This window comes from Micromonospora sp. NPDC049114 (genome assembly GCF_040648635.1).
GTDB lineage: Bacteria > Actinomycetota > Actinomycetes > Mycobacteriales > Micromonosporaceae > Micromonospora.
Map to the genome: position 1 here is coordinate 57,672 of NZ_JBEZEA010000016.1, position 45,811 is coordinate 103,482.

A 45,811-nucleotide genomic window follows, 5' to 3' on the forward strand; every position below is an offset into this window, starting at 1 on the left:
CCATCGCCGAGCGCGGCTACCCCGCCCGGATCGAGTGGCGACCGCAGGGCGTCGACCAGGAGTCCGAACGCGCCACCGGCGTGCTCCGCCGCGACCTGGGCACACCCCGCGTGTTCGCGTTCGCCAACCCCAAGGGCGGCGTGCACAAGACCACCGCGACGGTCCTCGCCGCCGCCACCGTCGGCAGCGTCCGGGGGCGGGGCGTGCTGGCCTGGGACGACAACGAGCTGCGCGGCACCCTGGGGCTCCGCGCCGGGAGTGCCCGCCACGCGCGCACCATCCGCCACCTGATCGGTGACCTGGCCCAGATCGAGATCCTGGAGGGCGCGACCCTGCTGGAGCGGCTGGACGACTACCTGCGGCACGCCTCCGACGGCTCGTACGACGTGCTGGCCGGCGAGGAGAGCCCGCGCTTCGCCCAGCGACTCGACCAGTTCACCGTCAAGCGGGTGCTCGAACTGCTGCGTCGTACGCACGACGTGGTCTGCGTGGACACCGGCAACAACGTGGAGAGCGCCAACTGGCGCACCGTGATGCAGGCCGCCGACCAACTGGTGGTGACCACCGTGCCCCGGGAGGACGCGGCGTTCAGTGCCGACTGGATGCTCGACCTGCTGCACGAGGAGGGCATGGGCGAGCTGGCCGACAACGCGGTCACCCTCATCTCCTGCCCCACTCCCGGCCGCTCGCCGTTGCAGGACGACCTGGAACGGCACTTCGCGACGCGTACCCGCGCGGTGGCCGTCGTGCCGTACGACCCGGCGTTGGAGACCGGTTCGTCGATCGAGTACCACCAGCTCCAGCCGGAGACCCGGCAGGCGTGGCTGCGCGCCGCCGCGGCCATGGCAGAGCCGTTCGCCCGGTGAGTTGGTTCGCCGCCACCGGCGCCCCGGCCCGTCCCGGGGCCTGAGAGGATCATCGGGTGAGCCCGGACAACCCCGACCCGCAGCGGCACGTCGACGACGCCGACCGGCCCGCCCCACCCGCACCGTCGGGTGCGGCACCCGCCGACAGCGGGTCGGCCGTGCCGCCACCAGCCGTGCCGCCGCCCGGGTTCGACCCCGGCGAGGGTCCCACCCTGACGGCGTACCAGAGCGGACCGGAGCTGACCCCCGACGAGCCCCGCCGCCCGTTGCGGACCGTGGCGGCGGTGCTCGGGGTCGTGCTCGCCCTGGCCGTGCTGGGCGGGGCGCTCGGGCTGCTCTGGGCCGTGCTCGCGCCGGACACCCCGGTGCTCAAGACCGCCGAGGGCGCGATCTACGCCGAGCCCCAGCCGGAGCAGCCGATCGCCGCGGACGGCTGGTTCAGCCTGCTCGGGCTGGCCTTCGGGGTGCTCGCGGCGTTGGCCGTGTGGTTCCTGCTGCGCCGCCAACGCGGCCCCGTCGGGTTGCTCGGCGTGCTGCTGGGCACGTTGGCCGCCGCCCCGGTGGCCTGGCAGGTGGGGCGTCGGGTCGGGCTGGCGACCTTCGACCGGCTGTTGGACAGCGCCCCGGCCGGTCAGGCGTTCACCAAACCCGCAGACCTGCGCGCCGGCGGAATCGACTGGCTCTTCGGCGCGCTGCCCGTGCCGCACGGCAACCTGCTGCTGCCGGCGTTCGGCGCCGCTGTCACGTACACCCTGCTGGCCGGTTGGTCGCGCTGGCCGGGCCTGCGGCCGGAGCCGGACCCGGCGGCCCTCAGTTGGGCGTCGGTGGGGACGCCAGCTCCGACAGCGGCACCGGAACCGCCCGCACCTGGCGCAGCAGAGCCGCCTCGCGGTTGAGCAGTCGCAGCTCGGCGCGGAGCCGGGCGGCGGTGTCGTCGATCGCGAGCAGCCGCTGCCGGTCGTCGACGGTCAGCGCGGCGGTGGCCGCCACCAGGTGCGACAGCACCGTCGGGTCCTCCGGCAGCTGCTCGGAGATCTCCTCCGGGTCGGGGCGGATCAGCCCCAGGTACTGCCGGAACACCGCGATCACTCGGGCCGCCAGCAGGTCGGCCACCTCGTCCGGCCCGGAGGCCTCGGGCAGCCACTCGACGTCGGCGGTCAGGTAGGGCGCGGACGCGTCGTCGACGTCGGCGATCCGGAATCGGCGGCGCCCGACGGTGACGATGTCGAAACCGCCGTCGGCCAGCTCGGTGACCTGGCGCAACTCGGCGGTGCAGCCCACCTCGTGCAGGGTGACGTCGCCGACGCCGGTGCCCGCGCGGGCGCCGGGCCCGGCGGGCGCGACCTCCCAGCCGGCCTGGATGGCCACCACCCCGAACTCGCGGGACGCGCCCTTGGGCAGGTCGACCAGGTGCCGGACCAGGGCCCGGTAGCGCTCCTCGAAGATGTGCAGCGGCAGCACCAACCCGGGAAAGAGCACCGTTGCGAGCGGGAACACCGGCAGCCGTGCGGTCACGTGGTCGAGCCTAACCAATCGCGCCCGCGCCGGCGTGGCCCGGCTCACCGTCCCGCCGAGCGGGCGGCTGGGGTGAGCTCCGGTCGGGCCGCCTAGACTCGCAAGGGTGCTGAATCGGATCGACCTGCGCGACGGTCTCGTGGACCCGCGCCGCCTGCTGCCCCGTGCCCAGCTCGACGTGTCGGTGGCCGTCGAGCGGATCAAGCCGCTCGTCGAGGCGGTCCGGGAGCATGGGTACCCAGCGATCCGGGAGGCCAGTGAGCGGTTCGACGGCATCTCACCGGAGGTGCTGCGGGTGCCGGTGGAGGCGATCGCCGAGGCCGAGGGTGTGCTCGACCCGGCCGTGCGGGCCGCCCTGCTGGAGTCGATCGCCCGGGCCCGCAGGGTGCACGACGACCAGCGGCGCACCGACCACACGACCCGGGTGGTGCCCGGTGGCACGGTCACCGAGCGGTGGCTGCCCGTCGACCGGGTGGGCCTCTACGTGCCTGGCGGCCTGGCGATGTACCCGTCGACGGTGGTGATGAACGTGGTGCCGGCCCAGGCGGCCGGGGTGCGCTCGCTGGTGGTGGTCAGCCCGCCGCAGAAGGACAACGGCGGCCTGCCCGACCCCCGGGTGCTGGCCGCGTGCGCGCTGCTCGGCGTCGACGAGGTCTACGCCGTGGGCGGCGCCCAGGCGGTGGCGATGCTGGCGTACGGGTCCGCCGTCGACCCGACGGGCGCGCTGCGGTGCGAGCCCGTCGACCTGGTCACCGGCCCGGGCAACATCTGGGTGACCGCCGCCAAGCGGCTGCTGCGGGGTGTCGTCGGCATCGACGCCGAGGCCGGCCCGACCGAGATCGCGATCCTGGCCGACGACAGCGCCGACCCGGCGCACGTCGCCGCCGACCTGATCAGTCAGGCCGAGCACGACCCGCTCGCCGCGAGCGTGCTGGTCACCCCGTCGCTGGCGTTGGTCGAGGCGGTCGAGACGGAGCTGGCCCGGCAGGTGCCCGCCACCAAGCACGCCGAGCGGGTGACCACGGCGCTGACCGGTGAGCAGAGCGGCGTGGTCCTGGTCGACGACCTCGAGGCGGGGCTGCGGGTGGTCGACGCGTACGCCGCCGAGCACCTGGAGATCCAGACGGTCGACGCCCGGGAGTGGGCGCTGCGGGTGCGCAACGCCGGAGCGATCTTCGTGGGCGCGTGGTCGCCGGTGTCGCTCGGCGACTACTGCGCCGGCTCCAACCACGTGCTGCCCACCGGCGGCTGCGCCCGGCACTCGTCCGGGTTGTCGGTGCAGTCGTTCCTGCGCGGCGTGCACCTGATCGAGTACACCGAGGCCGCGCTGCGCGAGGTGGCCCCGCACGTGGTCGCCCTGGCCAACGTGGAGGACCTGCCGGCGCACGGCCAGGCCGTGCAGGCCCGCTTCCCGGGAGGGGTGGCGTGACCTCGCTCGATGATCTGCCGATCCGCGACGACCTGCGCGGGCTGTCGCCGTACGGGGCGCCGCAGCTCGACGTGGCGGTGCGGCTCAACACCAACGAGAACTCCTACCCGGTGCCGGAGCCGGTCGTCGACGCGATCGGCAAGGCGCTCGCCGCCGAGTTGCGCGACCTGAACCGCTATCCGGACCGGGACGCGGTGGCGCTGCGCGCCGACCTGGCCGGATATCTCGGGCACGGCCTGACCGTCGAGCACGTCTGGGCGGCCAACGGTTCGAACGAGATCCAGCAGCAGTTGTTGCAGGCGTTCGGTGGGCCGGGGCGCACCGCGCTGGGTTTCGTGCCGGCGTACTCGATGCACCCGCTGCTGGCCCTGGGCACCGGCACCCGGTGGGTGCCCGCCCAGCGCGGCGTCGACTTCGGGCTGACCGCCGACGAGGCGGTGGCGCAGGTCCGCGAGCACCGGCCCGACGTGGTCTTCCTCTGCTCGCCGAACAACCCCACCGGCACGGCGCTGGACCCGGCGGTGGTCGCCGCGGTGCTCGACGTCGCGCCCGGCATGGTGATCGTCGACGAGGCGTACGCCGAGTTCGCCCGGCCGGGCACGGTCAGCGCCCTCGCGGTGCTGCCCGGCCACCCGCGGCTCGTGGTCACCCGCACGATGAGCAAGGCGTTCGGCTTCGCCGGTGGCCGGCTGGGCTACCTGGCCGCCGATCCGGCGGTGGTGCGCGCGGTGCAGCTGGTCCGTCTGCCGTACCACCTGTCCGTGCTCACCCAGGCCGCCGCCCGCGCGGCGCTGGCCCACCGCGACGCCCTGCTGGGTACGGTGAGCGCGATCATGGCCCAGCGGGACCGGATCGTCGCGACGCTGCGCGAACGGGGCCTGCGGGTGGCCGACAGCGACGCCAACTTCGTGCTGTTCGAGGCCGGTGGCGACCAGGCTGCCGCCTGGCAGGCCCTGCTGGCGCAGGGGGTGCTGGTCCGCGACGTCGGCCTGCCCGGTTGGCTGCGGGTGACCGCCGGCACCCCCGACGAGACCGACGCCTTCCTAGCCGCAATGGAGACCGTGCGATGGGAGCGCGAGCAGTGAGCTTGCGAGCCCCGCAGTCGCGACCGAAAGGTATGCAATGAGCCGGACCGCCCGGGTGGAGCGGATCACCAAGGAAACCAAGGTTCTCGTCGAGATCGACCTCGACGGCACCGGCACGGCCGAGATCAGCACCGGCGTGGGCTTCTACGACCACATGCTGAACCAGATCGCCCGCCACGGCGGCTACGACCTGACCGTGCGCACCGTGGGTGACCTGGAGATCGACGCGCACCACACGATGGAGGACACCGCGCTCGCGCTGGGCGCCGCGTTCGACCAGGCGCTGGGCGACAAGGCCGGCATCCGGCGGTACGGCTCGGCGACCGTCCCGATGGACGAGGTGCTGGTCCGGGCCGCGGTGGACCTGTCCGGCCGGCCGTACGTGGTGCACGACGAGCCGGTCCTCGCGCCGTACATCGGGCCGGTGTACCCGACCAGCATGACCCGGCACATCTGGGAGTCGTTCGGCCAGGCGGCCCGGATCACCCTGCACGTCGACGTGCTGCGCGCGGCCCGTCCCGGTGGGCACCCGGACGCGCACCACGTGGTGGAGGCCCAGTTCAAGGCGGTGTCCCGGGCGCTGCGCGAGGCCACCGCGATCGACCCGCGGGCGGCGGGCGCGATCCCGAGCACGAAGGGGGCGCTCTAATGGGTGCCGCGTTGCCGACGTTGCTGCTGATCCTGGCCGGTGTGCTGGTGGGTGGCGCGTGGTCGCTGCACCGGCAGGGTGCGCCGAGGGCCGCGGTGGTGATCACCGCGGTGCTCGCGCTGCTGGCCACGGCCGCCGGGGTGCTCCGGCTGATCCCGGAGTCGGGGTCGTGACCGCCGACGTGGTGGTGCTCGACTACGGCTCGGGCAACCTGCGCTCGGCGGAGCGGGCGCTGGCCGCCGCGGGCGCGTCCGTCCGGGTGACCGACGACCTCGCCGCGGCGGCCGCCGCGGACGGTCTGGTGGTGCCGGGTGTGGGCGCCTACGCGGCGTGCATGGCGGGTATCGAGGCGCTCGGCGCCGGGCCGGTGATCGCGGAGCGGGTGGCCGCGGGCCGGCCGGTGCTCGGCATCTGCGTGGGCATGCAGGTGCTCTTCGAGCACGGCGAGGAGCACGGGGTGGTGACGAAGGGCCTGGGGTTGCTGCCCGGTGGGGTGACCCGGTTGGCCGCGCACCGTCTGCCGCACATGGGCTGGAACACGGTCCGCGCGCCGCGGGGGTCGGTGCTGTTCGCCGGGTTGCCGCCGGAGAGCCGGTTCTACTTCGTGCACTCGTACGCGATGGGTGACCCGGCGGCGTTGGCGGCGGCGGGGGCCGTGGTGACGACGGCGCACCACGACACCGACTTCGTGGCCGCGGTGGAGCGTGGGCCGCTGTCGGCGGCGCAGTTCCACCCGGAGAAGTCCGCCGAGACCGGTGCCGCGTTGCTGCGCAACTGGCTCGCCACTCTGCCCGCCGGTGACTGAGCGCCGGCACCGTCCGGTGTCCGTCCGGCGGGCGTCGCGGTGAGCCGGGAGCGGGCCCGTCGGCGGGCCGAACGTGAGGCTGACCTGGCGCGGGAGCGGGCGGCCCGGCAGCGCCGGGTGGCGCGTCGGCAGCGCCGCCGCGCGGTGGTCCGCCGGTTGACGCCGCAGTTGCGGCGGGGCCGCACGGGCCGGTTGGCTCGGCACACGCGGGGTGAGCGGGCGGCGATCGTGCTGCTCACCGTGGCGGCGATGATTGTGATCTGGACGTTCGTCGACGATGTGGCGTTGCGTGTCGCGCTGATCGTGCTGTTGCTGCTCGTACTGCCGGCGATCGTGGTGATCGCCCTGGACCGCCGTACCTGATCGAGGAGATGACGTTGAGCCTCACCCTGTTACCCGCCGTGGATGTCGCCGACGGCCGGGCTGTCCGGCTCGTGCAGGGCGCCGCCGGCAGCGAGAGCGTCTACGGCGACCCGTTGGACGCGGCGCTGGCGTGGCAGCGCGACGGCGCCGAGTGGATCCACCTGGTCGACCTGGACGCGGCGTTCGGCCGGGGCACCAACGCGCACCTGCTGGCCGAGGTGGTGCGCCAGTTGGACGTGCAGGTGGAGTTGTCCGGCGGCATCCGGGACGACGAGTCGCTGCGGGCGGCGTTGGGCACCGGCGCGAGCAGGGTGAACATCGGCACCGCCGCGTTGGAGGACCCGGTGTGGTGCGACCGGGTCGTCGGGGAGTACGGCGACCGGGTCGCCATCGGGCTGGACGTACGCGGTCAGACCCTGTCCGCGCGGGGGTGGACCCGGGACGGCGGTGACCTGTACGAGGTGCTGGAGCGCCTGGACAAGGCGGGCGCCACGCGGTACGTGGTCACCGACATCACCAAGGACGGCACGATGCGTGGGCCGAATCTGGATCTGCTGCGCGAGGTGTGCGCGCGTACCGACCGGCCGGTGATCGCCTCGGGTGGCGTGTCCACCCTGGACGATCTGCGGGCGCTGGCCACCCTGGAGCCGCTGGGCGTGGAGGGCGTGATCGCCGGCAAGGCGCTGTACGCGGGCGCGTTCACGGTGGCCGAGGCGCTGCGCACGTTGGCCGAGGCGTGACTGTCACCCGGCTGGGTTCGGGAGGGCCGTGGGAGCAGAGCTACGGCTATTCCCGGGTGGTCCGGGCCGGTGACCTGGCCTGGACGGCCGGCTGTACGTCCACTGTCGACGGTCGGGTGGTGCACGTCGGGGACGCCGCCGCGCAGACGGCGCAGGCGTTGCGGATCGGGTTGGCGGCGCTCGCCGAGGTGGGCGTGCAGCCGGGTGACGTCGTCCGGACCCGGATGTACGTGACGGACCGGCTGCACGCCGACGAGGTGGGTCGGGCGCACAACGCGGTCTTCGGGGCGGTCCGTCCGGTGGCGACGCTTGTGGTGGTGGCGGGTCTGCTCGATCCGGAGCATCTGGTCGAGGTGGAGTTGGAGGCGTTCGTCGGCGAGCGCTGAGTCGCCGGTGGTCCTCGTCACGGCCGCGTTCCGGCCCGATAAGTTGTGCACAACTTAATTGCGGGCTACGGTTCAGTGGTGACCGATGACCTGGTGCTGCGCCGGCAGGTGTGCTTCGCGCTCTACGCCGCGTCGCGCGCCCTCACCGACGTGTACCGGCCGATCCTCGACGAGTTCGGGCTGACCTACCCGCAGTACCTGGTGCTGCTGGTGCTCTGGGAACGTCCCGACGACGCGCCCACGGTGTCCGAGCTGGGCGCCGAGCTGCGGCTGGACTCCGGCACGCTCTCCCCGCTGCTCAAGCGGCTTCAGGGTGCGGGCCTGGTGGTGCGGCGGCGGTCGGCGCGCGACGAACGGCGGGTCGAGGTGGGCCTGACCGAGCAGGGTCGGGCGCTGCGGGAGCAGCTCTGCGACGTTCCGCTGCGGATCGCGCAGGCCACCGGGCTGGGCATCGCCGAGCTTGTCGCCCTGCGCGACACGCTCACCCGGGTCACCGAGACCATCCACCGACAGAAGGAGCAGTGACTCTCATGCAGGTTCTCTACACCGCGTCCGCGACCGCCACCGGCGACGGCCGGGACGGCCACGTCGAGACCTCCGACGGCACTCTCACGCTCGACCTGGCGGTGCCGAAGGAGATGGGTGGCGCGGGTGGCGCCGCCAACCCGGAGCAGCTCTTCGCCGCCGGCTACGCGGCCTGTTTCCACAGCGCCCTGCGCCTGGTGGCCCGCCGCGCCAAGGCCGACGTGACCGGCTCCGTCGTCGCCGCCGAGGTGGGCATCGGCCCGAACGGCAGCGGTGGCTTCGGGCTCACCGTGCAACTCGTCGTCGACCTGCCCGCCGTCGCCCGCGACGCCGCCGAGCAGATCGTCGAGCAGGCCCACCAGGTCTGCCCGTACTCCAACGCGACCCGCGGCAACATCGACGTCGCGCTGACCGTCCGCGAGACCCTGGCCGCCTGACGTCGCGGACCCGGACCCCACCCGCGGACGAGAGGACGACCACCCGATGACCAGCAACCGTGAGATCCACCTGGCCAGCCGCCCCGAGGGCTGGCCCACCGAGGACACCTTCCGGCTCGTCGAGACCGACGTCCCGACGCCCGGACCGGGCCAGATCGTGGTCCGCAACCAGTTCATGTCCGTCGACCCGTACATGCGGGGACGGATGAACGACGTCAAGTCGTACGTGCCGCCGTACGCCCTCGACGCCCCGCTCGACGGGGCCGCGATCGGTGACGTGGTGGCCAGCGAGTCGGCCGACCTCGCGGTCGGCGACACAGTGCTGCACGGGCTGGGCTGGCGGGAGTACGCGCTGCTCGACGCCAGCGGCGCGCGCAGGGTCGACCCGGCCCTCGCCCCGGCCAGCGCCTACCTCAGCGTGCTCGGCATGCCCGGGCTGACCGCGTACGCCGGTCTGCTGGAGGTCGCCGCGATGAAGCCCGGCGAGACGGTCTTCGTCTCGGCTGCGGCCGGCTCGGTCGGCAGCCTGGTGGGTCAGATCGCCAAGCTCAAGGGCGCCGGCCGCGTCATCGGCAGCGCCGGCTCGGCCGCCAAGGTCGAGCGGCTGCGGGCGCTGGGCTTCGACGCCGCGTTCGACTACCACGACGGGCCGGTCCGCGACTCGCTGCGGGCCGCCGCCCCGGACGGCGTCGACGTCTACTTCGACAACGTCGGCGGCGACCACCTGGAGGCGGCGATCTCGGCCATGAACCTGCACGGCCGCGCCGCCATCTGCGGCATGATCGCGCAGTACAACGACACCGAGCCGCCCGCCGCGCCCCGCAACCTGTCGCTGGTCATCGGCAAGCGGCTCACCCTGCGCGGCTTCCTGGTCAACGACCACAACCACCTGCGGAAGGCGTTCGTCAACGACGTCGCGGGCTGGCTGCGCGAGGGCACGCTCTCCTACGACGAGACGGTCGTCGACGGCATCGAGAACGCCCCGGCGGCGTTCCTCGGCCTGCTGCGCGGCGAGAACCTGGGCAAGATGCTCGTCCGGGTGTGAGCACCCGCACATCGCGTACGGCGGTCGGCCCGGTCGGGTCGGCCGCCGTGCCACGCACGGAAGATAGGGTGGCGGCATGACGGTGGCGGTACGCGTGATCCCCTGCCTCGACGTGGACGCCGGGCGCGTGGTCAAGGGGGTCAACTTCGTCGACCTGCGGGACGCCGGCGACCCGGTGGAGCTGGCCGCCGCGTACGACCGGGCCGGCGCCGACGAGCTGACCTTCCTCGACGTCACCGCCTCCTCCAGCGACCGGGGGACGATGCTCGACGTGGTGCGCCGCACCGCCGAGACGGTCTTCATCCCGCTGACGGTCGGGGGCGGGGTCCGGCAGGTCGGCGACGTCGACACCCTGCTGCGCGCCGGCGCGGACAAGGTCGGCGTGAACACCGCCGCCATCGCGCGGCCGGAGCTGATCGCCGAGATCGCCGACCGGTTCGGCCGGCAGGTGCTCGTGCTCTCCCTCGACGTACGCCGCGCCCCGGCCGGCGGCACGCCCAGCGGGTTCGAGGTCACCACCCACGGTGGCCGGCGCGGCACCGGCATCGACGCGGTGCGTTGGGCGCGGCAGGTGGCCGAGCTGGGCGCGGGGGAGATCCTGCTCAACTCGATGGACGCCGACGGCACCAAGGCGGGCTTCGACCTGGAACTGATCGGCGCGGTGCGGGCCGTGGTGGACGTGCCGGTCGTCGCCAGCGGCGGGGCCGGCGAGGTGGCGCACTTCCCGCCCGCGATCGGGGCCGGGGCCGACGCGGTCCTCGCGGCCAGCGTCTTCCACTTCGGCGAGCTGACGGTGGGCGAGGTCAAGGACGCCCTGCGCCGCAGCGGCCACCCGGTGCGCTAGCGGGCCCGTAGCGAAGGAGGACCACGTGAAGCGCGACTTCCTGACCACCTCCACCTGGCGCAAGAGCAGCCGTAGCCTGAACGAAAATGCGCAGTGCGTCGAAGTCGCTCTGGCGTCGCACGCGGTCGGCATCCGTGACTCCACGGACCGGTGCTGCCCGTCGCTGGTCGTGACCGTGGCGGCGTGGACGGCATTCATCGACGGGGTCAAGCACGCCAGCCCGCGGCCCTGATCCGCGCAACTCGAACACCGATGCCGCTGATCCGCTCTGGCTGCCCGCCGTGTCGATGTGCTGTTGAGCGGTATACCTCAGAGGTATCAATATGACTCTCAGGTATACCGCTCACCACCGCATCCGCCCCCACGGCGGTGACCGAGGGCCACCGCCGACCGCCGGCGCAGGCTGACGGCGGACCCAGATGGTACGCGTCGTGTGCGACCAAGTCTGCGAATGCTCCCGCCCATGCCCAGCACCGCGCGCGGGTGCCGCAGACCGGGCATCGTCCGTGTCGCGGCTCGTGCTCGGCCAGAATCCGCCACCAGCGGGCCAGTTGCTCGGCGGTGGGTGCACTCACCGGGCTCCACTCATGTTCGCGCGGATCGCCGCGACCGAAATCCGTGCGTCGAAGCACCAGCCGCCCGCACAGTCCGGTACGAGGCCAGCACAGGTGTGCCCGCGCAGCCGCACCATGCCGCCGACCGGCTGGTGGTCTACCACCACCGTCCACACCAGTTCGTCGCGGTTGGTGGGGTTGGGGGTGATCTCCCATGCCAGCAGGTGCAGCAGGGTGCCCACTGGCACGTGAAGGCTGTCGGTCATGGTCGGCTCCGGGGGCAGGGGGTGACATCACTCAAAACGGCAGCGAGTTTCCGAGGCAAGTTGCTGTCCCAGGTGGGCTGACACGTCGAGCGTGGCCGATAAGCTGCCCGTACGGCAGGCGTGCCCGTTGTGCACACGCTCCTGCACACGCTGGGAGCCGACCATGGACGCTTTCGGGAAGCTGCTCCGGCAGCATCGGGAGAACGCCGGACTGTCCCAGCGGCAGCTCGGTGCCTCGGGCCAGATCGTGCTGGGCCGGCGCTGGTGGCAGACCGCCCATCGGATCGCCGACCAGTCCGAGGACTCCGATACCCGGGTGTTGGTGCGGGCGTGGGATGTGGTCAACGGTTGCTACGACGGACGTGCGCCGTTGGCGGTCGTCGCCCTGTCCGACGACGTGCTGCCGCTGCTGGGTCGACAGGCCACGTCCGCGGTGTGCGGACTGCTCGCCGGCCGGGCCCAGGCACTCTCGTTGGCCGGACGGCATGCGGAGGCGGTGGCGACGGTGCGGCAACTCGTCGACGTCGCTCAGCGGTTACCAGCCGCAGTCTTGACCGATGTGGAGTCGCTGTGGGGATGGCCGGAGCATCGGATCCACCACACTGAATCGTGGGTGCACACCCACGCCGGCCGGCTGGGCGACGCCGAGGTCGCGCAGGAGTTGGCCCTCGGCCTGTATCCGGCCTCGCAGACCCGGCTACGTGCGCAGGTGCAACTGCATCAGGCTGCCCGCCTGATCCGTGGCGGGCACATTCCCGACGGATTGCGGTGTGCCGCCGACACCCTCGACGCGCTGCCGGCCCACCTGCACAACCACTCGCTGCGGTCCGTGGCCGCACAGGTCGCGGATGCGGTACCCACAGTGGAACGATCGCGGCCCGCGTTCACTGATCTCGCCGACCGGATGCGGACCTAGGCTCCGCTGCCATGCCCGTGACGTACATCGTGCATGACGCCGAATCGGCCACGGACGTCCTACCGGCGCTCGTAGGTCTCTACGCGGTCGTCTACGCGGAGCCACCGTACGTCGAGGGACCGGAACAGGTGGCCGCGTTCGCCGCCGCCCTGCCCGACGAGACGAGGCGTACCGGCTTCACCCTCGTCGTCGCCGACGACGCGGGCGACCTGGCCGGTGCGGCGTACGGGTGGACGATGGCCGCCGGCCGGTGGTGGACGCGTGCCGACATCGAGCCTCCCGCCGATCTTCGGGCTGCCGAAAAGTTCGCGGTCATGGAGTGGATCGTGCGTCCCGACCGGCGCGGCGAGGGCATCGGCGCGGAACTCATCCGCCGGCTCCTGGACGGGCGGCCCGAACGGTGGGCGACGCTCGCGTCCAACCCGGCGTCACCCGCCCGTGCCATCTACCAGCGCGCGGGATGGCAGCAGGTCGGCGGGTCGGCCCTGCCAGACGGCACACCCATGCACCTGCTCGTCCTGCCGTTACCCGCTGTGCCGGTCCGGCGTCGCTGACCCCCGGGCCGCATCCGCCGTGCCGCGCGACGATAGAGGTCAGTGGCCGCCGGACTGGCCCTCGGGTGACCGGCGGGGGGTCGGGATCGACCGGACCGCGTACTCCTGCACGGCCGCCGCGTGCTCGGCCTCGTCCAGGATCCAGTCGGCGCGGCCGGGCTCGTGCCGGCGGCTCAGCACGCCCTGCACGGTGTCCACCATGGTCGCCACCCCGGCGCGCGGCCGGGTACGCCAGAGCTGCTCACCCTCGGTGGTGATGCGGAACCAGCCGTCGGCGACGGTGACCAGGCCCGCCCCGACCAGCCGCTGCACCGCGGCCTCCACCTCGTGTCGCTGGGGAATCGCCTGGTTCAGGTGATCGGCGGTGGACAGCACGTCGGTCAGGCGTACGCCCTCCGGCCGCCGACTGGTCGCGGACCGTCGGTGTCGCCCGGCCCCGCTCGCGATCACCAACGACACGAAGATCCAGGCGTCGCTCCAGCGCCAACCGTTCTCCCCCATGCAGAGATGATGACGGCGAGCGTCCCGGAAGGGAACACCCACCCTCCAACGAGCCCGTTCGCACCATCGCGGAGTGCCGGCCCGTGAACGGTAGGTGAGCGCTCAGCCGGCCGGGGCGGGAGCGGCACCCGGCGGGTCACCCGCGGTGGCGCCCGGCCGGTCGCCGGCGGTCGCGTCCAGCGCGGGCACCGCGACGAGCGGGATGAAGAACTGCGCGAGCGGGCCGATGGCCAGCGCGTACGCGATGGTGCCCGGGCCTACCGTGCCGCCGAGCAGCCAGCCCAGCGCGAGCACGGTGACCTCGATGATCGTGCGCACCAGGCGGATCGAGCGCCCGGGCCGGCGGGCGACGTAGCCGGTCATCAGCCCGTCGCGTGGACCCGGACCCAACTGGGCGCCGAGGTAGAGCGCGGTGGCCGCGCCGTTGGCGACGATCCCGGTGACCAGCAGAGCGATCCGGACGCCGAGGGGGCCACCGGTGGGCAGCAGGGCCAGGGTCGCGTCCACCACCAGGCCGATCACCACCACGTTGCTGACGGTGCCGAGGCCGGGCCGCTGGCGCAGCGGGATCCACAGCAGCAGCACCAGGGCGCCGACGCCGATGGTGACGGTGCCGAAGGAGAGCCCGGTCAGCTTGGACAGCCCCTGGTGGAAGACGTCCCACGGGTCGAGGCCCAGATCGGAGCGGATCATCAGGGCCATGCTGACCCCGTAGAGGACGAGCCCGGCGTAGAGCTGGCTGAGCCGTCGCACCGGCCGCTGCCGCAGATTGCCAATCAGTGCCATGCATGCCACCCTAGGGGCCAATCCTCCCGGAGGAAGAAGCCAATATCCGAGGAGTGGCCATGACAGCTCAGGTGCGAGGCGTCCAATTGGCTCGGCTGCTGGGGCAGTGGCACGCCCTGCCGGGCCGTCGTCGCAGTCCCGACTACGCCGCCCTGGCCGGCGCGGTGCGCGGACTGCTCGCCGACGCCCGGCTCCCGCTGGGCGTGCGCCTCCCGGCCGAACGCGAGCTGGCCGAGGCGCTGCGGATCAGCCGCACCACTGTCACCGCCGCCTACCGGGAGCTGCGCGAAACCGGCCACCTGGCCAGCCGCCGGGGCGCCGGCAGCTGGACGATGCTGCCCGGCAACCACCGGGTCGCCAGCACCGGGCTGTGGACCCCGCTGGACGACCGGGAGATGATCGACCTCGGCGTCGCCGCGCTGGCGGCCCCGCCGCAGCTGCTCGCCGCCGCGCGGGCCGCCGCCGAGGATCTGCCCCGCTACCTGGGCGGGGCCGGCTACCACCCGACCGGGATCGGCGAGCTGCGCGACGCGGTGGCCGCCGGCTACACCGCGCGGGGGCTGCCCACCTCGGCCGACCAGATCATGGTCACCAGTGGGACCCAGCACGCCCTGGACCTGGTGCTGCGCCTCGCCCTGGCACCCGGCGGGAGCGTGCTCGTCGAATCCCCGACCTATCCCAACGCGCTCGCCGCGCTGGCCAGCCGTCGAGCCCGGATCACGACGCACGGGCTGTCCGCCGACTCCGGTGGTTGGGAGCCCGACCTGCTGCTGGGCAGCCTGCGGCAGACCCGGCCCAAGCTGGCCTACCTGATTCCGGAGTTCCAGAACCCGACCGGGCACCTGATGCCGTCCGCGCTGCGCGAGCAGGTGGTCGCCGCGGCCCACGCCGTCGGCACCGACCTGATCGTCGACGAGTCCTTCGTGGACCTGCCGCTGGACGGCACCGAGCTGCCCCCGCCCACGGCCACGTTCGACAGGCACTCCCGGGTGGTGAGCATCGGGGGGATGAGCAAGCCGTACTGGGGTGGCCTGCGCATCGGCTGGGTACGCGCCTCCGCGCCGCAGGTGCAGCGGCTGGCGGCCGTCCGGGTCGGCGTGGACATGTCCAGCCCGGTGCTCGACCAGTTGGTAGCGGTGCACCTGCTCAACGACGCGACGGCCATCGTCGCCGACCGCCGGGCCCAGCTCACCGCCCAGCGCGACGCGTTGCTGGCCGCGCTGGCCCACCGACTTCCGGACTGGCGGGTGACCGTGCCACGCGGCGGCGTCACCCTCTGGGCCGAGCTGGACGGCCCGGTCTCCAGCGCGCTCGCCCGCGCCGCCGAGGAGGTCGGCGTCCGGCTCGCGCCCGGCCCCCGGTTCGGTCTGGACGGCACCCTGGAACGCTTCCTGCGGCTGCCGTTCACCCTGCCGGCCGCCGACCTGGTGGAGGCCGTGGAGCGGATCGCCACGGTCCGCTACGACCTGGACCGGACCGGCCGGCAGCGATGGCGGGAGCCGTCAGTCATCGCGTGAGCCCGGCACGGCAGAGCGCGTGTCGCCAGTGCCCGTCTGCTCAGAACGCGTCTTCGACCCGGCCGCGACTGCCACAATCCCCTGGTGGGCGAGGGCGGGCGGACACGCGGGGTGCAGCGGAGCGCACCCGGCTCCCGGGCCACCCGCCTCGAACTCTTCTACGACCTGATCTTCGTCTTCGCCTTCCTGAACGTCACCACCGCCACCGCCGCCGACCGGACCGCCCGGGGCCTGGTCCAGTGCCTGGTGGTGCTGGCGCTGCTCTGGTGGTGCTGGTCGGGTTTCGCCGTACTGGGCAACCTGATCCGCACCGACCAGGGCATCGTCCCGCTGGTCGGGTTCGTCACCATGGCCGCCGCCTTCGTGCTCGCGCTGAGCCTGCCGAAGGCGTTCGTCGACCGTCCCGGCGGGCTGTACGGCCCGCTGGTCTTCGCGGCCGGCTACTTCCTGGTCCGGGTCGGCGAGACGTCCATCTTCCTGTGGCTCGGCCGTCGGGACCGGGACGTGCGTCGACGCTGGCGGATGCTTGCCCTGCCAGTGGTGCTCGCCACGTCGCTCATCGTCGTGGCCGCCCTGGTGCCGCAGCGGCTCTTCGACGGCGCCGCCGAGGGGGTGTTCCGCCTGGCGCTCTGGCTCGCCGCCCTGGCCGTCGAGTACGGGGCCGGGCTGGCGTTGCGCGGCACCGGGTGGACGGTGCTCTCCGCCGGGCACTGGGCGGAGCGGCACGGCCAGATCGTCCTGGTCGCCCTCGGCGAGGCGATCATCGCGCTCGGGCTCGCTCCCGGTGGCACCGCCGCCCTGCCGCTCACCTGGCCGGTGCTGATCGCCGCGGTGCTCGGCGTCGCGGTGGCCGCGTCGCTGTGGTGGGCGTACTTCGACACGTTGGCACTCGGCATGGAACAGGCCCTGCACCGCACCCGCGACCCGGACGCCCGCGCCGCCATGGCCCGGGACGCCTACACCTACCTGCACCTGCCGGTCATCATCGGCGTCATCCTGTTCGCGCTCGGCCTCAAGGGGCTCATCCACGAGGGAGCCGCCCCCCACACGCCGAGCTGGGGTGTTCCGCTGCCGGGGTTCGACCTGTTGGCGCTCTACGGCGGGGTCGCGCTCTACCTGCTCGCGCTCATCGTGCTGGGCCGGTGGCTGCTCGCCGCCCCGCGTTGGCCCACGATCGGCGGCATCGTGCTGTTGCTCGTGCTGGTGCCGGTGGCCGGCGCGCTGCCCGAGCTGTTCGCGCTGGCCCTGTTGGCCCTCGCCGCCGCGCTGGCGGTGGGCGCCCAGACGGTCGTCGACACCCGACGCCGACGCAGGGTCCGGCAGGTGGCGCTGGAGGAGCAGCTCGCCGTGGAGGAGGAGCAGACGAGGTGGCGGGGCCACCACCTGTGAGGGCCCCGCGCCGGCGGGGAGCCGGGCACGGGACCCTCGGTCGGCTCAGAGCTCGGCGAGCGTGCCCGCGTACATCTTGTCGATCTCGGCGGCGAAGTTGCTCTCCACGCCACGCCGCTTGATCTTCAACGACGGGGTGATCTCACCGTCCTCGATCGTCAGGTCGCGCGGCAGGATCGCCACCTTCTTGATCGTCTCCCAGCGGTTGAGCTTGGCGTTGAGCTGGGCGACGTACTCCTCGACCATCGCCTGCGCCTCCGGCGAGGCGACGATCTCGGTGTAGTCGCGGCCCTCCAGCGGGCCGCCGGCCACCCAGCCCCGGATCGCGTCCGGGTCCAGCGTGACGAGCATCGTGCAGAAGTTGCGGGCCTGACCGACCACCACCGCCTGCGAGGTGTACGGGCAGATCGCCTTGAACATCCCCTCGATGTGCGACGGCGCGATGTACTTGCCGCCCGAGGTCTTGACCAGGTCCTTCTTGCGGTCGGTGATCCGCAGGTAGCCCTGCTCGTCCAGGCTGCCGATGTCACCCGTGCGGAAGAAGCCGTCCTCGGTGAACGCGGCGGCGGTCTCCTCCGGCAGGTTGTGGTAGCCGCGCATCACGGGCCGGCCACGGACCAGGATCTCGCCGTCGGTGTCGATCCGGCACTCCAGGTCGCCCATCGCCTGCCCGACCGTGCCGATCCGCAGCCCGGAGGGCGGGTTCACGAAGTTGCCGGCGCTGGTCTCGGTGAGGCCGTAGCCCTCGGAGATCGGCAGGTTGGCGGCGGCGAAGAAGGTGGCGATCTCGGGGCTCAGCGGAGCGGCGCCGGAGACCAGCACCCGCATCCTTCCGCCCAGGCGGGCCTGGAGCTTGCTGAACACCAGCTTCTCGGCCAGCCCGTAGCGCAGCTTCAACCCGGCCGGCACCGGCTTGCCGGCCTGCTCCAGAGCGACCTTCTCCTTGCCGACCTGGACACCCCAGGCGAAGATCTTCGCCTTCGCGCCGCCGGCGCCCTGGGCCGTGGTGACCGCCTTGTTGTAGACCTTCTCGAAGACCCGGGGAGCGCCGCACATGAGCGTCGGCCGGATCACCCCGAGCAGGTCGACAAGCTTGTCCACCCGGCCGTCGACGTAGGTGGGCAGGCCGACGTGGATCGCGCCGCACAGCAGCGTCTTGCCGAACGAGTGGGCCAGCGGCAGCCACAGGTACTGCAGGTCGTCGTCGCGCAGCAGGCCCACCTCGGCCTGCGCCACGGCCTCCCAGCACCAGCCGCCGTGCAGCAGCTCGACACCCTTGGGCTGGCCCGTGGTGCCGGAGGTGTAGATCAGCGTGGCCAGGTGGTCCGGGCCGATGCCGGCCACCAGCATGTCGATCAGATCGGGCTCGGCGGCCAGCGCGCGGGTGCCCTGTTCCTCCAGGGCGGCCAGGGTGAGCTGGGGAACCGCGGCGCTCGGGTCCGGGGTGCCGTCGAAGAGCACCACGTGGGTCAGCGCCGGCAGGTCCGCTCCGGCGATCTTGGCGGCCTGCGCCGGGTTCTCCGCGAAGAGCACCCGCGAGGCGGAGTCAGCGATGATGTATGTCGCGTCCGCCGGCTCGGTGGTCGGGTAGACGGTGGTGGTCGCCCCGCCGGCGCACATGATGCCGAGGTCGGCGACCACCCAGTCCAGCCGGGTGTTGGCGAGGATGGCGACGGGATTCTCCTGGCCGACGCCGAGCGCGTGCAGGCCGGCGGCGACGGCCTTGGCGCGCTGGCCGACCTGCTCCCAGGTCAGCCAGTCGGGGCCCGAGTCGTCAGGGGTCGGGGACGCGAACGCGTGTCGGTCGGGGGTGGCCGCCACGCGCTTGAGGAACATGTCCGGGATGGAACGGTACGGTACATCGAGAGCCATCGCTGTAGCCGCCTTCGGGGGTGGTGGCGTGACGGTCGTCACGTCATAGTGGTTACCGAAGAGTATTGCCTGGCACCGGGCATCGGCTAGTGCTGGTGATCGGCCGGCCTCCCCGTCGGCCGGCCGACCCACCCCTGATCAGGCGTACCGGGCAGCCACGAGTGACCAGTCGTAGGTTGCCCGGACCCAGTTGCGCCGCGCCGCCAACGGCGAATTCAAGGCCTCGACGCCGCTGGCCAACAACGTCTCCTCCGCCTCCAGGTACGCCGTCAACCCCCGGTTAAAACGGTCCGCGGCCGCCCGCAACGCGTCCGCCTCGTCCAGGCCGCCCTCCTGCGCGATGACCGTCACCAGATTGTGCGCGTCCGGGTCGGCCTGGCTCTCCTTGCCGTACGAGAAGAGGTCGTTGCACCAGCAGACGAGATCCACCGCCAGCAGGTCCAGTGCGCTCAGTGCCGGATCGGCACGCCGGGCCGGCCCGGGCGGCTGCTCCGACGCCAGGTCGGTGAGGGTGAGACAGGGGTGTACGCCGCCGGTGTGCCGACGCAGTTGGACGTACTCCGTCAGCCCCGGCACCCGCCGGCGTTCCCGGTTGGTGGCCTCCCACAGCAGCGCCAGCAGATACTGGCGCAGCTGACTGACGAACCGCAGCAGCATCGGCGCCCGGCCCTCGGCCCGGGTGCGCCGGCACAGGTCGTGCAGCGCGGCGCCCAGCGGGCCGGCGTCCGGCGGCGGTTCCGCGAGCGGGTCGCCGCACCGGTCCAGCACGTCGAGCAGCGCGGCGATGACCGGCGCCAGCCGGCCCGGGTCGGCCCCGAGGCCGTCCTCGTCGCAGGTGTCGTCCATGACGAACAGCCAGGAGATCAGGTCGGTGAGGAGCCGCAGCCCCTGCGCCGGCCCTTCCGGGCAGGCCCTTCCGGCCAGGCCGGCGGCGTCTGCCCGTTGTAGTCGATGAATCTGATGACCGGAATTGACCAGACCGAGAGCGCGCGCCCACTCGACGCTCTCGCTGGCTGCCCGATCCGTGTACTTGTGGCGCCCCGCCGTGAAGGAGGGTTCCCGTAGCGCCGTGATCGCGAAACTTCGCATCGTGTGCCCCCACATCGTGCCGCCCCGGCGCGGAACGGCGCGCTGAAGCGTACGGGAGGAGGTATCGGCGCGCATCGCTGGGACTGAGGCGGTTACCCGCAGTCCTGTGACCGATTAAGCGCAGTAAGTCACATGCCCAGGCTGGCGTTGCGGAGCTGTTGCGCGGACGTCGCCGAACCGTCCAGTTGAACCCGCGCCACCCGCTGGCGCCCGGAGAGGAACAGGGTCAGCTCGGCCGGGGCGCCCACCAACCGCAGCCGCTCGCCACCACGACCGACGGAGACCTCGCCGTGACCGGGCGCCTGCACGTAGAGGTCCGCCGGGAAGCGGCGCAGCGACAGCCGGGCGAGCGGGGCGACCCGCTTCCACAGGGTGGCCTGCAGACCGTGGGACAGGTCGCGCGGCTGCCACCCCGGGACGGCCCGCCGCACGTCCTCGTGGTGGATGAAGAACTCCACCGTGTTGACCAGCTCGTCGGTGAGCGGGTTGCTGATCGGGCTCCACACCGGCGGCCGGCGCACCTGCGCCACCAGCTCGGGGTAGGGCCCGGCCGCGAGTCGTCGGCGGACCCGTTCGGCGTGCCCCCGCAGCGGCGGCAGCAGGATCCCGCCGGCCGCGTCCGGACGGCGCTCGCGCAACACGAGGTGCGCGGCGAGGTCGCGGGTCGCCCAGCCCTCGTTGATCGTCGGCGCGTCGGGCCCGAGGGCCAGGAAGAGATCGGCCAGCGCCTCGCGCTCGGCTCGGGCGTACCGGGACATGGCCCGATCGTAGGCCCGCGGACCCGCCGCCGCGCGCCGGCAGCCGCCGATCGCACCCCCGGGCCCGGACGTCCGGTACGTGACGGTCGACATATCCCGTCCGGGTCGGCGGTGCCGGCTCGCAGCGGTAAGGATGAGGGAGATAATTGTGGCTTACGGCGGGGGAGAGCGTGGCGAGCAGGACAAGTCGGGACGTGCTCGGCAGGGGGCTGGGGGTTCTGCGGCAGGCGATCCGGGAGCAGCCGCGGATCTTCGCGGTTGCCGTGATCGGCAGTGTGCTGTTCGGCTCGATGGTCATCGTCAGCGCGTATGTGGTGGGCGCGGTGGTCGGTGACGTGGTGGTGCCGGCCATCGCGCGGGGCGAGGTGGGCGTCGGCACCCTGGCGCTGGCCGCGGTCGCCCTGTTCGGGATCAGCGTGCTGCGGGTGGTGGGCATCTTCGGTCGCCGGCTCGGCGCCGGTTACATGCAGTACCGGCTCCAGGCCGCCTACCGCCGCCGGGTCACCCGCCGCTACCTGGACCTGCCGCTGTCGTGGCACCACCGCAACGCCACCGGCACGCTGCTGTCCAACGCCAACTCCGACGTGGAGGCGGCCTGGTATCCGATCGCGCCGCTGCCCTTCGCGGTGGGCACGCTGGTGATGCTCGTCGGCGCGATTGTCTCGCTGTTCGCCACCGACTGGGCCCTCGCCCTGGTCGGCCTCGCGGTCTTTCCCGCGCTGTTCGCGCTCAACGTCGTCTACTCGCGCCGGATGGCGCCCCGGCAGGCCCGGGCGCAGCGGTTGCGCGCCGAGGTCAGTGGCATCGCGCACGAGAGCTTCGACGGCGCGTTGGTGGTCAAGACGATGGGCCGCGAGGCGCAGGAGACGGCCCGGTTCGCCGGTCGCGCCGGCGAGCTGCGCGACGCGTTGATCGCGGTCGGCCGGCTGCGGGGTGTCTTCGACCCGCTGCTGGAGACGCTGCCCAGCCTCGGCACCCTCGCGGTGCTGGTGGTCGGGGCGTTCCGCCTGCGCCAGGGCGCGATAAGCGTCACCGAGCTGGTCAGCGTCGCGTTCCTCTTCACCGTGCTGGCCTTCCCGGTGCGGGCCATCGGCTGGGTGCTGGCCGAGCTGCCGCGCAGCGTCGCCGGCTGGGACCGCGTGCGCCGGGTGCTCGACGCCACCGGCGAGATGCCGTACGGGCAGAAGGTGCTCGACCCGGCCACCCCGGGGCCGGCCACGCTCACGTTCACCGACGTGCACTTCTCCTACCCGCCGGCCGAGGCGCACGAGCCCGGCGCGCAGGTGCTCGGCGAGGTCGGCTTCACCGTTCCGGCTGGCCGCACTGTCGCGCTGGTCGGGCCGACCGGCGCCGGGAAGTCCACCATCGCGTCGCTTGCCGTACGCCTGGTCGACCCGGACTCCGGCGTCGTCGAGCTGGACGGCGTGGACGTGCGCGACCTGACCGCCGCGTCGCTGGCCGGCACCGTCGCGCTGGTCGCGCAGGTGCCGTTCGTCTTCGATGACACCGTGCGGGCCAACGTCGCCCTGGACCGGGCGGGCATCGACGACGAGGCCGTCTGGGCGGCACTGCGCCTGGCCGAGGCGGACGGGTTCGTCGCCGCGCTGCCGGAGGGACTGGACACGATGGTCGGCGAGCGGGGCACCTCGCTCTCCGGCGGCCAGCGGCAGCGGCTCACGCTGGCCCGCGCGCTGGCCGGGCGGCCACGCCTGCTGGTGCTCGACGACGCGACGAGCGCCGTGGACCCCCGCGTGGAGGCGGCCATCCTCGCCGGTCTGCGGGCGTCGGCGGGTGAGCCGGGAGTGCCGGCCGCGTCGATCCTGGTGGTGGCGTACCGCCGGGCGACCATCGCCCTCGCCGACGAGGTCGTCTACACCGAGCAGGGCCGGGTGATCGCCCGGGGCACACACACCGAGCTGCTGGCCACCGTTCCCGGGTACGTGGACCTGGTCACCGCGTACGAGCAGGCGGAGGTCGACCGCGCGCAGGAGCGCGCGTACGACGACGAGGTGGCGCAGCTGCCGTCGGGCCTGGAGATCGAGGTGGACCATTGAGTACGACGGTGACGAACGACGAGCGGGACGCGCGGACGGAGACCACCTGGCAGACCCTGCGGCGGGGGCTGGCGCTCTCCCCGGAGCTGCGCACCGGCCTGGCCGCCACCCTGGGCCTGGCCCTGGTCTACATGGTGGGCCGGGTGGCCGTTCCGGTCGCGGTGCAGCAGGGCATCGACCGTGGCATCGTCGGTGGTCTGGATCTCGACGTGGTCTGGACGGTGGTGGCGGTCACCGCGGCGATCCTCGTGGTGACCACTGCCTGCGGCTACCTGATGATGCGCCGGCTGTTCACGGTCAGCGAGACGGCGTTGGCGAACGTCCGGACGCGGGCGTTCCGGCACGTGCACGACCTGTCGATGCTGCACCAGCAGTCGGAGCGGCGTGGGTCGCTGGTCTCGCGGGTGACGAGCGATGTCGACCAGATCACCCAGTTCCTCCAGTGGGGTGGGGTGATCCTGCTGGTCAACCTGGGTCAGCTGGTGGTGACGACTGCCGTCATGCTGGCGTACTCCTGGCAGCTGACCCTTGTGGTGCTTGTGGCGTTCCTGCCGGCGGTGCTCGTCATCCGTCAGTTGCAGCGTCGCCTCGGCGCGGCGTACGCGACGGTGCGTCAGCGCACCGGCACGCTGCTGGGCGCGATCGGTGAGAGCGTCGTGGGTGCGCCGGTGATCCGGGCGTACGGCATCGCGGGGCGTACCGCGCGCCGCTTGGACGAGGCCATCGACAACCAGCGCCTGGCGCAGCAGCGGGCGATCCGGATCAGCATCGTGGGCAGTTCGGTGGGCGAACTGGCGGCCGGTCTGGCCCTGGCGGGCGTGGTGGTGCTCGGGGTGACGTTGGGGGTGGACGGCACGTTGTCGATCGGCCAGCTGACCGCCTTCCTGTTCCTGGTGACGCTGTTCATCCAGCCGGTGCAGATCGCCACCGAGGTGCTCAACGAGGCGCAGAACGCCATCGCGGGCTGGCGGCGGGTGCTGGACGTGCTCGACGTGGCCCCGGACGTGGCGGACCCGGGGGAGCAGGGACGGGACCTGCCGGCCGGCCCGCTGGACATCCGGTTCGCCGGGGTGCGGTTCGCCTATCCGGGTGGCCCGCCGGTGCTGCACGACATCGACCTGGAGATCCCGGCGAAGAGCCGGGTGGCGGTGGTCGGCGAGACGGGCAGCGGCAAGACGACCTTCGCGAAGCTGCTCACCCGCCTGATGGACCCGTCGGCCGGAGCGGTGCTGCTGTCCGGGGTGCCGCTGGCGCAGGTGCGGTTCGACTCGCTGCGTTCCCGGGTGGTGATGGTGCCGCAGGACGGGTTCCTGTTCGACGCGACCGTGGGGGACAATGTCCGGTTCGCCCGGCCGGAGCTGACCGACGAGCAGCTCGGCGCCGCGTTCACGGAGTTGGGCCTGGCGGACTGGTTGGACGGTCTGCCCGCCGGCCTGGACACCCCCGTCGGGGAGCGTGGCGAGGCGTTGAGCGTCGGGGAGCGGCAGCTCGTCGCGCTGGCCCGGGCGTACGTGGCCGATCCGGACCTGCTGGTGCTGGACGAGGCGACAAGCGCGGTGGATCCGGCGACCGAGGTGCGGCTGCAACGCACCCTGGACGCCGTCACGCGGGGTCGTACGACGCTCGCCATCGCGCACCGGCTCTCCACCGCCCAGGCTGCCGACGAAGTGATCGTGGTGGACCGGGGTCGCATCGTGCAGCGGGGCCCGCACGACGAGCTGGTGCACGACGCCGACTCGGTCTACGGCCTGCTGTACGCCTCCTGGTTGGAGCAGACCCGGTAACGAAGCGCCGGGCTGCTGGACGCCGTGGAACGGGTGCTCTACGCTCCGGGTTAGGTAAGCCTAACCTCTTAAGGAGGTCGCGCCATGCGGCCCAGCCCCGCCGAGATCGTTCGTACCCTCGTCGCCGGTCGGCTGCCCGGTCTCGTCCACCTGGCCCGCCGGCCGGGCCCGCACCACGCCCGGCACGTGACCGATCCCGACGGCCGGGTGCTGCTGCTGGTGCCGGTGGCCAGCCACCTGGGCGCCGCGTTGCAGCCGGTGGCCGGAGGCGCCGACGTCGCAGTGGTCCTGGACGTCCTCGACCTGCCACCCGCCGCCGGCGCCCCCGGGCTCGGGCGGGCCTGGGTCTCCGGCTGGGCCGCCGAACTGCACGACGAGGAGGCACGCCGCGCCGCGCTCGACTTCGCCGCGGTCGAGCCGACTGGCGACCTGCTCGACGTGGGCGTCCGGTTCCGGCTGTTCCGCTTCGAGGTGGCCGAGGTGCGGTGGGAGCGGGCCGGCGTCGTGCACCGGATCGACCCGGGGGAGTACGCCGAGGCCGAGCCGGACCCGGTGCACCCGTTCGAGGCGCTGCTGCTGGCCGATCTCGCCGAGCGCGACGCCGAGCAGGTGACCGACTACCTGCGCCGGCAACTCGGGTTGACCGGGCAGACCCCGGACGGACCGCCGCGCGTGGTGCGCGTCGACAGGTACGGCTTGGTGGTGGCCCTCGGGCGCCCCGGCGCACGGCGGCGCGTCCGGCTGGCGTTCCCGTGCCCCTTGGCCGATCCCGACGAGCTGAGCCGCCTCCTGCCGCCGCTGCGTCGCCCGGCCGACGCCCGCCCACCGGGCTGACCCGGTCCAGCCCGCCCGGAGCTTCCGGCCGGGGGTCCTAGGTCGGCAGCTCTCCGGTGACGTACCGCTGGATGGTGGGGCCGATGGCGGCGACCAGGGTTTCCGGGTCGGCGGACGCCACCGGCTCCATGCGTACGACGTGCCGGATCATCGCCAACCCGATCAGCTGGGTGGCGACCAGCGAGCCGCGCAGCGGCAGTTCGGCCGGGTCGACATCGAGCTGGTCGAGCACCCGGCGCAGCACCTGCGTGGTGATGAACTCCCGCAGCAGCCGCGCGGTCCACTCGTTGCTCACCGCCGAGCGCAGCAGCGCCACCCCGGCGCTGCCGGCCGGGGAGTCCCAGATGCTCAGGAACGTCCGCACCAGGCGCTCGCCGACGCCCTCCCGGTCGCCCGCGAGCACCCTCGGCACCATCTGGCCGGGGTCGACGGGGAAGTTCATCGCGGCCAGGAAGAGCTGGTCCTTGCTGCCGAAGTAGTGGTGCACCAGCGCCGGGTCCACCCCGGCGGTGGCGGCGATGCCGCGGATCGAGGCGGCGTCGAAGCCGCGCTCGGCGAACGCCGCGCGCGCCGCATCGAGGATCGCCTCCCGGGTGTCCGGGTTGCCGGGTCGCCGGCCGGTCCGCCGCGTCATCGCCGCCCTTCGTTCGTCAGCTGACGCCGTCGGTCGCCCCGACGGCTGGCGGCAACCCGCGGGGCGCGGGTCGCCGCCGGCCGGTCAGCCGGTGCGCCGCCGCAGGGTCGCCGCCGCGAGCACCAGCGCCAGCACCACCGCGCCGAACACCACGCCCACGTCCCGCCACATCGTGCCGGTCGGCTCGGCGTTGGCGCCGACCTCCTGCAAGGCCTCGATGGCGTACGACAGGGGGAAGGCGTCACTGAGCGCCTGGAGCCAGCCGGCCATCTGGTCGCGGGCCACGAACAGCCCACAGAGCAGGAGCTGGGGGATCACCACGACCGGCAGAAACTGTACTGCCTGGAACTCGGTGCGGGCGAAGGCGCTGCACAGCAGGCCGAGGGCGACGCCGAGCACCGCGTCGAGCACCGCGATCCCGATCACCAGACCGCTGCTGCCGACGGTCCGCAGGTCGAAGATCCAGTAGGCGACACCGGCGGCGACCGCGGCCTGCACGGCGGCGGCCAGCCCGAACGCGATGCCGTACCCGAAGAGCAGGTCGAGCTTGCCCAGCGGGGTGGTGAGCAGCCGTTCCAGGGTGCCGGAGGTGCGTTCGCGCAGCATCGCGATGCTGGTGACCAGGAACATGATCACGAAGGGGAAGATGCCCAGCATCACCAGCGCGATCCGGTCGAAAGTCGAGGGCTGCCCCGGCGGGGTCGGCTGGTCGACGTACATGAAGTAAACCAGGGTGAGCAGGACGGTCGGCACCAGCACGAGCAGCGCGATCGTGCGCCTGTCGTGCCGGAGCTGACGCAGGATGCGGCCGGTGGTGGCCGCCAGGATCCGCGGGTTCACGATGCCTCCCTGGTTCGCGACTGCGGGGCTCGCAGGCCCGGCTCACTCCTCGCGCTCACGATGCCTCCCGTCCGGCCGGGGCGTCCCCCGCGCCGGCCCTGATCAGTCGCAGGAACGCCTCGTCGAGGTCGTCCACGCCGGCGGCGGCGCGGATCGCGGCCGGGCTGTCGTCGGCGATCAGCCGACCCTGGCGGATCAGCAGCAGCCGGTCGCAGCGGGCCGCCTCGTCCATCACGTGGCTGGACACCAGCAGGGTGGTGCCGGCGGCGGCCATGGCGTGGAACCGCGCCCACAGGTCGGCCCGCAGCACCGGGTCCTGACCGACTGTGGGTTCGTCGAGGATGACCAGCTCCGGGTCGCCGACCAGGGCGCAGGCCAGCGAGGCGCGGCTGCGCTGACCACCGGAGAGGGTGGCGACCAGCTGGCCGGCCGCCTCGGCCAGCCCGACGGCACTGACCGCCTCGTCGGCCTCGGCACGACCCCGGCCGTAGAGGGCCGCGAAGTAGCGGGCGTTCTCCCGGACGGTCAGGTCGGCGTAGACGCTCGGCGCCTGCGTGAGGTAGCCCACCCGGTCGCGCAACGCCGGGGTGCCCGCCGGCTGGCCCAGCACGGTGACCGTGCCCGCGCTGACCAACTGCACGCCGACCACCGCGCGCATGAACGTGGTCTTGCCGCTGCCGCTGGGGCCCAGCAGGCCGGTGACGGCGCCGCGCGGAACGGCGCAGCTGATGCCGTCCAGCACCCGCCGCCCGCCCCGGTCGACCACCAGGTCGCGGACGGTTATCGCGTCGTCCATCACGCACCTCCGAAAAACTCATCGTCTGTTGAACTCAACGCTAGATGAGATAACTCCGTCCGCGCAACGGCCCGCGTTCGAGACGACGCCCGCCGTCGCGCCCAGCATCACAACGGGCAGTAGGCTTCGGACCGGACAGCAGGTCCGGCAACGGGCATTGCGTACTGATCGGGCGTACGGCACGATGGCGCCGTGGGTCACGCTCCGTTACCGCACAGCGGATTTCTCGAGGACTGGGCCGCGCGGTTGCGGGACGCCGCTGAGCGGCCGGTCGTCGGCATCCTGCTGCGCGGCAGTCACGCCCGACGGGCCGCCACCGCGCACAGCGACGTCGACCTCGACGTGCTGGTCGGCGGCTCCCCGTACGCCGCCCGCCGCGCGTACCTGGCCGAGACCGCCGGCCGGGTCACCCACGTCTCGGTGGCCGCCCGCGACGTCCGCTCCTGGGTGCACCGCCTCGGCGAGCCGGCCGACTGGGCGTTCGGGCTGCCGGTCACCGCGCCGGCCCGGCTGCTCTGGGCCGACCCGCACTGGCGGCCCCGGATCGACCTGCCGGTGCTCTGCCAGCCCGCCGAGCCGCCCCGGCTGGAGGAGCTGATCGCCATGCTCGGCAAGGCCGCCGCCGCCCGGGCGGCCGCCGACCGCCCCGGGGTCCGGCTCGCCGTGGCGGACCTCGCCCGGCTCTGCCCGTCGGTGCTGCGCCCGGCGAACCCGTCGGTACGGGTGTCCTCCCGACGGGCGGCGTTCGCGGCGGCCCTGGAGCTGCCGGTCGCCCCCGCCGGCTACCGGGACGACATGCTGCTCTGCCTCGGGCTGCGTCCGGGCGGCACCGGGCAGCTCTGGGCCGCCGCCGTCCGGCTGGTCGCCGGGATCCTGCCGTTGATCCGCCCGTACGCCGGGGAGATCGCCGACGCGGCCGGCGCCGACCTGGCCGACGCCCTCGTCGACGGCCGGTTGGACCGCTACGTGGCCCAGCTCGCCCGGCCCGTGGGTCACCCGCCGAACCCTCGGCGGGAGTCGTCGCCGGTGCCCGCGCCGCGTGCAGGACAATGGGCAACTGTGCCCGTACCTGACGCGCCGGTGACCGGCGTTCCCAGCGATCCGAGCGGCCCGTCGGCGTCGGCGCCGGTCCGTCCGTCCCAGCTCGATCCGGCCATCGCGGCCCGGCTGCGCCGCACCGCCGACGGTCTGGTCGCTGCCGTGGTGCGCGCCCACGACTCCGGCGAGGTGCTGATGGTCGCCTGGATGGACGACGAGGCGCTGCACCGCACCCTCACCACCGGCCGGGCCACCTACTGGTCGCGCAGCCGCCGCGAGTACTGGGTCAAGGGCGCCACCTCCGGCCACCACCAGTACGTGCGCTCGGTAGCGCTGGACTGCGACGGCGACGCGCTGCTGGTGAGCGTCGACCAGGTCGGCGCGGCCTGCCACACCGGGCACCGGACCTGCTTCTTCACCGAGCTGCCGGTGACGGGGGCGGGCACATGACCGACGGCGCAGTGAGCCCCGACCTGGCCACCTTCACCGACGTGGCCGCCCGCTGGCGCGTCGTGCCGGTCACCCGACGCCTGCTGGCCGACGCCGAAACCCCGGTGGGTGTCTACCGCAAGCTCGCCGGCGGGCCCGGCACGTTCCTGCTCGAGTCAGCCGAACAGGGCGTCGGCTCGGCGGGCATGGCCTGGTCGCGGTACTCGTTCATCGGCGTGCGCAGCAGCGCCACCCTCGTCGAGCGGGACGGGGTGGCGACCTGGCTCGGCCAGCCGCCCGCCGGGCTGCCCACCGACGGCGATCCGGTGCGGGTGCTGCGGGACACCGTCGCGGCGCTCGCCGGCCCGCTCGGGGACCCGTCCGACGGTCTGCCCCCGCTGACCGGTGGCATGGTCGGCTACCTCGGCTACGACCTCGTCCGCCGCTTCGAACGGCTGCCCGAGCTGACCGAGAACGATCTGGGCGTGCCCGAGCTGGGCATGATGCTCGCCACCGACCTGGTGGTGCTCGACCACTACGACGGCTCGGCGATCCTGGTCGCCAACGCGGTGCTGCCGCCGCTGGACACCCCGGGCCGCGACGCGCAGGTCACCGCCGCGTACCACCACGCGGTGGGCCGCCTCGACGCGATGACCACGGCGCTGTCCCGGCCCATCCCACCGATGATCTCCACGGTCGAGCGTCCACCTGCCGACGAGGTCCTCTGCCGTACGCCGGAGGGTGGCTACGTCAAGGCGGTGGAGGCCGCCAAGGAGGCGATCCGGGCCGGCGAGTGCTTCCAGATCGTGCTGTCGCAGCGCTTCGAGCGGGCGACGCACGCCGATCCGCTGGACGTCTACCGGGTGCTGCGCACCAGCAACCCCAGCCCGTACATGTACCTGCTGCGCTTCGACGGGTTCGACATCGTCGGCTCGTCGCCGGAGGCGCACCTGAAGGTCACCGCCGGTGCGGACGGGCGGCGCCGGGCGCTGCTGCATCCGATCGCCGGCACCCGGCCGCGCGGCGCCACCGCGACGGCGGACGCCGGGCTCGCCGCCGAGCTGCTCGCCGACCCCAAGGAGCGCTCCGAGCACGTGATGCTCGTCGACCTGGGCCGCAACGATCTGGGCCGGGTCTGCGAGCCCGGCAGCGTCCAGGTGCCCGAGTTCGCGACCATCGAGCGGTACAGCCACGTGATGCACATCGTCTCCACAGTGACCGGCACGCTGCGTGACGACCGTTCCGCGTTCGACGCGCTCGCCGCGACCTTCCCGGCCGGGACGCTCTCCGGCGCTCCCAAGGTGCGGGCCATGGAGATCATCGAGGAGTTGGAGCCGGTGCGCCGCGGTCTCTACGGCGGCACGGTCGGCTACTTCGGGTTCGGCGGTGACCTGGACATGGCGATCGCCATCCGGACCGCGCTGATCCGTGCCGGCCGCGCCTACGTGCAGGCCGGCGCGGGGGTGGTCGCCGATTCGGATCCGGCCGCCGAGGAGCAGGAGACCCGCGACAAGGCAGCCGCCGTGCTGGCCGCGATCGCCGCGGCGGAGACGCTGAGGCCAGCCCGATGAGCGACCGGCGAGAGACCGGCGGGGGCGTGGGGGGTCGGCGCCAGCTGACGTACGCCGTGCTGCTCTGCCTGGCGGGCGCGGCCCTGGCGCTGTGGGCGGCGACCCGGGGCTGGTCGGTCGAGGTGACCGCCCGGCCGGCGCCGCTGCCGCCGGTGCGCGCGGCCCGCACTGGTGCGGCACTGCTGCCGTGGTTGCCGGCGCTGGCGCTGGTCACGCTGGCCGGCGGTGGCGCGGTGCTGGCCACCCGGGGCTGGGTGCGGCGGCTGCTGGGAGTGCTGCTGGGCGTTCTGGGCCTGGCGGTGGCCGCCGGTGGCGCTTACGGCCTGGTGGCCGATCTCGACGGCGTGGTGAGCCGGCAGTGGCCGGCGCTGTGCCTGCTCGGCGGTCTGCTCGCCGCCGTGGGCGGCGGGTGGACGGCGCTGCGGGGCGGCGTGTGGCCGACGATGGGCGCCCGGTACGAGCGGCCGACGCGGACCGTCACGGAGAGTGCGCCCACGACGGTCGCCGAACCGGGCCGGATGGCCGGGCGGCGGACCACCGAGGCGTGGGACGCGTTGGACCGGGGTGAGGACCCGACGGCCGGCTGATCAGCCGACCGGCTGGCGCTCGCGCTGCGGGCGGGCCGAGGCGGCGCGGGCGGCGGTCAGTTCGGCCACCAGGCGGTCCAGTTCGGCGCGTCGGTCGGCGCGGGCCCGGTCGGCGCAGACCGCCTCCCAGGCGTTGCCGCGCGCGGTGCGCATCCGGCCCTCGCCGACGACGGCCCGCTCCAGGGTGTGCACCACGCCGACGGCGAGGGACGCCACGGTCCGGGAGATGGTGGTCAGTCCGATGCTCGGGTTCGACTCGACAATGCTCATGGTCACCCCGCACGAGGAGTTGGCGACGGTCGGGCAGGCGCGTCATCGAGTCTGCCTGAGGACGATGCTGACCGGCTGACGTTTCGCCGGGGTGACCGCCCGGTCAACTGTCCCGCCGTGCCCGCGACCTGGGACCGGCCGTTCGGCCTTGAGCTTGCTCACAGCATCGATCGGCGTCGCTGTCGTCGGGCGGCGGACCGGAAGCGGTGGCATGATCGATGGGTCGGCCCGGTTCGACCGGGGCCGCCGGGCTCCCGTCGCGTGACGGCGGTCGATACCGGAGGTGGCGCTGCGTGACATCCCGTTCACGGCAAGTCGGCCATTATGCCGCAGCCCTTTTCGTGAGCAGCGCCATACCCCCGGCTCCCGGCGTCGGTCGGCTGCCCCTAGCATCGGCCCATGACACCCGGAGAGGGGAGTCCGTTGGTGACTGCTGAGCATGCGCACGCGGAGGGGGACGACGCCGGTCAGGCAGCGTCCGTAAGCGTGCTCGACGAGATCCTGGCTGGCGTGCGCGAGGACGTCGCCCGACGCCAGGAACAGGTTCCGTTGGAACGGATCCGTGAGCTGGCCGCTGCGGCGCCGCCACCGCTGGACGCGTACGCGGCGTTGCGTAAGCCCGGCGTGGCCGTCATCGCCGAGGTCAAGCGCTCCTCGCCGTCGAAGGGCCGGCTGGCCGAGATCGCCGATCCGGCCGATCTCGCCGTCGACTACGCGGCGGGCGGGGCGCGGGCGATCAGCGTGCTGACCGAGGGGCGCTGGTTCGGCGGGTCGCTCGATGACCTGGCGGCCGTGCGGGCCGCGGTCACCGTGCCCGTGCTGCGCAAGGACTTCGTGGTCTCCAGCTACCAGGTGCACGAGGCGCGCGCGCACGGCGCCGACCTGGTCCTGCTGATCGTGGCCGCCCTCGAGCAGAACGTGCTGATGGGCCTGCTGGAGCGGATCGAGTCGCTGGGCATGACCGCGCTCGTCGAGGTCCACGACGAGGAGGAGGCCGACCGGGCCCTGGAGGCCGGTGCCCAGGTGATCGGGGTCAACGCCCGTGACCTGCGTACCCTTCAGGTGGATCGGTCGGTGTTCGAGCGGATCGCGCCGGGCCTGCCGAGCAGCGTCGTCAAGATCGCCGAGTCCGGCGTCCGCGGCCCGCACGACCTGATCCGGTACGCCTCCGCGGGCGCGGACGCGGTCCTCGTCGGCGAGGGCCTGGTCACCCAGAAGAGCCCACGCGAGGCGGTGGCCGAACTGGTCAACGCCGGCAACCACCCGGCGACGCCCCGGCCGGTGCGCTGACCCGCGCCGGTGTGACGCCCCACCGAGAGGATTTCCGATGAGCGCCGATGCGCTGGCCCCGGTGGCCGGCTCGCAGCCCGACTCCGCCGGCCACTTCGGCCGCTTCGGCGGCCGGTTCGTGCCCGAGGCCCTGGTGGCTGCGCTGGACGAGCTCGACGGGGCGTGGCGTACGGCGATCGCGGACGAGTCCTTCCGGGCCGAGTTCGGGGCGCTGCTGCGCGACTACGCGGGCACGCCGTCGCTGCTCTACGAGGCCCGGCGGTTCTCCGCGAAGGTCGGCGCGCGGGTGCTGCTCAAGCGTGAGGACCTCAACCACACCGGCGCCCACAAGGTCCGCAACGTGCTCGGCCAGGCGCTGCTCACCAAGCGGATGGGCAAGACCCGGGTGATCGCCGAGACCGGGGCGGGCCAGCACGGCGTCGCCACCGCGACCGCCGCCGCCCTGTTCGACCTGGAGTGCGTCGTCTACATGGGCGAGGTCGACACCGAGCGGCAGGCGCTCAACGTGGCCCGGATGCGCATGCTCGGCGCCACTGTCGTTCCGGTGACCACCGGCTCGCGCACCCTCAAGGACGCGATGAACGAGGCCATGCGCGACTGGGTGGCGAACGTCGACGAGACCCACTACCTGATCGGCACCGCCGCCGGGCCGCACCCGTTCCCGGCGATGGTCCGGGACTTCGTGCGGGGCATCGGCGACGAGGCCCGCCAGCAGTGCCTCGACCTGACCGGCGCGCTGCCGGACGCCGTCACCGCCTGCGTCGGCGGCGGCTCCAACGCGCTGGGCATCTTCCACGCGTTCGTTCCCGACGAGGACGTGCGGCTCTACGGCTTCGAGGCCGGCGGCGAAGGGGTGGCCACCACTCGGCACGCCGCGAGCATCACCGGCGGGTCGGCGGGTGTGCTGCACGGCGCCCGCACGTACGTGCTGCAGGACGCCGACGGGCAGACGCTGGAGTCGCACTCGATCTCCGCGGGCCTGGACTACCCGGGTATCGGGCCCGAGCACGCCTGGCTGCACGACACCGGCCGGGCCAGCTACCTGCCCGTCACCGACGCCGAGGCGATGGCCGCGTTCGAGCTGCTCTGCCGCACCGAGGGGATCATCCCGGCGATCGAGAGCGCGCACGCCCTCGCCGGCACCGTCACGCTGGCTCCGAAGCTGGCCGCCGAGCTGGGCCGGGAGCCCACCATCGTGGTCAACCTCTCCGGCCGGGGCGACAAGGACGTGCACACCGCCGGGGACTACTTCGGCATCCTCGACAAGGAGCACTGAGATGAGCCGCATCGGGGTGGCCTTCGACAAGGCCCGGGCCGACGGGCGGGCCGTGCTGGTCGGCTGCATGCCGGCCGGGTTCCCGACCGTCGAGGGCAGCATCGCGGCCATGACGGCAATGGTCGAGGCCGGCGTCGACGTCATCGAGGTCGAGATTCCGTACTCGGACCCGGTGATGGACGGCCCGGTCATCCAGAAGGCCAGCGACATCGCGCTGGCCGGCGGCGTCCGTACGGCCGACGCGCTGCGCATCATCGAGGCGGTCGCGGCGACAGGTGCGCCGGTCGTCACGATGACCTACTGGAACCCCATCGAGCGGTACGGCGTGGACGTGTTCGCCCGCGACCTCGCCGCGGCCGGCGGCACCGGCCTGATCACACCTGACCTCATCCCCGACGAGGCTGCCGAGTGGCTGGCCGCCTCGGACGTGCACGGCCTGGACCGCACCTTCCTGGTGTCGCCGTCGTCCACCGACGCCCGGGTGGCGATGACCGTGGACAACTGCCGGGGCTTCGTCTACGCCACCGCCGTGATGGGGGTGACGGGCGCTCGGGCGCAGACGTCCGACGCCGCTCCGACGTTGGTCTCGCGGGTCCGCGCGGTCACCGACCTGCCGGTCGGTGTCGGCCTGGGCGTGGGCACCGGCGCGCAGGCCAGCACCGTCGCCGGGTACGCCGACGGGGTGATCGTCGGCAGCGCGCTCGTCCGTTGTGTGCTGGACGCCTCCTCCGAGGCCGAGGGGCTGGCCGCGCTGCGCACCCTCAGCGCCGAACTCGCCGAGGGCGTCCGCAACCCCGCCCGCTGAACCGCCGGGTCCCTGAACCGCCGGGTCCCTGAACCGCCGGGTCCCCGAACCGCCGGGTCCTGAACCGTCGGGTCCTGAACCGTCGAGTTGCCATCGCCACGGCCTCGCCCGCGTCGGTCGCTCGGGCCATGGACGTGGACGTCGTCCGGCCGGTGCAACGGACGGCATGAGCGCCGGGCCTGCGCTGTCGCCGAAGAGCCGTATACCTGTGAGTCATTTTTATGACTCACAGGTATACGGCCTTTTCGCGGATGTGCTCCCCAGGCGCTGGCAGCATCGCCTCGCGACCCCGCTGGTCCGGACGGGCTGAGTGCGGCGGGAGAGCCGGGTCAGGGCAGAAGGGACGGGTCGGCTGTCGGCTCGCCGCGTTGCTCCGGCGGCTGACCCGCCCCAGACCGCTCATCGCGGGAGACGCGGCGCAGGACGCCGGAGCGGCCGGCGAGCCCGTCGGTGACGGCAGCCCGGGTCAGCGGGGTGACGGCCTCGGGCAGCGCGTCGGGGGCGTGCCAGGACAGCCGGCAGCCCGGCGGCGGGTCGGCGCTGGGCCGGCCCTCGGTGACACGCGCGCGGAACACGTGCACCAGGATGTCCGGCAGCGGCCCGGCCCGACCGGCCCGTGCGTGCGTCGTCGGGCCGTCGAGGTGGTAGACGCCCACCAGGTCGACCAGGTCGATCTCCCAGCCCGTCTCGGCGCGGATGTCGCGCAGCGCCGCCCGCACCGGGCTCTCCGCCGGGCGCAGCCGGCCGCCGGGCAACGCGTACCGGCGCTGGCCCCGGCCCTGGCGGCAGAGCAGCACCCGGCCGGCGTCGTCGGTGACGACAGCGGCGACCGCCCAGGTGAGCACGCCCATGGACAAAGAGCGTACGGCGGCGCAAACCAGAAGTCATCGGGATCCGCGCGCGGCGGCCCGGGGTGCCGCTGCGGGGGTGCGCAGCGGTAGCGTGTGCACCCGTGACCAACGCCTCGCTGTCCCCCCAGGCGGCCCTGCCCAGTCCCAGCACCGCGGTGTGGCAGCTCGGGCCGGTTCCGATCCGGGCGTACGCGCTGTGCATCATCGCCGGCATCGTGCTGGCCTGCTGGGTGACCGAACGTCGCCTGCGTCAGCGCGGCGTCGCGCCCGGCGCGGTGCTCGACATCGCCGTCTGGGCGGTGCCGGCGGGCATCATCGGCGCGCGGATCTACCACGTGATCACCTCTCCGGAGAAGTACTTCGGCGCCGGTGGTGAACCGCTGAAGGCGTTCGCCATCTGGGAGGGTGGTCTCGGCATCTGGGGCGCCGTCGCCGGTGGGGCGGTCGGCGCGTGGATCGCCGCCCGCCAGCTGGGCATCCCGTTCAGCGTGGTGGCCGACGCGCTCGCGCCCGGGCTGCCGCTGGCCCAGGCCGTCGGGCGGCTCGGCAACTGGTTCAACAACGAGCTGTTCGGTGGTCGTACGACGCTGCCGTGGGGCCTGGAGATCCACCGGATGGACCCGGACAACCCGGGGCACTCGCTGCGGGACGACGCCGGGCAGCCGATCCTCGAACCCGGCCTCTACCACCCGACGTTCCTCTACGAGGCGCTGTGGAACCTCGGCGTGGTCGCGCTGGTCCTCATCCTGGACCGGCGGTTGCGGCTCGGGCGGGGCCGGGCGTTCGCGCTGTACGTGATGGGTTACACCGCCGGCCGGTTCTGGATCGAGCTGATGCGCACCGACGAGGCGAACCAGATCTTCGGCGTACGACTCAACGTCTGGACGGCCGCGCTGGTCTTCCTCGGCGCGTTGATCTACTTCGTGCGGGTCCGCGGCCCCCGGGAGTACCTGATTCCGATCGGCCCGGCGGGCACCCCCACGCCGCCCACCACCTCCGACGTGTCCCAGGTCGACCTCTCCGAGGGCCAGACCAGCGCCCGTGCCGCCGCCCCGGAGGGTTACCGGGTGGTCAGCGAGGAGCAGTACGACACCTGGCGGGACACCGGCGTGGCGCCGCCGGAGGCGGACGACGAGGCACGCCCCGAGGGCGCCGAGCCGCTCGACGCCGAGGCGACCGGCGACGAGGCGGCCCGCGCCCGCGCCGACGAGCCGGTGGATGACACGCCCGAGGCGCGCGACGAGGACCGGGCCGACGTCTCCGGCGTGCGCCCCGCCGACCGGGACAGCTGAGCGGGGGCGGCACCGATGCGAAGCGCGGTGGTGGTCGGCGCCGGGGTCGGAGGCCTCGCGGTCGCCGGGGCGCTGGCCCGGTCCGGTTGGCAGGTCACCCTGCTGGACCGCGCCGAGCGGGTCCGCCCCGAGCCGACCGCCGTGGTGCTCTGGCCCAACGGCGTCCGCGCGTTGCAGGCCCTCGGTCTCGGCGCCGGCCTGGCCGCCATCGCGACCCCGCTGCCCGACGGTGGGGTCCGCCGCCCGGACGGGCACTGGCTGGTGCAACCCCGGCCGACGCCGGCCGACCGGATGCCGGTGGTGGTGCACCGGGAGGATCTGCACGACGCGTTGATCGCCGGCCTCGGTGACCGGGTCGAGCTGCGTACCGGGGTGACCGTTCGGCACGTTCGTGTCGAGCCGGGCGAACGCCCGGGTGTGAGCGACGGACGGCACACCATCGAGGCCGACCTGGTGGTCGCAGCGGACGGCACGGACAGCGTCATCCGTCGCCAACTGGCCCCCGAGTCCGGCGTGGTCAGCTCCGGCTGTGCGGCCTGGCGGGCTGTCATCCCCTGGTACCGGGCGCCTCGGCTGCCCGCCGACCAGCCGATCGCCGGCGAGGTCCTCGGCGCGGGCTACCGGTTCGTGGCCGCCTCGTTGGGCGAGCGTGGCTCATCGGGTGGTTCCAGCCGGGGTGGCATCTACTGGGTGGCCACCGCCGCCGGCGCTCCCCGCCCCGAGCCGCCGGAGACCCAGCTCGCCCTCCTGCGCCGCTGGTACGCCGGCTGGCCGGCGCCGATCGCCGCGCTGCTCGACGCCACCGACCCGAGCGACCTGGTGCAGCAGGAGGTCCGTGAGCTGCGCCCGCTGCCCCGCGCCTACGGCTTCGGAGTCGGGCCGGGCGGGGTGGTACTGCTCGGTGACGCGGCGCACGCCATGCCGCCGCACCTCGGCCAGGGCGCCTGCCTCGCGTTCGAGGACGCCGCGACGCTCGCCTCGCTGCTGCGCGAGGCCCGCCTGCCCGACGCCGTGCAGACGTACGACCGGGTGCGCCGGCCCCGGGCGGCGACAGTGGTCCGCCAGACCCGGCGCATGTCGGCGGTGCTCCAGACCCGGGGCCGGTTGGCGCTGCGCGCCCGCGACGCGGCGCTCGGCACCATCAACTCGCGGCTGCTCTCCAGCGCCGCCGCCTCGGCGGCGCAGTGGCGTCCGCCGGCCTGACCGTCCGCGTGGCTGCGGGAGTCCGGGCGGTTCAGGGGATCAGGGCGGCGGGTTCGGCGATGCAGGCGGTGCCGATGCGGCGGAAGCCGACCCGCAGGTAGACCCGTGCGATCTCCTCGCTGCCCGCGGAGAGGAAGACGAGGCCGGTGCCGGCAGCGAGCAGTTCGCGGGCGAGGGTGGCGGTCAGGGCGGCGCCCAGGCCGCGACGGCGGGCGGCCGGCAGGGTGGCTACCCCGGCGATCTCCGCGACGTCGTCCACGCGCATCGCCATGCCGCTGGCCAGCGCGCCCTCGGTCGGCGTGCCGGCCAGCGCGGAGATCCGCCGGCCGTCGGCGATCCGGACCCGCTCCTCGTCCAGCGCGGCGAGCTCCAACTCGGTGACCGCCGCGTCGCGCTCGGCCGGGCCGGCCGCACCGGGCTCGGTGCCGGCGGCGCCGAACGCCACGGCCGCCACCGCCCGCCGGGCGGCCACGTCGGCGGCGAAGTCGGGCGAGTCCGCGGCCAGCACCCGCACGGGTACGTCGGAGAGCGTCGCCGGGTCGGCCAACGCGGCCTCATCGAGGACCATCAGCGGGGCCTCCAGCACGTTCAGCCCCGCCGAGCGGGCCACCGCCAGCAGCTCCGGAGTCGTCTCGTGCACCCACTCGAAGGCCTCCGGCAGGCCCAGTTCCCGCTGGCGCTCCCGCACCGATGTCACGTCGGCCAGGGACGGCGGCTCGGCGGCGCCGATCCGGGGCCGGGCGTAGAACGGCCAGCCGGCGCCCTCGCGGACGAACAGCACCAACCCGCCGTGTTCCTCGGCACCGGCGACGTCGCGGGGCACCGCGTCGTAGAAACGCTCCAACCGGTCGAAGATGTCCTTGTGCACCGAATCCACCGCGCGAGACTACACGTCCCAGACTCTGGACGGTGTGATCAATCTTGAGTGGCCTTGCGCCCCCAGCCCTAACGTAGACTCAATAGACCCACGGGCCGACGTCGTCCCCACCATGATCCAACCTGAGTGACGACAGGAGGCCCGGTGGCTCAGCCGTACGCGGATTCGACACAGCCGCACCCCCACAGCCCACAGGCGTCCCCGACGCCCGGCCCCCATCCGCCCGCCCAGGGCCTCTACGACCCGGCGCAGGAGCACGACGCCTGCGGGGTGGCCTTCGTCGCGGACATGCACGGCCGACGGTCCCACGCGGTCGTCGCCAACGGGCTCGGTGCGCTCTGCCGCCTGGACCACCGGGGCGCCCGCGGCGCGGAACCCAACACCGGTGACGGCGCGGGCATCATGATCCAGGTCCCGGACGCGTTCCTGCGGGCGGTCGCCGATGTCACACTGCCGCCGGCCGGCGAGTACGCCACGGGCCTGGTGTTCCTGCCCGACGACGACGCCGCCGAGGCCCGTGCCCGCCGGGTGGTCGAGAAGTACGCGCTGGTCGAGGGCGCCGACGTGCTCGGTTGGCGGGACGTGCCGATCGAGCCGCAGGGGCTCGGCGACACCGCCCTGGCGGCCATGCCCCGGGTGCGGCAGGTCTTCGTGGCCGCCCACCGCCTCACCGACTCGCCCGCCGGGCCCGCCGGTTCCGCCCTGAGCGGCATCGACCTGGACCGGGTGGCCTTCTGCCTGCGCAAGCAGGCCGAGCGCGAGACCGCCGAGCGGGGCGTGCCGGCGTACTTCCCGTCGCTGTCCAGCCGCACGATGGTCTACAAGGGCATGCTCACGCCCGACCAGCTGCCGGCGTTCTATCCGGATCTGCGCGACGAGCGGGTGGAGAGCGCGATCGCGCTGGTGCACTCCCGCTTCTCCACGAACACCTTCCCGTCCTGGCCGCTGGCGCACCCGTACCGGTTCATCGCCCACAACGGCGAGATCAACACGATCCGGGGCAACCGCAACTGGATGCAGGCCCGCGAGGCTCTCCTGCGTTCGCCGAACGTGCCGGGCAACATCCGGCGCGTCTTCCCGGTCTGCACTCCCGCCGCCTCCGACTCGGCGAACTTCGACGAGGTCCTGGAGCTGCTGCACCTGGCCGGGCGGAGCCTGCCGCACGCGGTCCTCATGATGATCCCGGAGGCCTGGGAGAACGACCCCGGGATGGATCCGGCCAAGCGCGCGTTCTACCGCTTCCACGCCAGCCTGATGGAGCCGTGGGACGGTCCGGCGTCGGTGGCCTTCACCGACGGCGAGATCGTCGGCGCGGTGCTGGACCGCAACGGGCTGCGCCCGGGGCGCTGGTGGCAGACCGACGACGGTCTCGTGGTGCTCGGCTCCGAGGCGGGCGTGCTGGACCTCGACCCCGCCCACGTGGTCGCGAAGGGGCGGCTCCAGCCGGGCCGGATGTTCCTGGTCGACACGGTGGCCGGGCGGATCGTGCACGACGACGAGATCAAGTCCGAGTTGGCCGCCGCACAGCCGTACGGCGAGTGGCTGCACGCCGGGCTGATCGAGCTGGACGATCTGCCGCCGCGTGAGCACACCGTCTACACCCACGACTCGGTGCGCCGCCGCCAGCAGACCTTCGGCTACACCGAGGAGGAGCTGAAGGTCCTGCTCGCGCCGATGGCGCGTACCGGCGCGGAGCCGCTGGGCTCGATGGGCACGGACACCCCGATCTCACCCCTGTCCACCCGCCCGCGGCTGCTCTACGACTACTTCCACCAGCTCTTCGCCCAGGTCACCAACCCGCCGCTGGACGCCATCCGCGAGGAGCTGGTCACCAGCCTGGCGTCGACGATCGGGCCGGAAGGCAACCTGCTCGACCCGGGCGCGGCGAGCTGCCGGCAGATCGTGCTGCCGCATCCGATCATCGACAACGACGAGCTGGCGAAGATCCTCTCGATCGACGAGGACGGCGACCTGCCCGGCTTCAAGGCGGTGCGGGTCTCCGGGCTGTACCGCATCCGCGAGGGCGCCGCCGGGATCAAGGCCCGGCTGACCGAGATCTGCCGGCACGTCTCCGAGGCCATCGAGGACGGCGTCCGCATCCTGGTGCTCTCCGACCGGGACTCCAACGCCGATCTCGCGCCGATCCCGTCGCTGCTGCTCACCGCCGCCGTGCACCAGCACCTGGTGCGGGAGCAGACCCGCACCCAGGCGGCGCTGATCGTGGAGTCCGGCGACTGCCGGGAGGTGCACCACGCGGCGGTCCTGATCGGGTACGGCGCGGCGGCGGTCAACCCGTACCTGGCGTTCGAGTCCGTGGAGGACATGATCACCACGGGTGCGCTGGCCGGCGTGCAGCCCGCTGCCGCGGTGCGCAACTACGCCAAGGCGCTCGGCAAGGGCGTCCTGAAGATCATGTCGAAGATGGGCATCTCGACGGTCTCGTCGTACTGCGGTGCGCAGGTCTTCGAGGCGGTCGGGCTGGACACCCGGCTGATCGACCGCTACTTCCGGGGCACCCCGAGCCGGATCGGCGGCGTCGGACTGGCCGGTGTGCACGCCGAGGTGGCCGCCCGGCACGCGCTGGCCTGGCCGCCGGCCGGCACCGCCGGCTCCGACCGGCTGGAGGTCGGCGGCGAGTACCAGTGGCGCCGCGAGGGTGAGCTGCACCTGTTCAACCCGGAGACGGTCTTCCTGCTCCAGCACGCCACCCGCAGCCGGCAGTACGACGTCTTCCGTCAGTACACGGCCAAGGTCGACGCGCTCGCCGCGCAGGCCGGCTCGCTGCGTGGGCTGTTCACCCTGCGCACCGGCGTCCGTCCGGCGGTGCCGATCGAGGAGGTCGAGCCGGCCACCGAGATCGTCAAGCGCTTCGCCACCGGCGCCATGTCGTACGGCTCGATCTCGGCCGAGGCGCACGAGACGCTGGCCATCGCGATGAACCGCCTCGGCGGCAAGTCCAACACCGGCGAGGGCGGCGAGGACGTCGATCGGCTGCACGACCCGCTGCGGCGCTCCTCGGTCAAGCAGATCGCCAGCGGCCGGTTCGGTGTCACCAGCGAATACCTGGTCAACGCCGACGACCTGCAGATCAAGATGGCCCAGGGCGCGAAGCCCGGCGAGGGCGGCCAGCTGCCCGGCAACAAGGTGTGGCCGTGGATCGCCCGGACCCGGCACGCCACTCCCGGCGTCGGCCTGATCTCGCCGCCGCCGCACCACGACATCTACTCCATCGAGGACCTGGCCCAGCTCGTGCACGACCTGAAGTGCGTCAACCCGGCCGCCCGGGTGCACGTCAAGCTGGTCAGCGAGGTGGGTGTGGGCACCGTCGCCGCCGGTGTGGCCAAGCTCAAGGCCGACGTCATCCTGATCTCCGGCCACGACGGCGGCACGGGCGCGTCCCCGATGAACTCGCTCAAGCACGCCGGCACCCCGTGGGAGCTGGGGCTGGCCGAGGCGCAGCAGACGCTGCTGCTCAACAAGCTGCGTGACCGGGTCACCGTGCAGGTCGACGGCCAGCTCAAGACCGGCCGGGACGTGCTGATCGCGGCGCTGCTCGGCGCGGAGGAGTTCGGCTTCGCGACCGCACCGCTGATCGTCTCGGGCTGCGTGATGATGCGGGTCTGCCACCTGGACACCTGCCCGGTAGGCATCGCGACCCAGAACCCGGTGCTGCGTGAGCGGTACACGGGCACGCCGGAGTTCGTGGAGAACTTCTTCCTGTTCCTCGCCGAGGAGGTCCGGGGCTACCTGGCCGAGCTGGGCTTCAGGTCCATCGAGGAGGCCATCGGGCAGACCGAACTGCTCGACGTGGCCCCGGCGGTGTCGCACTGGAAGGCGCACGGGCTCGATCTGGCACCCGTCCTGCACCTGCCGGAACTGCCCGCCGGCGCCGCCCGGCGCGGGGTGCGCGCCCAGGACCACGGCCTGGAGCAGGCGCTCGACAACGAGCTGATCGCGCTGGCCCGTCCGGCCTTGACGGAGGGGTCGCCGGTCCGCGTCGAGGTCGCGGTGCGCAACGAGCACCGCAGCGTCGGCGCGATGCTCGGCGGCGAGGTGACCCGCCGCTTCGGCGGGGGCGGCCTTCCGGACGACACCGTCGAGTTCGTGCTGCACGGCACCGCCGGGCAGTCGTTCGGCGCGTTCCTGCCGCGCGGGGTGACCCTGCGTCTGCACGGCGACGCCAACGACTACGTGGGCAAGGGCCTCTCCGGGGGCCGGCTCATCGTCCGTCCGGACGCCGCCGCGCCGTTCCTCGACCCCGATGCCGAGCCGGGGCAGCGTGCGGAGGATCAGATCATCGCCGGCAACACCATCCTGTACGGCGCCACGGCGGGCGAGGTCTTCCTGCGCGGCCGGGTGGGGGAGCGGTTCGCGGTCCGCAACTCCGGCGCGGTCGCCGTCGTCGAGGGCGTCGGCGACCACGGCTGCGAGTACATGACCGGCGGCACGGTGGTGGTGCTCGGCGCGACCGGCCGCAACTTCGCCGCCGGCATGTCCGGCGGGACGGCGTTCGTGCACCTGTTGGACCGTGCCCGGGTCAACACGGAACTGGTCGACCTCGCGCCGCTGGGCGAGCAGGAGCAGGCGCTGCTGCACGAGCTGGTGCAGCGACACGTGGCCGAGACCGGGTCGGCGGTCGCCGAGGACCTGCTCAAGCGCTGGCCGGAAGCGGTGTCCGAGTTCACCGCAGTGGTACCCCGCGACTACCGCCGGGTGCTGGAGATCATGCGGGCCGCCGAAGCAGCCGGCCGCGACGTCGACGACGCGGTGATGGGCGCGCTCAGCGCGCCCATCGCGCCGGTGCCGCCCGCCCCGCGGGTGGCTGCCCAGGAGGTGGCACGTGCCTGACCCGAACGGTTTCCTGCGCTACGACCGGCGGCTGCCGGCCCGCCGCCCGGTGCCGGTGCGGATCAGTGACTGGCGGGAGGTGTACCCGCCGGCCGGCGAGGAGCTCATCCGCGAGCAGGCCACGCGGTGCATGGACTGCGGCATCCCGTTCTGCCACGACGGCTGCCCGCTGGGCAATCGCATCCCGGACTGGAACGACCTGGTCCGCACCGGCAACTGGGACGCCGCGGTGGAGTCGTTGCACGCCACCAACAACTTCCCGGAGTTCACCGGCCGGCTCTGCCCGGCGCCCTGTGAGGCGGCCTGCGTGCTGGGTATCGCCGGCGGCCAGCCGGTCACCATCAAGCAGGTCGAGGTGGAGATCGCCGACGCGGCAGCGGCGCGCGGGTTCACCCCGCGCCCGGTGCCGGCGCCGTCGGGCCGGTCGGTCGCCGTGGTCGGTTCCGGGCCCGCCGGTCTGGCCGCCGCCCAGCAACTGGCCCGCGCCGGTCACGCCGTGACGGTGTACGAGCGCGACGACGCGATCGGCGGCCTGCTCCGGTACGGCATCCCCGACTTCAAGTTGGAGAAGCGGCACATCGACGCCCGGTTGGCGCAGCTCGCGGCGGAGGGGGTGCGCTTCCGTACCGGTGTGAACGTCGGCGTCGACGTCACCGCCGAGCAGTTGCGCGCGGAGCACGACGCGGTGCTGCTGACCTGCGGGGCCTTGCAGGGCCGGGACACCCCGGAGACCCCGGGCCGGGCGCTGCGGGGCGTACACCAGGCGATGGCGCACCTGGTCGCGGCGAATCGCGCGGTCGCCACGGCGGCCGGCGGCGGGCCTGGCGTGGCGGTCACCGGCGAGGGCCGGGCGGCCCGCGCGGTGCTGCCGGACGGCACCCCGATCGACGCGGCCGGCAAGCACGTGGTGATCATCGGCGGCGGTGACACGGCGGCCGACTGCCTCGGTGTCGCCCACCGGCAGGGCGCTGCCGGCGTGCACCAGCTCGACCTGTACCCGCAGCCGCCGGGCGAGCGCGACGAGGCTCGGGATCCGTGGCCGACGTGGCCGTGGGTCCTGCGCAGCTACCCGGCCCACGAGGAGGGTGGCGAGCGGGTCTTCGCCGTGGCCGTGCAGGAGTTCGTGGACGACGGCACCGGTCAGGTGCGCGCGGTGCGGATCGCCGAGGTGACCGTCGAGAAGCGCGACGGCCGGCGGATGGTCACCGTCGTCCCGGGCTCCGAGCGGGAGCTGCCGGCGGACCTGGTGCTGTTGGCGATCGGTTTCGAGGGCACGGAGCAGCAGCCGCTGCTGGAGCAGTTCGGGGTGACCCGCAACCCGCGGGGGGCGATCGACGCCCGCGACGACTGGCAGACCGCCGTCGACGGCGTGTTCGTCGCCGGTGACATGCACCGGGGCGCCTCGCTGATCGTGTGGGCCATCGCCGAGGGGCGCGCGGCGGCCGCCGCGATCCACGGTTACCTGGGTGGCGCCGGCGCGCTGCCGGCGCCGGTCGGTCCGGCCGCGCAGCCGCTCGCCGTTCGCTGAGGAGTTCCGGCGCCGTCCGGCCGGGGGGGGGGGGGGGCGCCGCCCCCCGCCGGCCGGCGGGGGGCGAGAAGGAGCACAACACAGGGGAGGAGAGGGAACCAAAAAAAAAAAGA

The 45,811-nt window shown here is 73.4% G+C and carries 45 protein-coding genes and 1 pseudogene (1 of these 46 running past the window's edge); 33 read left to right on the top strand and 13 right to left on the bottom strand.

What is annotated here, in order from left to right; all coding sequences use genetic code 11:
- Positions 1-866 carry the 3' portion of an AAA family ATPase gene (locus AB0B39_RS29615; protein WP_357575945.1) on the top strand. Its footprint begins 835 nt before the window's first position, so 866 of the gene's 1,701 nt are visible here — the last part of the coding sequence; the start codon falls outside the window, past its left edge; the stop codon is at positions 864-866.
- 56 nt (positions 867-922) lie between these two features.
- Positions 923-1,762, top strand: a complete 840-nt coding sequence (locus tag AB0B39_RS29620) for a DUF2567 domain-containing protein (protein WP_357575946.1) — start codon at positions 923-925, stop codon at positions 1,760-1,762.
- Here the strand turns inward: AB0B39_RS29620 and AB0B39_RS29625 are convergent.
- Entirely contained in the window at positions 1,677-2,381 is a 705-nt protein-coding gene (locus AB0B39_RS29625) for an LON peptidase substrate-binding domain-containing protein (RefSeq protein WP_357575947.1), read from the bottom strand. The genes AB0B39_RS29620 and AB0B39_RS29625 overlap by 86 nt on opposite strands.
- A gap of 106 nt (positions 2,382-2,487) precedes the next feature.
- Here AB0B39_RS29625 and hisD point away from each other — a divergent pair, with 106 nt between their 5' ends.
- The 13 genes from hisD (at position 2,488) to AB0B39_RS29690 (ending at position 10,921) form a co-directional block, all read left to right on the top strand.
- Entirely contained in the window at positions 2,488-3,810 is a 1,323-nt protein-coding gene (gene hisD, locus AB0B39_RS29630; protein ID WP_234588032.1) for a histidinol dehydrogenase, read from the top strand.
- Positions 3,807-4,895 carry a histidinol-phosphate transaminase gene (locus tag AB0B39_RS29635; protein ID WP_357575948.1) on the top strand — a complete coding sequence of 363 codons (1,089 nt, stop codon included), beginning with the start codon at positions 3,807-3,809 and terminating at the stop codon, positions 4,893-4,895. The genes hisD and AB0B39_RS29635 overlap by 4 nt, the downstream gene beginning before the upstream one ends.
- Positions 4,896-4,932: 37 nt before the next feature.
- Entirely contained in the window at positions 4,933-5,544 is a 612-nt protein-coding gene (gene hisB, locus AB0B39_RS29640; RefSeq protein ID WP_234588030.1) for an imidazoleglycerol-phosphate dehydratase HisB, read from the top strand.
- Positions 5,544-5,717 (top strand): hypothetical protein, encoded by a 174-nt coding sequence (locus AB0B39_RS29645; protein WP_357575949.1) that lies wholly within the window; start codon positions 5,544-5,546, stop codon positions 5,715-5,717. Before hisB ends, AB0B39_RS29645 begins: the two co-directional genes overlap by 1 nt.
- On the top strand, positions 5,714-6,349 hold the full coding sequence (gene hisH / locus AB0B39_RS29650) for an imidazole glycerol phosphate synthase subunit HisH (RefSeq protein WP_357498812.1): 636 nt from the start codon (positions 5,714-5,716) through the stop codon (positions 6,347-6,349). The genes AB0B39_RS29645 and hisH overlap by 4 nt, the downstream gene beginning before the upstream one ends.
- Before the next feature lie 39 nt (positions 6,350-6,388).
- Complete coding sequence (locus AB0B39_RS29655; RefSeq protein WP_357498810.1) at positions 6,389-6,712, top strand: hypothetical protein; 324 nt, start codon at positions 6,389-6,391, stop codon at positions 6,710-6,712.
- A 14-nt stretch (positions 6,713-6,726) separates the two neighbouring features.
- Positions 6,727-7,452: a bifunctional 1-(5-phosphoribosyl)-5-((5-phosphoribosylamino)methylideneamino)imidazole-4-carboxamide isomerase/phosphoribosylanthranilate isomerase PriA gene (gene priA / locus AB0B39_RS29660; protein ID WP_234588027.1), complete on the top strand. Its 726-nt coding sequence runs from the start codon at positions 6,727-6,729 to the stop codon at positions 7,450-7,452.
- Entirely contained in the window at positions 7,449-7,838 is a 390-nt protein-coding gene (locus AB0B39_RS29665; protein ID WP_357575950.1) for a RidA family protein, read from the top strand. The genes priA and AB0B39_RS29665 overlap by 4 nt, the downstream gene beginning before the upstream one ends.
- Before the next feature lie 78 nt (positions 7,839-7,916).
- Positions 7,917-8,363 carry a MarR family transcriptional regulator gene (locus tag AB0B39_RS29670; protein ID WP_234588025.1) on the top strand — a complete coding sequence of 149 codons (447 nt, stop codon included), beginning with the start codon at positions 7,917-7,919 and terminating at the stop codon, positions 8,361-8,363.
- Between the two features lie 5 nt (positions 8,364-8,368).
- Positions 8,369-8,800, top strand: coding sequence for an organic hydroperoxide resistance protein (locus AB0B39_RS29675; protein ID WP_357575951.1), 432 nt, complete (start codon positions 8,369-8,371; stop codon positions 8,798-8,800).
- A 46-nt stretch (positions 8,801-8,846) separates the two neighbouring features.
- Complete coding sequence (locus tag AB0B39_RS29680; protein WP_357575952.1) at positions 8,847-9,845, top strand: NADP-dependent oxidoreductase; 999 nt, start codon at positions 8,847-8,849, stop codon at positions 9,843-9,845.
- 76 nt (positions 9,846-9,921) lie between these two features.
- Positions 9,922-10,689, top strand: coding sequence for an imidazole glycerol phosphate synthase subunit HisF (hisF, locus tag AB0B39_RS29685; RefSeq protein ID WP_357575953.1), 768 nt, complete (start codon positions 9,922-9,924; stop codon positions 10,687-10,689).
- Positions 10,690-10,714: 25 nt separating this feature from the next.
- Positions 10,715-10,921, top strand: coding sequence for a DUF397 domain-containing protein (locus AB0B39_RS29690; RefSeq protein ID WP_357575954.1), 207 nt, complete (start codon positions 10,715-10,717; stop codon positions 10,919-10,921).
- 339 nt (positions 10,922-11,260) lie between these two features.
- Here the strand turns inward: AB0B39_RS29690 and AB0B39_RS29695 are convergent, their stop codons facing one another.
- A complete protein-coding gene (locus AB0B39_RS29695) occupies positions 11,261-11,509 on the bottom strand; it encodes a hypothetical protein (RefSeq protein ID WP_357575955.1) in 249 nt (82 codons plus the stop codon).
- A gap of 163 nt (positions 11,510-11,672) precedes the next feature.
- Here AB0B39_RS29695 and AB0B39_RS29700 point away from each other — a divergent pair, with 163 nt between their 5' ends.
- Positions 11,673-12,425, top strand: coding sequence for an XRE family transcriptional regulator (locus tag AB0B39_RS29700; RefSeq protein WP_357575956.1), 753 nt, complete (start codon positions 11,673-11,675; stop codon positions 12,423-12,425).
- A gap of 11 nt (positions 12,426-12,436) precedes the next feature.
- Positions 12,437-12,979: a GNAT family N-acetyltransferase gene (locus AB0B39_RS29705; protein WP_357575957.1), complete on the top strand. Its 543-nt coding sequence runs from the start codon at positions 12,437-12,439 to the stop codon at positions 12,977-12,979.
- 39 nt (positions 12,980-13,018) lie between these two features.
- Here AB0B39_RS29705 and AB0B39_RS29710 read toward each other — a convergent pair whose 3' ends face one another.
- Together AB0B39_RS29710 and AB0B39_RS29715 are read right to left on the bottom strand one after the other, a co-directional pair.
- The gene (locus tag AB0B39_RS29710; protein WP_357575958.1) at positions 13,019-13,480 is read right to left on the bottom strand and encodes a hypothetical protein; all 462 of its coding nucleotides are present in this window, start codon (positions 13,478-13,480) and stop codon (positions 13,019-13,021) included.
- 102 nt (positions 13,481-13,582) lie between these two features.
- A complete protein-coding gene (locus AB0B39_RS29715) occupies positions 13,583-14,266 on the bottom strand; it encodes a hypothetical protein (protein ID WP_357575959.1) in 684 nt (227 codons plus the stop codon).
- Positions 14,267-14,325: 59 nt separating this feature from the next.
- Here AB0B39_RS29715 and AB0B39_RS29720 point away from each other — a divergent pair, with 59 nt between their 5' ends.
- Together AB0B39_RS29720 and AB0B39_RS29725 are read left to right on the top strand one after the other, a co-directional pair.
- Entirely contained in the window at positions 14,326-15,783 is a 1,458-nt protein-coding gene (locus tag AB0B39_RS29720) for a PLP-dependent aminotransferase family protein (protein WP_357575960.1), read from the top strand.
- An 84-nt stretch (positions 15,784-15,867) separates the two neighbouring features.
- Positions 15,868-17,172 (top strand): low temperature requirement protein A, encoded by a 1,305-nt coding sequence (locus AB0B39_RS29725; protein ID WP_357575961.1) that lies wholly within the window; start codon positions 15,868-15,870, stop codon positions 17,170-17,172.
- A 45-nt stretch (positions 17,173-17,217) separates the two neighbouring features.
- Here AB0B39_RS29725 and AB0B39_RS29730 read toward each other — a convergent pair whose 3' ends face one another.
- The 3 genes from AB0B39_RS29730 to AB0B39_RS29740 all read right to left on the bottom strand — a co-directional run bounded on the left by AB0B39_RS29730 (position 17,218) and on the right by AB0B39_RS29740 (position 20,891).
- Positions 17,218-19,044: a long-chain fatty acid--CoA ligase gene (locus AB0B39_RS29730; protein ID WP_234588016.1), complete on the bottom strand. Its 1,827-nt coding sequence runs from the start codon at positions 19,042-19,044 to the stop codon at positions 17,218-17,220.
- Positions 19,045-19,182: 138 nt separating this feature from the next.
- Complete coding sequence (locus AB0B39_RS29735; protein ID WP_357575962.1) at positions 19,183-20,133, bottom strand: terpene synthase; 951 nt, start codon at positions 20,131-20,133, stop codon at positions 19,183-19,185.
- 128 nt (positions 20,134-20,261) lie between these two features.
- The gene (locus AB0B39_RS29740) at positions 20,262-20,891 is read right to left on the bottom strand and encodes a TIGR03085 family metal-binding protein (RefSeq protein ID WP_234588014.1); all 630 of its coding nucleotides are present in this window, start codon (positions 20,889-20,891) and stop codon (positions 20,262-20,264) included.
- 170 nt (positions 20,892-21,061) lie between these two features.
- Here AB0B39_RS29740 and AB0B39_RS29745 point away from each other — a divergent pair, with 170 nt between their 5' ends.
- From AB0B39_RS29745 to AB0B39_RS29755, 3 genes are all read left to right on the top strand, one after another.
- Positions 21,062-22,945: an ABC transporter ATP-binding protein gene (locus tag AB0B39_RS29745; protein ID WP_357575963.1), complete on the top strand. Its 1,884-nt coding sequence runs from the start codon at positions 21,062-21,064 to the stop codon at positions 22,943-22,945.
- A gap of 8 nt (positions 22,946-22,953) precedes the next feature.
- Positions 22,954-24,729, top strand: coding sequence for an ABC transporter ATP-binding protein (locus AB0B39_RS29750; RefSeq protein WP_357575981.1), 1,776 nt, complete (start codon positions 22,954-22,956; stop codon positions 24,727-24,729).
- A gap of 84 nt (positions 24,730-24,813) precedes the next feature.
- Positions 24,814-25,563 (top strand): DUF2470 domain-containing protein, encoded by a 750-nt coding sequence (locus tag AB0B39_RS29755; RefSeq protein ID WP_357498781.1) that lies wholly within the window; start codon positions 24,814-24,816, stop codon positions 25,561-25,563.
- Between the two features lie 37 nt (positions 25,564-25,600).
- Here the strand turns inward: AB0B39_RS29755 and AB0B39_RS29760 are convergent, their stop codons facing one another.
- The 3 genes from AB0B39_RS29760 to AB0B39_RS29770 form a co-directional block, all read right to left on the bottom strand.
- On the bottom strand, positions 25,601-26,197 hold the full coding sequence (locus AB0B39_RS29760; RefSeq protein ID WP_234588007.1) for a TetR family transcriptional regulator: 597 nt from the start codon (positions 26,195-26,197) through the stop codon (positions 25,601-25,603).
- Between the two features lie 84 nt (positions 26,198-26,281).
- On the bottom strand, positions 26,282-27,037 hold the full coding sequence (locus AB0B39_RS29765) for an ABC transporter permease (protein WP_357498779.1): 756 nt from the start codon (positions 27,035-27,037) through the stop codon (positions 26,282-26,284).
- A gap of 55 nt (positions 27,038-27,092) precedes the next feature.
- Positions 27,093-27,833 carry an ABC transporter ATP-binding protein gene (locus AB0B39_RS29770; protein WP_357498777.1) on the bottom strand — a complete coding sequence of 247 codons (741 nt, stop codon included), beginning with the start codon at positions 27,831-27,833 and terminating at the stop codon, positions 27,093-27,095.
- A 555-nt stretch (positions 27,834-28,388) separates the two neighbouring features.
- Between AB0B39_RS29770 and AB0B39_RS29775 the strand changes: the two are divergent.
- The 4 genes and pseudogenes from AB0B39_RS29775 to AB0B39_RS29790 form a co-directional block, all read left to right on the top strand.
- Positions 28,389-28,712 (top strand): annotated as a pseudogene (locus AB0B39_RS29775) (phosphoribosyl-AMP cyclohydrolase); the annotation flags it as partial.
- A gap of 180 nt (positions 28,713-28,892) precedes the next feature.
- Positions 28,893-29,321, top strand: a complete 429-nt coding sequence (gene hisI / locus AB0B39_RS29780) for a phosphoribosyl-AMP cyclohydrolase (RefSeq protein ID WP_234588054.1) — start codon at positions 28,893-28,895, stop codon at positions 29,319-29,321.
- A complete protein-coding gene (locus AB0B39_RS29785; protein ID WP_357498775.1) occupies positions 29,318-30,871 on the top strand; it encodes an anthranilate synthase component I in 1,554 nt (517 codons plus the stop codon). Before hisI ends, AB0B39_RS29785 begins: the two co-directional genes overlap by 4 nt.
- Complete coding sequence (locus AB0B39_RS29790) at positions 30,868-31,458, top strand: Trp biosynthesis-associated membrane protein (RefSeq protein ID WP_357575964.1); 591 nt, start codon at positions 30,868-30,870, stop codon at positions 31,456-31,458. The genes AB0B39_RS29785 and AB0B39_RS29790 overlap by 4 nt, the downstream gene beginning before the upstream one ends.
- Here AB0B39_RS29790 and AB0B39_RS29795 read toward each other — a convergent pair whose 3' ends face one another.
- The gene (locus AB0B39_RS29795; protein WP_234588001.1) at positions 31,459-31,728 is read right to left on the bottom strand and encodes a hypothetical protein; all 270 of its coding nucleotides are present in this window, start codon (positions 31,726-31,728) and stop codon (positions 31,459-31,461) included. It abuts the gene before it with no gap.
- A 486-nt stretch (positions 31,729-32,214) separates the two neighbouring features.
- Here AB0B39_RS29795 and trpC point away from each other — a divergent pair, with 486 nt between their 5' ends.
- From trpC to trpA, 3 genes are read left to right on the top strand one after another with little or no spacing between them, the layout of a single operon-like run.
- Entirely contained in the window at positions 32,215-33,018 is an 804-nt protein-coding gene (gene trpC, locus AB0B39_RS29800) for an indole-3-glycerol phosphate synthase TrpC (RefSeq protein ID WP_039906616.1), read from the top strand.
- Between the two features lie 37 nt (positions 33,019-33,055).
- Complete coding sequence (gene trpB, locus AB0B39_RS29805; protein ID WP_234588000.1) at positions 33,056-34,294, top strand: tryptophan synthase subunit beta; 1,239 nt, start codon at positions 33,056-33,058, stop codon at positions 34,292-34,294.
- Position 34,295: 1 nt separating this feature from the next.
- Entirely contained in the window at positions 34,296-35,099 is an 804-nt protein-coding gene (trpA, locus tag AB0B39_RS29810) for a tryptophan synthase subunit alpha (protein ID WP_357575965.1), read from the top strand.
- 329 nt (positions 35,100-35,428) lie between these two features.
- Here trpA and AB0B39_RS29815 read toward each other — a convergent pair whose 3' ends face one another.
- Positions 35,429-35,950 (bottom strand): NUDIX domain-containing protein, encoded by a 522-nt coding sequence (locus AB0B39_RS29815; protein WP_357498770.1) that lies wholly within the window; start codon positions 35,948-35,950, stop codon positions 35,429-35,431.
- Positions 35,951-36,051: 101 nt separating this feature from the next.
- Between AB0B39_RS29815 and lgt the strand changes: the two genes are divergently transcribed.
- Together lgt and AB0B39_RS29825 are read left to right on the top strand one after the other, a co-directional pair.
- Positions 36,052-37,242: a prolipoprotein diacylglyceryl transferase gene (gene lgt / locus AB0B39_RS29820; protein ID WP_357498768.1), complete on the top strand. Its 1,191-nt coding sequence runs from the start codon at positions 36,052-36,054 to the stop codon at positions 37,240-37,242.
- 15 nt (positions 37,243-37,257) lie between these two features.
- Positions 37,258-38,445 carry an FAD-dependent monooxygenase gene (locus AB0B39_RS29825; RefSeq protein ID WP_234587996.1) on the top strand — a complete coding sequence of 396 codons (1,188 nt, stop codon included), beginning with the start codon at positions 37,258-37,260 and terminating at the stop codon, positions 38,443-38,445.
- 31 nt (positions 38,446-38,476) lie between these two features.
- Here the strand turns inward: AB0B39_RS29825 and AB0B39_RS29830 are convergent, their stop codons facing one another.
- On the bottom strand, positions 38,477-39,313 hold the full coding sequence (locus AB0B39_RS29830; protein WP_357498845.1) for a GNAT family N-acetyltransferase: 837 nt from the start codon (positions 39,311-39,313) through the stop codon (positions 38,477-38,479).
- Positions 39,314-39,466: 153 nt separating this feature from the next.
- Here AB0B39_RS29830 and gltB point away from each other — a divergent pair, with 153 nt between their 5' ends.
- Positions 39,467-44,170: a glutamate synthase large subunit gene (gene gltB, locus AB0B39_RS29835; protein ID WP_357575966.1), complete on the top strand. Its 4,704-nt coding sequence runs from the start codon at positions 39,467-39,469 to the stop codon at positions 44,168-44,170.
- Positions 44,163-45,698, top strand: coding sequence for a glutamate synthase subunit beta (locus AB0B39_RS29840; protein WP_357575967.1), 1,536 nt, complete (start codon positions 44,163-44,165; stop codon positions 45,696-45,698). The genes gltB and AB0B39_RS29840 overlap by 8 nt, the downstream gene beginning before the upstream one ends.
- Positions 45,699-45,811: the final 113 nt, after the last annotated feature.

Coding starts and splice junctions, on each gene's coding strand:
- hisB (WP_234588030.1), top strand. CDS start 4,933: ATGAGCCGGACCGCCCGGGTGGAGCGGATCACCAAGGAAACCAAGGTT.
- AB0B39_RS29645 (WP_357575949.1), top strand. CDS start 5,544: ATGGGTGCCGCGTTGCCGACGTTGCTGCTGATCCTGGCCGGTGTGCTG.
- AB0B39_RS29675 (WP_357575951.1), top strand. CDS start 8,369: ATGCAGGTTCTCTACACCGCGTCCGCGACCGCCACCGGCGACGGCCGG.
- AB0B39_RS29680 (WP_357575952.1), top strand. CDS start 8,847: ATGACCAGCAACCGTGAGATCCACCTGGCCAGCCGCCCCGAGGGCTGG.
- hisF (WP_357575953.1), top strand. CDS start 9,922: ATGACGGTGGCGGTACGCGTGATCCCCTGCCTCGACGTGGACGCCGGG.
- AB0B39_RS29695 (WP_357575955.1), bottom strand. CDS start 11,509: ATGACCGACAGCCTTCACGTGCCAGTGGGCACCCTGCTGCACCTGCTG.
- AB0B39_RS29700 (WP_357575956.1), top strand. CDS start 11,673: ATGGACGCTTTCGGGAAGCTGCTCCGGCAGCATCGGGAGAACGCCGGA.
- AB0B39_RS29705 (WP_357575957.1), top strand. CDS start 12,437: ATGCCCGTGACGTACATCGTGCATGACGCCGAATCGGCCACGGACGTC.
- AB0B39_RS29710 (WP_357575958.1), bottom strand. CDS start 13,480: ATGGGGGAGAACGGTTGGCGCTGGAGCGACGCCTGGATCTTCGTGTCG.
- AB0B39_RS29715 (WP_357575959.1), bottom strand. CDS start 14,266: ATGGCACTGATTGGCAATCTGCGGCAGCGGCCGGTGCGACGGCTCAGC.
- AB0B39_RS29720 (WP_357575960.1), top strand. CDS start 14,326: ATGACAGCTCAGGTGCGAGGCGTCCAATTGGCTCGGCTGCTGGGGCAG.
- AB0B39_RS29730 (WP_234588016.1), bottom strand. CDS start 19,044: ATGGCTCTCGATGTACCGTACCGTTCCATCCCGGACATGTTCCTCAAG.
- AB0B39_RS29735 (WP_357575962.1), bottom strand. CDS start 20,133: ATGCGAAGTTTCGCGATCACGGCGCTACGGGAACCCTCCTTCACGGCG.
- AB0B39_RS29740 (WP_234588014.1), bottom strand. CDS start 20,891: ATGTCCCGGTACGCCCGAGCCGAGCGCGAGGCGCTGGCCGATCTCTTC.
- AB0B39_RS29755 (WP_357498781.1), top strand. CDS start 24,814: ATGCGGCCCAGCCCCGCCGAGATCGTTCGTACCCTCGTCGCCGGTCGG.
- AB0B39_RS29760 (WP_234588007.1), bottom strand. CDS start 26,197: ATGACGCGGCGGACCGGCCGGCGACCCGGCAACCCGGACACCCGGGAG.
- AB0B39_RS29770 (WP_357498777.1), bottom strand. CDS start 27,833: ATGGACGACGCGATAACCGTCCGCGACCTGGTGGTCGACCGGGGCGGG.
- AB0B39_RS29785 (WP_357498775.1), top strand. CDS start 29,318: ATGACCGACGGCGCAGTGAGCCCCGACCTGGCCACCTTCACCGACGTG.
- AB0B39_RS29790 (WP_357575964.1), top strand. CDS start 30,868: ATGAGCGACCGGCGAGAGACCGGCGGGGGCGTGGGGGGTCGGCGCCAG.
- AB0B39_RS29795 (WP_234588001.1), bottom strand. CDS start 31,728: ATGAGCATTGTCGAGTCGAACCCGAGCATCGGACTGACCACCATCTCC.
- trpB (WP_234588000.1), top strand. CDS start 33,056: ATGAGCGCCGATGCGCTGGCCCCGGTGGCCGGCTCGCAGCCCGACTCC.
- trpA (WP_357575965.1), top strand. CDS start 34,296: ATGAGCCGCATCGGGGTGGCCTTCGACAAGGCCCGGGCCGACGGGCGG.
- AB0B39_RS29815 (WP_357498770.1), bottom strand. CDS start 35,950: ATGGGCGTGCTCACCTGGGCGGTCGCCGCTGTCGTCACCGACGACGCC.
- AB0B39_RS29825 (WP_234587996.1), top strand. CDS start 37,258: ATGCGAAGCGCGGTGGTGGTCGGCGCCGGGGTCGGAGGCCTCGCGGTC.